This is a genomic window from Arthrobacter sp. M2012083 (assembly GCF_000281065.1).
In the GTDB taxonomy this organism is placed as follows: Bacteria; Actinomycetota; Actinomycetes; order Actinomycetales; family Micrococcaceae; genus Arthrobacter.
Window position 1 is genome coordinate 1 of sequence record NZ_AKKK01000047.1, and the last position, 56,122, is coordinate 56,122.

Consider the following 56,122-nt stretch of genomic DNA (forward strand, 5'->3'; position numbering starts at 1 on the left):
GCGGACCGGCGGGCCAGTGACGTGTCCGCGGGCGCTAGCTGCGGAAGTTCACGAACTGCAGGTCGGCCTCTTCGAACTTCTTGAGGATGTTCATGGTCTCCTGCAGGTCATCACGGGACTTGGACGTGACACGGAGTTCGTCGCCCTGGATCTGGGACTTGACGGACTTGGGGGCTTCATCGCGGATGATTTTGTTGATCTTCTTGGCGATGTCCTGGGCGATGCCCTCCTTGATGGTGCACTCCAGGCGAAATTCCTTACCGGAGGGGAAAGGCTCACCCTGATCCAGGGACTTCAGGGAAATGCCGCGCTTGATGAGCTTGGACTGGAAGACGTCCAGGACAGCCAGGACGCGGTCCTCGGAATTGGCCTTCATGAGGATCTTTTCGCCACTGAAATCAATCTCAGCGCCGACGCCCTTGAAGTCGTATCGCTGTGCGATTTCCTTCTGGGACTGGTTGAGCGCGTTGGCGACCTCTTGCTTGTCTACCTTGCTTACGACGTCGAATGTGGATTCGCCTGCCATGACTCTCCTTAGGTTGGGGGCCCTGTGAGGGCGGGTTGGTCTGGCATCCAGCCTAGTACGGAAGGCATGGGTTGGGGCCGTGGACTTCTTTCACAGTTCGCTCACAGCACATGCAGGGTTGGAACTGAGGGTGCTGGTTGAGAGTTGTACCAGTTGGAAGAACGCATCCACGGAGGATCAGCATGAGCAGCAAGGCCGTCCAGTCCATCAGCAAATCCGCATCTGCGGCAGCAGGCTCCATCGGCACGGCTGCAGTTGCCGCAGCCAGTGCCGTAGCTGCCGCGGCCGTGGCAGCGTCGATCGTCCTGAGCCCCGTTCCCGACGCGGCTTCCCGGATGGACGGAGTCCATGCTGATTTGCTGCGGGCCGTGCAGCTCAACCAGATCACCGCCGAGCAGGCCGAGAAGTTCGAAGCCAAACTGGCCGGCAGGATCCTCGGGGAAGCCTGAAATACCGCGAAATCCCGGGCGTCCGGCCTCGATTAGATTCTTCGCAGAAACTTCTGTAAGGTTATCTCTGCCTTCGGTTACCGGATCCAAAAGAAACGGTCTCCGGAAGTGATCTTCTTTTGAAGTTCGGCAGATTACCCGAGCGGCCAAAGGGGGCTGACTGTAAATCAGCTGGCAACGCCTACGGGGGTTCGAATCCCTCATCTGCCACCCAAGGAAAATCCCCGGAACCACTGGTTCCGGGGATTTTTTGTGTCCCTAGGGACGCGCGTGGCGGCGACGGGAGCTTCATGTCCGCGGGGGTGTGCGGCTGTCACCCACTTTGAACCGGAAAGCCGGGTGACACGCCGGAAGCCACGGCGTGTCACGCCACGTGAGGCCTCGAAGTTGGTGGTGAGCGTACGGCCAAACCAGAGGTCGCCTGGCAACCCGTTGCGGGACGCTGGACTAAGCCTCGTGCCCCTGCCTGGGCGCGGTCGCTTGCCGGAGTTCCGCGATCTCCATCCGCAGGGCCGCGATCTCCGTGACCAGATCGGCCATCTCGGCGCGGACGGGTTCCTCGGCCGCCGCAGCCTTGACTTCCGCTGCCGCTGCAACGCCTTCGGCGTTCTCATCGATCCGTTGGAGCAGCCAGGAAGCGATGGAGGCTGTCACGATACCCAGGACCGCGATTCCGCTCATCATGAGGGCTGCGGCGACGATCCTGCCGATGGGGGTTACCGGGTAGAGGTCGCCGTAGCCCACGGTGGTGATGGTGGTGATGGCCCACCACGCGGCATCCCCGAAGGTGACGATCTTGGCATCCGGGGCGTTCTGTTCGACATCCAGCACGGCCAGTGCTCCGATGAGGATAAGCATCGCGGCTGCTCCTGCTACATATGTGGCGACGCGTCCGCGCAGGGTTTCACCGACAGTGCGTTGCAGCACGGAGAGCAACGTGACCAGCCGCAGCAACCGGAGTGGCCGGAAGAAGGGGAGCACGACGATGAGGAGTTCGTGCAGGTTCCACAGGAACCAGCGCATCCGGTCTTCGGCAAGCCAAAGGTTGACGAAGTAGTCCAAGGCGAAGATTCCCCACGTGATCCAGAGAACAACTTCGAAAGGTATTGCCTCGGCACCGCTGATGCGGCCGATGACCTGCCACGCGTAAGCCGTGAGGAAAATCAGTGCCGTGGCCATGAGGGGCCATTCAACGAGGTCCCTGTATCGCGCTTGAGTCATACGGGAATACTAGCCACCGCGGAGGCACTCACCAGCTTCAGGCAGCCGGTGTCTCCAGCCAGTAGCCGTCCAAGTGGTGAATCAGTTGACGGCCCAAGCCGCCCTTGAGTTGGATCCACAGCGTGCTGCGATCGTTGGTCATGCCATCGATGGTTCCCTCGATCCGGTTGCCGCGGGCATCCTGGAGGACCACGTCCTGGTGGCGGGAGAGTTCCGGCCAAACGTCGCCTTGCGGCCTGGCGGTTTGCAGCGTGCTCAAAGGGTCCCCCTTAGGTGTTCGATCAATATGAGTTTCAGATATTGTGCACGTCTTTCATGAACCGGCGGTAAACGTTAGTGCAATCGTTGTACATAAACGGGCTTTCGGCTAGGAGCCATGTCCATCATGCGATCCGCATATTCCCCCAGAAGTTACCGACGGGTAACATTGAGCCATGCACTTGCTACTTCGTACCCTCATGCTGCTGTTCACGTCGTCCAAGCGTTCGCCCCTTGGTGTTTGGGAAGAGTCATCGCTGCCGTTGCGGGTTCTGCCCACTGACATCGACATCGCGATGCACGTCAATAACGGCATGTACTTCTCGCTGATGGACCTCGGCCGTTTTGACCTCATGGTCCGCAGCGGCATCTGGACAAGGATGCGCAAACGGGGGTGGAGCCCGGTGGCAGCCGGCGAGACCATCGCTTTCCGCAAGTCGTTGCAACTTTGGCAGCAATACACCATCGAAACCCGCATCATCGGGCTGGACACCAAGGCCATCTACTTCGAACAACGCATGGTGGTGGACGGTGAAATCTATGCACGGGCACACATTGCCACTCGACTGGTCCACAAGGGCAAGCCTGTCACTCAGGAAGAAATCATCGCCGAGTTCGGGACGCCGCCGGCTGACCTGGAACTGCCCGAGTGGATCCACGAGTGGCGCGAAAACAATGCCCTTCCCGGAGCGCGTCGTCCCGCCCCACACGTCTGGAGCTAAACCCCTACGTCGCGTCGTTGCAGCGCCACTGCTCCGAGAATGATCAAGGCTAGCGAGATACCGTACAGTCCGGCGCCGGCTCCCCAGTCAGCACCGTTTGCCACGGGCGAGTTGCCGTACGCCCAGTGGTAAGGGGACAGGTTAAGCAGCCATTCGACGTCGGGACTTTGCCGCCCTACTGCGTTGAACACATATCCGAGGACGGCCACGGCGGCGCCCGCCGCGATCCCATACACTTTCCGGCCGCCCAGCGCTCCGGCGCAGAGCGCAGCTGTCCCGCTGAGCAACGCCAGGGCGGCGAACAGCAGCACCGCTCCGGCGAGATGTCCGACGTCGATGCTTAGCTGCGAGGGCCCGTTCAGTCCCAGCACCAGCAGGAAGACGAGCGCCGACAGCAGCGCGATTCGAACCACTATGGCCAGTGCGCGCTCGAGAACTACCTGCACCCGGGTGACACTGTGGGCGAGTGTCAGTTCCAGCAATCCGGATTCCTCGTCGCCACCCACGGCCGCTGCGCCCCAGCCGACAGAGGCCATGGACATCAGCAGGAAGCCGATCAGCCCAAACATGGTGGCTTGGGTGTAACCAGGGCCTGACGCGATTTGATCGTAGTTCAGGGCTTTGGTCATTTCGGGGGGAAGCGCGTTGATCAGGTCCTGCATCTGCGCACTGCCTCCGATCGAGGGATATAGCGGCAGATAGAGCATGCACGCCGCAGACAAGCCCACTGCCCATGCCAACGTGGAACGCCACGAGTCAGTCAGGGCCTTCGTGAACAACGGGAGAACCTTAGGCACGGTGTGCTCCTTCCGCGCGGGGGCCGGGTCTGTGACCATGTGCAGGAGTTTGCGCGCTTCCAGGGGACTCGCTGTTCCCCACTGGCTGTCCGATGTAGAGCGTCAATACCGCTTCCTCCAGGTCGGGTTCCTCGAGGACCAGATCCATCAGGTTCAGCCTGGCCAACTCCTGGACCAGGGGCTGGACACGGCCGGAGAGTGTTGCCGTAGCCTCGACTGCTCCGGCGACGTGACCGTCGGCCTTGATCTCCCGTACTGCCACGTTGGCCACGCCGGGCACCCTGGCCAGCAGCGCGCCGACGTCGTGCGGTTCCGTTCCGGTGCTACTGAACCGAAGCTGCCGGACGGCTGCCGTCCTGAGCGCCTCCACGGTGGAAACGGTGACGATTTCGCCGTCGCGGAGGATGGCGACGGCGTCGGCGGCCTGTTGTACTTCGCTAAGGACATGCGAGCTAAGGAATACCGTGGCACCCTCATCCACGGCCTCACGAACCATCGCGTGGAACACCTGCTGAACCAAGGGATCCAGGCCGCTGGTGGGTTCGTCGAGCACCAGGAGTTCCGGCTTGTGCATGAAGGCCTGCAGGAGTCCGAGCTTCTGTTTGTTGCCTTTGGAGAGCTTCCGGGTTTGGCGATCGAGGTCAAGGTTCAGCCGCTCGGCGAGTTCGTCGACGTGCCGTTGCTCAACGGGTCCGCTGATGGCCGCGAAGTGTTCCAGCACGCGACGGCCCGTGGTCCTGTTTTCCAAATGGAGTTCGCCGGGAAGGTAGCCGATCCTGCGGCGAAGGGCAGTGCCTGCCTGGCGCGGGTCCTGGCCCAGCACCGAGATGGACCCGGCGCTGGGCCTGATGATGTCCAGAAGGCAGCGCATAATGGTGGTCTTGCCCGCTCCGTTCGGCCCGATGACGCCGAACACTGTCCCCGGTTCCACTGCGAAGTTGAGCCCATGGAGGACTTCCCGGGCTCCGAATTTCTTGCGCAAACCCTCGACGACAATTGCCTGGGTCACAGTGCATGCTCCCTTCCGCCGCTGGTGTTGTCTTGCTGCAAGGCGTCGCGGGCCGCATCCAGGAACCGCGAGTCGGTGTAAAAGCCGTGTGTGTAAATCTCCAGGGCGGGCAGCGTGAGTTGCCGGAGAAGGTCGGGACCGATGCCGTGGGGCTCCAGGCCGACTGTCCCCAGCGTTCGTGAGAGGTGCCGGCCCAGCAAGAGAATCGACAGGCTGTTGGAGGCTATGACGACGGCGGTGGACCGGACGTCGTCGAACTTCCGGATGGTGCCGGCTTCGATTCCGGCGTGGATGATGTCCTGTGTCTGCCTGACGACGGCATCAAAGAAGGCGTCGCCTGCCTCGGACTCATCGATGAGGACGCGGCGGATGTAGGCGATCTCGTCCAAGTACTGGTCGGGGTGGTTGAGGTAATCCCGGAGTAGTTGCCCCGTGGACTCCGGATCGCTTTTCTCGCGGCCCTGCGTCGCTGTTTGCGCCAGGACGTGCTGGTCGCAAGCGTAGCGGAGCCCGTCTTTGCTACCGAAATGGTGGATGACCAGGCCTGGACTGACGCCCGCAGCAGCGGCTACCGCCCTGACAGTTGCGCGAACGAACCCTTCGCGGCCGAAGAGCCCGATGGCGGCGTCGCGGATTCGCGCACGGGTTGTTAAATCTTCTGCGTTTGAACGCATGTTTCATAGACTAAACAGCTGTTCAACCGGGATCAAGGGGTTGCCGAAAAGGCGTGGTTCCGCATTTATTCCCGGTGACGCGGGAAGCGAACAGGGCCCGCCTCCACGGGACTTAGCGGGAAGGGTCGCGTACCGTGGAACCATGGCTACAGTTGACATCACTGGAGAACAGTTCGCATCGACCATCGAGGACAACAACATTGTCCTGGTGGATTTCTGGGCGGCCTGGTGCGCCCCGTGCCGTCAGTTCGCCCCCACCTACGGGGCAGCTTCCGAGAAGCACACTGACGTAGTGTTCGCGAAGGTAGACACCGAGGCTGAGCAGCAGCTCGCCGCTGAAGCCGGGATCACATCCATCCCGACGCTCATGGCATTCCGCGAAAAGGTCCTTGTCTTCTCGCAGCCGGGAGCCCTCAACGGCCCGCAGTTGGAGCAGGTCATCGAGGCCGTGAAGGGTCTGGACATGGACGAGGTCCACGCCCACGTTGCCAAGGCGCGTGCCGAGGCCCAGGAAAACTAAGACTTTGCGGCGGCTCGAAACATCGAGTTCGCCGGAACGCATCGAGGTCGCCGGAAAATTCCGGCGACCTCGATGCGTTTAAGGCGTTCTCGCAGTCCTGCAGCGATTTCGCCGGACTGAAGCAGGTAGAGCCTAGAGCCGTTCCAGCTTGACCGGCTCGGCGAGCAGCGCGCTGAGGGACTCGTTCAGGTCCTGGACGGCGATGCCCTTGGAGTGCTTCTCCAGAAGCTCCTCGGATTCCCAGCGCTCAGTCAGGACAAGCTTCTCTTCGGTGGCCTCGGTCAGTTCATAGCGGATGCAGCCGGGCTCGTTGACGACCTCGTCGATCGCGATGTCCAAAGCGAGCTTCACGCGGAAGAATTCGCCTTCGTTGGGGATGAACGTGGCCTGCAGGTCAATGGGTTCACTCATGGCTCCAACCCTACCGGCAGGACACGGCGTCGCTGGAGGCGGTTACGGTTCTGTTGCGCGCCGTCCCTTGGTAGCGTTCCGTCATGTTGTCCTACACTGCCGGAGACGCTGATGTCCCGTTGCTCGAAGAGACCATTGGCGCGAATTTTGAGCGCATCGCGGCCCGGTTTCCCCTGCGGGACGCGCTCATCGAAGCGGCTGCGGTGCCGGGCGCTGACGCCCGCCGCTGGAGCTACCAAAAGCTGAACGACGACGTCGATCGCCTCGCACGCGCCCTGCTCGCCATGGGCGTGGCCAAGGGCGAGCGGATCGGTATCTGGAGTCCCAACTGCGCCGAGTGGACCATTCTTCAGTACGCCACGGCCAAGATCGGCGCGGTCCTTGTCAACGTCAACCCGGCCTACCGGAGCCATGAGCTGGAATTCGTGGTGAAGCAGAATGGCATGCGAATGCTGGTGGCCGCGCCAAGCGACAAGCACAGCGACTACGTGGGCATAGCCAGGGATGCGGCCCGCAACTGTCCTGATCTCCGGGAGATCGTCTTCCTCCCGGGAGAGCCGGAACAGGGACTCTCTGTGGGCGTCCCGGAAGCCGACCACGAAGTCACGTACGCCCAACTCCTGACCCGGGCAGACGGCGTCGGGCTTTCAGCGCTTCGGGATCGCATGGACGGCCTTGACCCGCACGATCCCATCAACCTTCAATACACCTCGGGCACCACGGGATTCCCCAAGGGTGCCACGTTGACGCATCACAACATCCTCAATAACGGGCATTCGATCGGCCGGCTGCTGAACTACACCGAGCACGATCGCGTGGTGATCCCCGTGCCGTTCTACCACTGCTTCGGGATGGTGATCGGGAACGTGAATGCGCTGAGCTTTGGGGCTGCGACCATCATTCCCGGCCGCGGTTTCAACCCGTCGGCGGCGTTGGAAGCAGTTCAGGACTTCGGCGGGACGTCCCTATACGGTGTGCCCACCATGTTTATTGCCGAGCTCGCACTGGAGGATTTCGACTCCTATGATCTCTCCACGCTGCGTACCGGAGTCATGGCCGGTTCCCTGTGTCCCATAGAGGTGATGCGCCGGGTCATCGATGAGATGCACATGATCGATGTTGCCATCTGCTACGGCATGACCGAGACCTCGCCCGTGTCCACCATGACCCGGGCGGGGGACACAGTGGAGCAGCGGACCAGCACGGTGGGCAGGACCCTGCCGCACCTTGAGAGCCGCATTGTCGATCCGGCATCGGGTGAAGTGGTGGAGCGCGGCGTCATCGGTGAGCTCTGCACGCGAGGTTACTCGGTGATGCAGGGCTACTGGGGCCAACCGGACAAAACGGCGGAGGCAATCGACGCTGACGGCTGGATGCACACCGGCGACCTCGCCCGCATGGATGACGACGGCTACTTGGTGGTCGAGGGCCGGATCAAGGACATGGTGATCCGCGGGGGAGAGAACATCTACCCGCGGGAGATCGAGGAATTCCTCTACCTCCACCCATCCATCCAGGACGTGCAGGTCATCGGCGTTCCCGACCAAAAGTACGGGGAAGAGCTCATGGCTTGCATCATCCTCAAGCCCGGGACGGAGGCACTGACCGCCGAGGATCTGGCCGAGTACTGCCGCGGGAAACTGGCCCGCTACAAAATCCCGCGTTATATCGACGTCCGCGAGTCCTTCCCCATGACGGTGTCCGGCAAGGTTCGGAAGGTGGACATGCGACAGGAGGCGGTGTCCCGGCTGCACCTGTAGCTGAATACAGGCCGTCAGTTGGTATTCCGGCTGATCGTCCGGATTCCCACTACAAGTCCGACGGCGGCCGTCACCACAGCGGCCACGAGCCCCCACATCGTGTCCATCCCGATACGCCCGGCAAACAACTCCCGTTCGGCATTGACCAGATAAGTCAGGGGATTGAACAGGCTGGCCACTTTCATCCACCCGGGGCCGGCCTCGATGGGCAACATGATGCCGGAGAGGATCATGAGGGGGAACAGCAGGGTTTGCTGCACGCCCCAGAAGATCCATTCTTTGTTCTGCGACACCAAGGCAAGCGCATAGGACAACGCGCCGAGCCCGATCCCGAAGATGCCCAGGATGACCAGCCCCAACACCACGTGCAATGGATGGAAAATGAAACCAAACGGGATGCAGACCACGGAGATCAGCAGACCCTGCAACACCAAGGGAGCCCACTCCTTCAGCGCCCGGCCAATCATGAGCGAAGACCGTGAAAGCGGCGTGGCCAAAATCCGTTCATAGGAACCGGTCATCAGTTCGTACTGCAGGTTTGACCCGGTCATGGAGGTGCCGAACAACGCGATCATCACCACCACTCCGGGAAGGAACCATTGCAGTGTGGATTGGCCCCCGAAGGCCGGAGCGCCCACGGCCGAGCCCAGCAGGGGCCCGAACAACCCCAGGAAGACCAGCGGTTGGATGAGGGAGAAAATCAGCGAGAACGGATCCCGCAGAGGCAGCAGCATCTCCCGCCAGAACACGAACCACGTGTCAGTGACTACGCTGCGCGGACCACGTTTTTGGAGGGCTGCACCCGGGGCGACGGCTTGTTCAATCATCAGACTTCAGCTCCTTCCCGCAGGCTGCGGCCGGTCAGTTCCAGGAAAACGTCGTCCAGTGTGGGCGGTTTCAGTTCGAGCGACTGGGCGGGAGCGCCGGCGTCGTGCATTTCCTTCAGCAACCCCGGCGCCAGTTGGGCACCCTGTGCCAGCCGAAGGCGGAAGCGGACCACGCCGTCGTATGCGTTTTCCTCCATATCGCCTTCCGCGGCCGCGCGGCCCAGCAGACCCCGCACGTCGGACGCGGAACCGGCGGCAACTTCCACGGCGAGGAGGTCCCCGGCGAGGTTCGCTTTGAGCCGTGACGCGGTGTCGTCGGCAATGATGGTCCCGTGGTCGATCACGATGACGCGCTCAGACATGGAATCGGCCTCATCCATGTAGTGGGTGGTCAGCACAATGGTGGTCCCGTGCTCCTCGCGCATCCGCATGATGTGCTCCCAGAGGTTGGCGCGGTTCTGGGGGTCCATTCCGGTGGACGGCTCATCGAGGAACAGCAAACCAGGGGAGTGCATCAACCCGAGGGCCACATCCATGCGGCGTCGTTGCCCGCCGGAGAGTTTGATCACGGTGCGCTTTGCGAGGTCGCTGAGGTCCAGGGATGCCATGAGCGTTTGCGCACGGGCTTTCGCGTCCGTGGTGTTCATTCCGTAGAACCGGCCTTGCATGATCAGTTCGTCGATCACGCGGTAGCTGTGCCCGCCGCCATTGCCCTGGCCAATGTAGCCGATCCGGGCGCGCACGCCCGCCGGGTCCTTGGCCACATCAACGCCCGCTACGGTCGCCGACCCCGACGTGGGTTTCAACAGGGTGGTGAGCATCCGCAGGGTTGTGGACTTGCCGGCGCCGTTCGGGCCAAGGAAAGCGACAAGTTCGCCGGGGGCGACGTCGATGTCCACGCCCTTCACGGCCTCGACGGTTTCCTTCTTCACGGTGAAGGTCTTGGTGAGCTTGTTGGTGTGGATCACGGTCACTCCAGGGATGGCAGGTGATGGCTCCTAGGCGCCACGCTATACCCGTGCATGAAGGCCGTCCATGCTCTTGCGGACAGCTCCCGTCCGCAATCAAAACTCAGTGGCGGCGGTGATCCTGAACCGTCATCCTTGGCCCGAAAGTGGGTTTGCGGAAGCCGCTCAAATACAGCATCCGCACCAGGCGCTGCCTTTGTCCGCGCCATGGTTCCAGCAGTTCGAGCATGCCGGCGTCGTCGGTCTTTTGACCTGTCAGGGCATACCCCACGTAAGACGCCAGATGGTAGTCGCCCACGGAGATCGAGTCCGGGCAGCCGTGGGTGCGTTGGACCACTTCGGCTGCCGTCCAGATGCCGATGCCAGGAATGGTTTGCAGCTTGGCGCCAGCCTGCGTTGAGCTCAGGTTCGCCAGGCGTTCAAGAGCGACGGCGGACTGCAGCGCCCGCATTACGGTCGCCGAGCGTTGTGGTCCGACACCGGCCTTGTGCCACTCCCACGAGGGGATGGCCAGCCACTGCTTGGCAGTAGGCGGGACCAGGAGTCCGGCAGGAGCCTTGCCCGGGGCGGGTGTTCCGTAGCGATACATCAGGTACCGGTAGCCGCGCCTTGCCTCCAAAGTGGTGACCTTTTGCTCCAGGATGGTGGGCACCAGGGAGTCAACCATCCGCCCGGTGGAGGGCAGCCGCAGAGCCAGGTTCCGGCGTCGTGATTCTGTGACCAGCCGTGGAAGAGTGGCATGGAAGGCGGGCTCGTCGAATGCCGACCAATCGTCATCGGCGCCGAGCAACCGCGGCACTCCCGCGACGGCGTGGTCCGCTCCCGGTCCCCAGGCTTGGGCATCCACGAAGGAATCGACTCCCAAGCCGCCTCCCGAAAGCCTCAACGTGACCGGCCCCAAGGCAGTGGTGAAGGCCATCCAAAAACCGCTGGTGTGCGCTGCAAACGACGGATCCGCGTTGCCCCGCATGAGCGGAAACATGGTCTGGTCCAAGCGGAAGGAACCGCCTGGATGCCACCGGACGGCCGCATCTGCCGCGGCCGCAACAACGGTCGGGGCTTCTGCGATGGTCATGTTTTCATGGTCCCACGCCCGGCTGACAATCTGCATCCAGGGACCCCTTACGGTGGCAACCGCCCGCCGCTAGACTCCCTGATGTGGCGTGGGTGGGCCGCGCCATATCCAAGGAACACATCCCAGGAACAAGGAGCACGAATCATGGCCGCCATAGTGCATTTCGAGATTCCGACGGACAACACAGACAGGGCCAACTCTTTCTACCAGAGTGCCTTCGGCTGGAACCTGAGCCCCATGCAGGGGATGGACTACACGATCGCCATCACAGCGCCTTCCGACGAGCAAACCGGAACACCCAAGGAACCAGGAGCCATCAACGGAGCCCTGTTCCCGCGCACGGACAATCTGAAGACCCCCATCCTCACCATCGATGTGGACGACATTGATGCCGCACTCGGACAGATCGAGTCGGCAGGTGGCAGTGTGGTCCAGGCCAAGGACGCCGTACCCACCATGGGCTGGTACGCCTACTTCAAGGACACGGAGGGCAACGTCCTGGGCGTCTGGCAGAACGACACCTCTGCCGGCACCTAGCGAAGGCGCTGGGTCAGTCCCCGTAGCGACCAGGCGGTAACTTTGTATCTATGAAGTACGCCCAGTCCGTGTTGGACCTCATCGGCAATACGCCCCTCATCAAGCTCAACCACGTCACGGAGGGGATCAAAGCCACCGTCCTCGTGAAGCTCGAATACGTCAATCCCGGCGGATCCATCAAGGACCGGATCGCCGTGAAGATGATCGAAGAAGCAGAGAAGGACGGCAGGCTCCAACCGGGCGGAACCATCGTTGAGCCGACCTCGGGAAACACCGGAGTGGGACTGGCGCTCGTGGCCCAACAAAAGGGCTACAAGTGCGTTTTCGTGGTACCGGACAAAGTGGGCGAGGACAAGCGAGCCGTGCTTCAGGCCTACGGGGCGGAAGTTGTGGTGACGCCCACCGCCGTCGCGCCTGACAGCCCGCAGAGCTATTACGGCGTCTCCGACCGGCTGGTCCGGGAGATCCCCGGCGCCTTCAAACCGGACCAGTTCTCCAATCCCGCCGCTCCCGGCAGCCACTTCGAGTCAACGGGCCCGGAGATCTGGCAGGACACGGACGGCCGGGTTACGCACGTGGTCATCGGCGCCGGAACCGGCGGCACCATCACCGGCACAGGTCGCTACCTCAAGCAGGTCTCTGCGGACCGTGCGGAGTCCGACGGCGGCCCGGTCAAGGTCATCGGCGCGGATCCGGAAGGCTCGGTCTACTCAGGCGGAACCGGCCGACCCTACTTCGTGGAGGGCGTGGGTGAGGACATGTGGCCCGGCAACTACGATCCTTCCGTGCCGGATGACGTGATCGCTGTGTCCGACGCCGACTCCTTCTCCATGACCCGCCGCCTCGCCCGGGAAGAGGGCCTCCTGGTGGGCGGTTCGTCCGGCATGGCCGTGGTCGCGGCGCTCCAGGCTGCCAAGGACCTGGACGAGTCCGCCGTTGTAGTGGTGATCCTCCCGGATTCCGGCCGCGGCTACCTTGCCAAGATCTTCAACGACCAATGGATGCGTTCCTACGGCTTCCTCTCCGGCGGCGAAGAGGCTTCCGTGGGTGAGGTACTCAAGTCCAAAACGGGCGAGATGCCGGACCTGGTCCACATCCACCCGAATGAAACCGTCCGCGATGTCATCAACATCATGAACGAGTTCGGTGTCTCCCACATTCCGGTGCTCTCACAGGAGCCGCCCGTCGTGATGGGCGAGGTCATGGGCGCCGTGGACGAGCGCAGCCTCACCAGCAAGCTGTTCCGTGGAGAAGCGAAGCTGTCCGACAAGATCTCCGTACACATGGGGGACCGGCTTCCCGTGATCGGCTCGCTGGAAACCATTTCCGCCGCGCGCGAGCTGCTGTCCGACGTCGATACCGTCATGGTGACTTTCGTTGGAGCCCCGGTGGGCATCCTGACGCGACACGACCTTTTGGCGTACCTGAGCAACTAGCGCCACCCTGATCCACCCCTTCAAACCCAGAGGAGCTTCCATGTCTGCCAGCAACAACGCCGGCTTCAACACGCGCGCCGTCCATGCCGGACAGGCCTTCGAACCGGTGACCGGTGCTGTGGTGCCCCCGCTGCACTTCAGCTCCACGTACGCCCAAGACGGCATCGGCAACCTGCGCTCAGGTTATGAATACGGCCGCGGCGGCAACCCGACCCGCGACGCCCTCCAGGAGCAGCTTGCCGCGCTTGAAGGTGGAACCGCTGCGTTTTCCTTCGGCTCCGGGCTTGCTGCCGAGGACTCGCTGATCCGGGCCCTCGCCAGGCCAGGCGATCACATTGTCCTGGGCAACGACGCCTACGGTGGAACCTACCGCTTGATCAACCGTGTGCTGGGTGATTGGGGCATCGGCAACACGCCCGTGGACATGTCCGACCTCGACGCCGTAGCCGCTGCGGTTGCGGCCAACAAGACGCGCATGGTCTGGGTGGAGACGCCCTCCAACCCGATGATGAAGATCACGGACATCGAGGCACTCGCCGCCGTAGCGCACGACGCCGGTGCCCTCCTGGTGGTGGACAACACCTTCGCGTCCCCCTACTTGCAGACTCCGCTGGCCTTGGGGGCCGATGTCGTGGTCCACTCCACCACCAAGTACATCGGCGGCCACTCCGACGTAGTGGGCGGTGCCATTGTGGTCAAGGATGCCGAGCTTGCCGGGAAGATCGGTTTCATCCAGTTCGCCGTTGGTGCGGTGTCCGGCCCGATGGATGCCTTCCTGACTACCCGTGGCTTGAAGACCCTTGGCGTTCGTATGGACCGCCACAGCGAGAACGGCCAGGCCGTGGCTGAATGGCTGCTGCAGCGTCCCGAGGTGGAGGCCGTGCTCTACCCGGGCCTCCCGCACCACCCCGGACACGAGCTCGCTGCCAAGCAGATGAAGAAGTTCGGCGGCATGGTCTCCGTACAGTTCAAGGGAGGCGAGGCGGCTGCACGCACGGTTGCCGAATCGACGTCGGTGTTCACCCTTGCGGAATCGTTGGGCGGCATCGAGTCCCTCATGAACTACCCGTCGGAGATGACGCACGCTTCCGTGAAGGGCACGGAGCTGGCTGTCCCGGTGAACCTCCTACGGCTTTCGTGCGGCATCGAAGAAGCCGAGGACCTGATCGCAGACCTTGAGCAGGCCTTCGCCAAGATCAGCTAAGTCCCCGACTAGCCGGAGATTCCCTCGCGGCCGTCTTCTTCACGGCCCGTCAGGCGGCGGCGGAACGTGGTGTCTTCGGCAGAGGTGATTTCCAGGTCGTACCAGCCGTTCAGGGTCTCCCAACCGATCTTCCTGGTGTGTCCCGGCTTGAGCTTCAGGGTCTCGACGCCGTCCGCATACTGCAGCGACTTCAGCCCCAGGCTTACCGTTGCGGTGCCGTTGTTGCGCAGCTCCAATTCAACGTCCTTCTTGCCGCGGCGACCGTTGACGGTGACGTCGACGCCCGACGCCGCACCCGCCGTCGTGCCTTTCAATTCGTACTGGTACCGGTTGGGGCCGGTGACGACGACGTCGAAGGCGCCGGAGGCGACAGGGAGGTCCACGTTCTGCTGGCCGAGGACGTCCACATGCCGTGGTTCGGTGACTTCGCCTGCGTAGCCGTACCCTGCATAGTCGTACAGGGTGAAGTGGGTGGAGCTGGTGCCACTGTTCGCTAGCGTCAGGGCGAGCTTACCGGGCTGCACCGCTGCCGAAACCCGCGGCCTGTAGGGGAGCGGGCGGGCCGGCCGGCTGCCCGTTTCCTGGATGGGCGCTACTTGGACAGCCGGGGGATTCGGGCGCCAGCGGCTGATCTTGGCGGGGACAGCGTCGGGGTGCTCAAGAGTGGGAGGCGTGCCAGGGGATGCGAAGTTGAAGACGCCGGTCAGGTCACCGCAGACTTCACGGCGCCATGGGGAGATGTTCGGTTCCTCTACGCCGGTCCAACGCTCCAGGAAGCGGAGCACCGACGTGTGGTCGAAGACTTCCGAGCTCACGTAGCCGCCCACAGTCCACGGTGAAACAACGGTCATGGGCACCCGCGGGCCAAGGCCGATGGGCCGTGCTGTCGTCCAGTCAGTGGACTCGCCTGACGCTGGTCGCGGCTGGACGGGCGGCGGGACGTGGTCGAAGTAGCCATCGTTCTCGTCAAAGTTCAGGAAGATGGCAGTGCTGTCCCAGGTATCAGGGTTGCTGGCCACGGTGTCCAGGAGGCGGTAGACGAAGTTGGCACTTCCCACCGGCGTGGAAGCCCCGGGGTGCTCGGAGTCGGCTGCGGACGGTACCAACCAGCTGACCTCCGGGAGCGCGCCGTCGGCGATGTCTGCGCCGAGGCGGTCCAAGAGAGTGTTGGGGCGTCCGCGCCACATGGCTTTGTCGAACAGGGACCGCTCGGCGTCGTTGAGGGTAGCGCGGCCCTGCTCAAGTTGGGCGAGGAGGCGGTCCTGCTCGGCTGGGGACTTTCCTGCGAGGTGGTCGTAGAACTCTTCTGTGGTCCTGAGATTTCCGTCCACGGATGCCAGCATTTTGCGGCCGATCGCCTTGAACGTCTGGAAGTACTCCACGGCGTTGTCGGTGAAGTTATCCCAGTCCTGGTAAATCTGCCACGACACACCGGAGTTCTCCAGACGCTCGGGGTAGGTGGTCCAGTCATATCCGCCGTGATCGTAGCCGTAGGCCGCATTGGTCACGGCACGCTTGGTGCTGCCGGGCTCATTGCCTGTGGTGCCGCTCCAGAGGTAGTTGCGGTTGGGATTGGTGGAACCGTTGACGGAGCAGTGGTAGGCGTCGCAGATGGTGAAAGTGTCTGCGAGTTCGTATTGCAGCGGGATGTCCTGGCGCTCATAGAAGGTCATGGTGGAGGCGCTCTTGGCGGGAATCCATTTGTCACACCAGCCGTTGTTCCACGCCGTCGTGGTCCCGTTGAACGAGTGGTCCAGATCGCCCAGATACTGGATATCGGAACCCGGCCTTCCAGCCAATTCAGCGGCCTTGCGAAGGGAGAACGGCAGGACAGTTTCGCCGGTGGCCCGGGGCTGCTCGAACATGGACTTGCCATTGGGCAAGCGGGTTACGGACTTGTCGCCGTATCCCCGGACGCCGCGCAGCGAGCCGAAGTAGTGGTCGAAAGATCGGTTCTCCTGCATCAGGACAATCACGTGCTTGATGGACTGCAAGCTTCCGGGCGGGACCGGCCTGGCCATGGCAGCTTGCACCGAAGGAGGCAGCAGGGAGCCCGCTGCAGCAAGCGCCGTCGCTGCAGCCGCCGTGCCGAGGAAGCCGCGACGGGAGAAACCGCCGGTTCCGTCGGTTGAACGATTCACCATATCAGGGGTTGTCGAGGACATTCCGGGGAGCCTTTCGTTGTCGGAGTTGACTGGGCCAGCGTAGGCATGGTGAGTAAACCACTGATGAAACTGCGGCAAACCGGCGGGGTGTGTCTTGCCGCAGCGGCACTCATCCGGCGTAGCAATACCTAGCTTTCTTTAGGGAAGTCAGCTAGTTTGGTGCGCATGCCTCTTCGTTCCGACTGGTCCGCCCGCACGTGCAGCCTTGCCCGTGGCCTGGATGTCCTCGGCGATCCTTGGGGGAGCCTGGTCCTCCGCGAAATCTTCTTCGGCAACGGACGCTTCGACGCCATCAAGCAACGCCTTGAAGTAGCGGACAACGTCCTCAGCAAACGACTGGGCTGGCTCCTCGACGCCGGGCTACTGACCCAGCGCCCGTACCAGGACGGCGCGCGCACACGGAAGGAATACGTCCTCACCCCCAAAGGCGAGGACGCACTTCCAGTGCTCAACGCCATCATCATCTGGGCCGAGAAGCACTTGGACGCACCCAACGAGGTCTCCCATATGAAGGTCATCCACACTGACTGCGGGCAAGCCACGTTGTCAGCGGACACGTGCACCAACTGCGGGGCCCGGCTGACCGCAGGCAACACCAGCTGGCACAGCCTCAAACGCAGCGACCACCCACTCCCACTCGCCATCGCACCCGCCACAGCTTCCCCTGAAACGGAGATCCCCGCATGACCGCTCCCGACGTCACCGGGGCCCCGCCCGAAAACCCCGGGACACGTGCCGGCAAAACAAGCAACGGCACAACTCCTGCCGGCAAGAACCGCCGTCTCCACCCCGCCTGGATCGTGGCCGCGGTTGCCTTTCTGGCCCTGGTTGGAGCCGCAGGATTCCGTGCGGCGCCCGGGGTGCTCATGGTCCCGTTGCAGGAGGAATTCGGCTGGTCCACCACTGTCCTCTCCTTGGCCGTCAGCATCAACCTGGTCTTGTTCGGCTTGACGGCCCCTTTCGCAGCGGCCCTCATGGAACGCTTCGGCATCCGGAAGGTCACCTCGCTGGCGCTGTGCCTCATCGGGCTGGGCTCAGCATTGACCGTCTTCGTGAACCAGTCCTGGCAGATCCTGCTCACCTGGGGACTACTGATTGGCTTGGGCACCGGTTCCATGGCCTTGGTCTTCGCTGCAACCATCGCCAACACCTGGTTCGCCAAGAGCCGTGGCCTGGTCATTGGCATCCTGACCGCAGGAAGTGCCGCCGGACAGTTGGTGTTCCTGCCGTTTATCGCCGCGCTTGCCCAGAACCCGGGCTGGCGTGGCGCTTCCTTGCTCATCGCTGCCGGTGCGCTCGCAGTCGTCCCGCTGGTCCTGCGCTGGCTGCGGAACTCGCCTGCCGACGTCGGGGTCCTGCCTTACGGTGCAGAGCTGCCTCATGCCGGGAAGCAGGGGGCTGAGGAGCCTGACGCTAAAGCCGTCGACGCCGGGACAACCGCGACGACGCCGAGCCGGCCCGCCGCTCTGGCTGCGTCGCCCGGATCAGGGGATTCCCCCAATGCAGCGATCCGTGCCCTGCAGGTCCTCAAACGGGCAGCCAAAGTCCGCACGTTCTGGGCCTTGGCTGCGGGTTTCGCAATTTGTGGAGCCACCACCAACGGTCTTATCGGCACGCACTTCATTCCGTCGGCGCACGATCACGGGATGCCGGAAACCACGGCGGCAGGTTTGTTGGCCGTCGTCGGAATCTTCGACATCGTGGGGACCATCGCGTCCGGCTGGCTGACCGACCGTTTCAACCCCAAAGTGCTGCTGGCGGTTTACTACCAGTTCAGGGGGATCGGCCTGCTGGTGCTGCCGCTGCTGCTGGGCTCGTCCGTGGAGCCAAGCATGATCATCTTCGTGGTGGTCTATGGGCTCGACTGGGTTGCCACCGTGCCTCCCACTGCAGCTATCTGCCGCTCGGTGTTCGGTGCCGATGGTTCCGTGGTGTTCGGCTGGGTGTTCGCGGCCCACCAGCTCGGCGCTGCAGTGGCCGCCCTCCTGGCCGGGTTCATCCGCGACGCCACCGGGCACTACAACTACGCATGGCTGGGCGCAGCTGCCATGTGCACGGTGGCCGCGGTAATCAGCGCCACCATTCGCAAGGACGCCGTGAAGAAGGAACCCGTGGCAGTTGCCTGACAACACGATCCCCTGGAGTCGTTGTGAGGCCCGCTTTGCGCGTTATTCGTGCCCGAAAGCAAGCAGAGCAGGCCTCACAACGGGGGTGCATTCGTTGTGAGGCCCGCTTTGCGCGTTATTCGTGCCCGAAAGCAAGCAGAGCAGGCCTCACAACGGGAGCTTAGCCCGCTTCGGTGATCCGGAACGTCAGCGTCCGCGCTTCCGGGCGCAAAGCATAGTCCGGCCAGACATCCGGTCCACAGGCCCTTGACCCCAGCCCGTGCTGGGCGGCATCAAGGTACAAGTACCTGCCCTTGCTCGCCGGCAACTCGTGCGGGTGTGCCGCCGCGGCGATCTCTTGGGCTGTGTGCCGGGAGAGCGTGAAGCCGGGGAGGCGGCCACGGGAGTCCGGGATGGCGTCGAGCTGCAGCCAGGAACCGCCATGGTTCTGCAGGTCCACCGTACGAACAGCGCTTCGGTGGCCCGTTTCCTGCGGCTTGGCGTAATTCACCGAAAGCTCGTCGATGCCCGCCGAGTAGCGGCCCACAAGCGCCGCGTGCATGCTGTCCGGGTAGGATTCACGGGGCCCTGCGCCGAACCAGGAGGCACCGTCCACTGAGCCGGGCAGATCAAAGCGCACCCCCACCCGCGGCCAGATGATGTCCCATCCCGCGCTCGGAACAATGTCTAAGCGGAGCCACAGTTCGCCGTCGGATAGTTGCCAATTCTCCTCCACAGACACCCAATGCGCGGCGTCGGCTGCTGCGAATCGGGTCCGGGTCACCATGCTGCTTTCGCTGGCTATGACCTTTTCCACCCGGGCCGTGAGCCTGTCCAAACCAGCACCGCGCCACACCTTTTCCATCGAAGGTGCAGCAACGCCATCACCGTTATTGAGCCAAGGATCGGCGAGGTCGTAGCTGCCGCGTCCAGCGCCGGCGTCGTTATCCGTGGGAGCACGCCACAACTCAAGCCGCGGCCCGGACACCGGCAGCCCCGCGAGCGAGACCAAGCGACCATCCTCAAAGACACCAGGACCCAGCGAGACGGTCCCGGAAACCTGCGAAGCTGCCCGGCCGGCTGATGCCAAGGGGCGAGGGGCCGCCAAGCGCGGACGTGCCGTGGCCAATTCCAGCTGCGCGGCGGAGATGACATGCCCGGCTTCGGCCCAGGCCGTGTCCTTGCGAAGCGCCACCTCCACGGTCAGCCACTGCTCGCCGACTTCCGCAACATCAACATCAGGCAATCCGATAAGCGCCGAATCCCCGGCGGCGAGGGGCGCACCCGATGCAGTGACGACGTCGAGCTCGCCGGAAGCGGTCACTAGACCGTCCACTTCTGTACGCCAGCGCAGTACGACGTCGGACGCATCTGCCGTGTGCCTCAGGTTGGCGACCGAGACGAAGCGCTGCGGGCCGCCGTCGTGGATTTCCGTGCTGAAGCCCAGGCGCAGGGGAGCGACAATCTGCTTGTACTCGAAAAGCCCCGGGCTGGGCGTGGAGTCGGAGAGGATCATGCCGTCCATGACGAAGTTGCCGTCGTGGACAACCTCGCCGAAGTCGCCGCCGTAGGCGAAGAACTCCGTGCCGTCGGCCGTGGTGGTGCGGATACCGTGGTCCCGCCACTCCCAGACGAATCCGCCATGAAGCCGCGGGTAGCGGTCCACCAGGTCCTCGTACTGGTCGATTGCGCCTGGCCCGTTGCCCATGGCGTGGACGTACTCGCACAGGATAAACGGTTTGGTGCGCTGGCGTGCGGACTCCGCAGCGGAGCAGCCCAGCAGCAGCGAACCGGAATCGTCGCGGCCAATGGCCTCAGTTTCCGGAACCGACGAGTACATCCGCGAGTAGACGTCCGTGTACGCGCCGGTGTAGTCGCCCTCATAGTGGACGGGCCGCCCCGCATCGCGGGCGTGCGTCCACGCGGACATCGCGGCGAGGTTGGCGCCCGTTCCGGACTCGTTGCCCAAGGACCACATGACGATTGAAGGGTGGTTCTTGTCCCGCTCCACCGTCCGCTCCATGCGGTCCACGTACGCCTCCCGCCAGGCCGGGTGGTCACTGGGATTGCCTACCCAGCCGTGCCGTTCAAAGCCGTGCGTTTCGAGGTCGCACTCCAGGATCACCCAGAAGCCCATCTCGTCCGCGATGTCCAGCAAACGAGGATGCGGAGGGTAATGGCTGGTTCGGATCGCGTTGACGTTGAACTGCTTCATCAAGGCAAGGTCGGCGCGGGCAAAGTCTTCGTCGAACACGCGGCCACGGTCAGGATGCGTTTCATGACGGTTCACGCCGTGGAACACCACACGGCGGCCGTTGACCAGGAACTGATCGCCCTTGATCTCCACGGTACGGAAACCCAGGCGCAGCGAAATGGTCTCGCCTGGGCTTTCCACCGTTGCGTTGTAGAGGCGCGGAACCTCCGCGGACCAAGGTTCGACGCCGGTGATCGCCACCGGGGCGACGTCGGCAGGGGAGTTCCAGACGACGTCGACGTCCAGTTCCGGCACTGACAGCCGAACCGGGTAGGCACCCTGGTCCGCTGTGATCTCAGGATCAATGGTGCCTGAGCCGGCGGTGTAGGACGTGCGCAGCCAGACGTCGTCGATGCCCTTCTTGGGGCGGGCTTGGAGAGTGACGTCGCGGAAGATGCCCGGCATCCACCACTGATCCTGGTCCTCCACGTAGCTCGAAGCCGACCATTGATGGACCCGAACAGCGAGTACGTTGTGTCCCGGGCGGGCGGCATCAGTGACGTCGAATTCCTGGGCCAGCCGACTGCCTGTTCCTACGCCGATCACGCTGCCGTTGAGCCATACCTTGTAACGGGATTCGACGCCGTCGAACCTCAGGACGAGGCGCTCGGCATCGCTCCAGTCCGTGGGCAGATCGAACGTTCGGCGGTAATCGCCCGTGGGGTTCTCGTCAGGGACGTGGGGGGCGTCAGTGGGGAAGGGAAACTGGACATTGGTGTAGATGGGGCGACCGTGGCGGCCGTCCCCCTCCAAGACCCAGTGCGCCGGAACCGGGATCTGGTCCCAGGCGGAGTCGTCCAACCCTTCCTCGCCCACACCTTCGATTGCCTCACCCGGGGGAAGAACACCGCGCCCGCCGGGTGTGCCCGGAGCCCCTGGGAGAAGGCGGAAACGCCACTGCCCGTTCAGGGACAGGGTTGGTGCGTCAGAGTGCAGCCAGGAGCGGGCCGGTAGTCTCTTTCCGGCGCCGGGACCGGTATCGGTGATGTAGTTGGCGGTGTTGCTCATTACTTGACGGCTCCTTCTGTCAGCCCGCCGCGCCAGAAGCGCTGCAGGACGATCATGGCGATGCTGAGCGGAATGATGGAAAGCAGCACCCCGCCCGTGGTCAGTTCATAGAATTCGGGCAGGCGATCAACCTGGCTCAGCCAGTTGTTCAGGCCCAGCGTGATGGGGTAAAGCTCGGAGTCGGACAGCATGACCAACGGCAGGAAGTAGTTGTTCCAGATGCCCACCAGCTGGAACAGGAACACGGTGACCAGGGCCGGCGTCAGGACCTTGAGCCCAATGGTGTGGAAGATGCGGAGTTCGCCGGCGCCATCGATCCTGGCGGCCTCGATCAGCGAGGTATCAACAGTGGCCTGGGCGTAAATGCGGCAAAGGAACAGCCCAAACGGGGAGACCAGCGATGGCAGCAGGACACTCCAGTAAGTGTTTGCCAGACCCATCTGGCTAAACAGCAGGAAGAGCGGCAAGGCAGTGGCCGTACCGGGAACCAGCACGCCGCCCAGGATGGTGCCGAACACCAGGTTGCGTCCCCGGAACTGGTACTTGGCCAGCGCATAGCCCCCTGCCGCAGCGAAGTATGTGGCCAGGAGTGCGCCGATGCCGGCATAGATCGCCGAGTTCAGGAACCAGCGGCCGAAAATGCCGTTGTCATAGCTGACCACTCGGCCGATGTTTTCCCAGAGGGAGAACGTGGGCGCGAACCAGAAACCGTTGGTGGAGAAGAGATCGGCCGTGGACTTTGTGGAAGCAACGAAGACCCAGTACACGGGAATCAGGAAGTACAAGGCGACCACCACCAAAAGTGCGGTGACGATGATGGTGGATGACCGTCGTCGTCCGGCTGAGCGGTCCGGGCCTGCTGAAGCCTTGCTGCGGACGGTGGTGGTGATGGGCTTCGTGGCTGTGGCGGTCATGAGGACTTCCTGTTCGTCAGTGCGAGGAAGGCGAAGGAAAGGGCAAACGCGGCCACGGCGATGATGACCGACTGGGCTGCTGCGACGTTGTAGTCGTTGTAGGCAAAGGCAGTTGTGTAGGCGCTGAGGTTGGGCGTGTATTGGCTGTCGATAGCCGGCGCCACGGTCTTGAGGACTTGCGCCTCAGCGAAGAGTTGCAGGGTTCCGATGATGGAGAACACAGTGGTGAGCAGGAGGGCCGGACGAATCAGTGGGAGCTGGATGCTCCGGGCGACGCGCCACGTGGTGGCACCATCCACTTTGGCTGCCTCGTAGAGTTCCACCGGGATGGCTTTCAGCTGCGCCACGATGATCAGCATGTTGTAGCCCGTGTAGCTCCAGGTGACGATGTTCGCGATGGACCACAGCACGCTGTTCGCGCCGAGGAAATCCGGGGTCAGGCCCACAACCTTGGCGACGTCAAACAGCGGGCTGAGGCCGGGCACGTACAGGAAGGACCACAGGATGGTGGCGATGACGCCCGGCACGCCGTAGGGGAGGAAGTAGGCGGCGCGGAAGAAGCCGGGCCATTTTGCCGAGGCCGATTCGAGCATGAGGGCCAACGCCGTGCAGAGGACGATCATGACGGGCACCTGCACTACGCCGAACAGCAGCATTCGGCCGATGGAGGCGACGAAGCTGCCGTCGGCAAGTGCTTGGGCGTAGTTGCTGAAACCGGCGAATTCGCTGGTGACGCCTGCCTCACCGAAGAGTCCGCTGCGGGTCACTTTGGTGAAGCTGGACATGATGGCCACAACAATGGGCAGCAAGAAGGTGAGGACAAAGAGTCCCAGGAATGGGGCGAGCAGGAGCCAGGGCGCGCGTGCTGCGGCGCCCGCGCGCTTGCCGGAGCTCTTGCCGGGGCGGCTGGTTCCGGCGGAGCGCTGGGCGGTGGGTGCGGTGCGGGTGGTGGTCATGCCGTTTCCTTCCGGATACTGAGGCCCTTGTTCTTGAAAACGGTCATGATTTGCTGCTCCGAGGCGGCAACGGAGTCCACCAATGAGGTCCCGAAGGCTTTCTTGCGGAAGCCGTCGCTGAGGATGTTGAAAGACTGCTGGGTTACAGGCCACCAGGACCAGTCAGGGTTCTGCTGTTTGGTAGCGGGGACGAAAACTTCCTCGTTGTAGCGCTGGCCGCCGAAGAATGCCGACGGTTGCTGCCGCTCCGTGCCGATGAACCCGGGGTTGGGCGACCAGCCGATGCCGCTGTTCTTGATCTGGGCGTCGATTCCCTCTGCGGACGTGGTCAGCCATACCGCAAACTCGACTGCTTCCTTGGGATGCTTGCTGTTGGCCAGGACTGCTGCCGTTGAACCGCCGAGATAGCTTGAGCCGAAGCCTGTATCGCCCCACGTGGGCATCGGTGCTGCACGCCACTTTCCTTCGGAGCCGCTGACACCCTGAACCAAGGCATCACCCCAGCTGCCGGTGATGGTCGAGGCAATCCCGCCCTTGGCGGCAGCCGCAAACCAGCCGGGGGAGAAGGCTCCGTACGCTGTGGTGACGAGGTCGTCGTCGATCGCTTTGTCGAAGAAACGCGCGGTGTTGAGCGTGGCCTCGTCGGTCATGTTGATGACCCAGCCGTCCTCCTCCGGGCGCAACCATTGCGCGCCGGCCTGCCCCGCGAAAGAGGCAAACGGAGAGGCATCACTGATAGGGAAACAGTCCAGGTAGCTGTCCACGGAGCGAAGTTCGGCGGCCAGCGCAGCCCATTCGTCCCAGGTTTTCGGAGCGGCTCCGCCCACTTTGTCCAGGACGGCCGGTTGGTAGAACATGCCCATGGGCCCGGCGTCCTGGGGGATACCGTAGATACCCCCGGTGTAACTGACCTGCTTCCACAAGGTGGGGTCGTACAAGTGGGCGTGATCTTCGGCGCCGTAGCGGGATACATCCACCAGGCCGTTGACCAGCATGAACTCCGGGATGGAGCGGAACTCCACCTGCGCCAGGTCCGGTCCGCCTCCTGCTGCCAGGGCCGAGTAGAGCTTCTGATATCCGCCGGAGTTGCCGCCCGGGATCCACACCACGTCCACGTGGATGTTCGGATTGGCTGCATTCCAGACGTCGGCAACCTTCTGGAAATCCTTGAGCCAAGCCCAGTAGGTCAGTCGCACGGGCTCGCCGGCGGCGGGGATGGTTGGTGCAGCGTTGACGGACTGCGTTCCGGGAGTAGCGCACCCGGCCAGCAAGCCCATGGCTGCTGTTCCCAGGCCTGCGCCCAGAAGTTGTCTTCGCGTGAATGGGGTCATGAGCCTTCACCTCTTCGTGTCAGGTTTGACGATGACGCGGGCTTGGATTCGAGGGTCCCGCCGCGGCAAGTGTGACCACGGTAACAGAAAATTCGAGTACCCACTCGAATTTCATAATGAAGCCGTAACACGCATGTACACTGGCTAGCCATGACCACAAAGGACGTGGGCCGCGCAGCGCGGCGGGGCCCCTATGCGAAATCGGAAGAACGGCGCCGGACCATCCTGGACGCTGCCCATGAGGTGTTTGCCGCCCATGGCTATCGTGGTGGATCCCTCCAGGACGTTGCCGACAAGGTGGGACTGAGCCAAACCAGCCTGCTGCACTATTTCCCGTCCAAGCGCGATCTTCTGATGGCAGTCCTGGAGCGCCGCGACGAAATCACCGGCGATGCCTTCCCGGACGACATGGAAGATGGCTTGGTTGACTCGGTGATCCGAACGGCGCTCTTCAACGAGAACATCCCGGGCGTGGTTGAGTTGTACACCGTTCTGTGCGCGGAGTCGGTCACCGATTCGCACCCGGGGCGGGTTTACTTCACCGAACGATTCGAACGTCTCCGCAAGAGCTACGCGCGGCGGTTTGCCGAGCTGGCCGCGGAGGGCAGGCTCCGCCCCGGCGTCGATCCCGATGAAGCCGCCATGTCCCTGGTTGCCCTGTGGGACGGGCTTCAAACGCAATGGCTGCTGGCCCCCGAGGAGGTGGACGTGGTCAAGGGCCTGCGTGGCTACTTCAACTTAGTGGTCCTCCCCGAACCCTCACCCAATTAGCTCGCATTTCAGGTCGTTCTCAAACCTGGAAACGACCCCATCTGCCAGTTGGTTGGCTGGCTAGCCGCGGAAGGCCCCAATACCCGTGATGTGCTGCCCCAGGATCAGGGTGTGAACCTCGTCGGTGCCTTCATAAGTCCGCACTGACTCCAGGTTGTTGGCGTGCCGCAGTGGCGAGTAATCCAGTGTGACGCCGTTACCGCCCAGGATGGTGCGGGCCTCTCGGGCGATTTTGATGGCCTCGCGGACGTTGTTCAGTTTGCCCATGGAAATCTGTTGGGGCTGAAGGTGGCCGGCGTCCTTCAAACGACCCAGGTGAAGGGCCAGCATGGTGCCTTTCTGGATCTCCACCAGCATGTTCACCAGTTTCTCCTGCGTCAACTGGTAGCCGGCCAGCGGGCGGCCGAACTGGAGGCGCTCGCCGGCGTACTCGAGCGCGGCTTCGTACGAGTCCCGGGCAGCTCCCATGGCACCCCACGCGATACCGTAGCGCGCCTCGTTCAAGCAGGAGAACGGCCCTCTAAGTCCAAGGGCACCCGGGAGGAGGGCCTCAGGACCCAGCCTCACGCCGTCGAACTTTACATCGCACTGAACCGAAGCGCGCATGGAGAGCTTCGGCTCGATGGGTGTCGCGGACACGCCGGGCGTTCCGGCTGGAACAACGAACCCGCGGATTCCGTCCTCGGTGTTTGCCCACACCACCATGACGTCCGCCATTGACGCGAGGCCGATCCAGCGCTTGGCCCCGTCCAGGACCCATCCATCGGTGGTTTCACGGGCAAGGGTTGTCATGGAAGACGGGTCCGACCCCGCCGTCGGCTCCGTCAGGGCAAAGCAGCCGATCAGCTCGCCCGCAGCCATCCGCGGCAGCCACTGCTCTTTCTGCTCCTCCGAGCCCCACTTATGGATCGCGGTCATGGCCAAGGAGCCCTGCACGGAGACGAAGGTGCGGATCCCCGAATCGCCGGCTTCCAGTTCCATTGCCGCAAGGCCATATTCGACGGCGGTCCTGCCGGGACAGCCGTAACCCTCCAGATGCATGCCCAAGACACCGAGCTCGCCCAACTCCGGGGCGAGCTCGCGCGGGAAGTGAGCGTCCTCGTACCAGCGCGCGATGTTCGGACGGATCCGTTGCGCGGTGTAGTCGCGGACCCGGTCGCGGAGGGCCAGCTCGTCCGCAGTCAGCAGGGAATCGAGGGCAAGGACGTCGGAGGTGTTCGTCGTTGAATCGCTCATTCCAGCATCCTAGGTGGCTAACCCGCAGGCCGGCAGCACAGCCTACTCGCCGCGGACCGCCCCAACGTCTGCGCGTTCACCTGTGAAGTAGCCACGGGTGGAGGGTGCGAAGCGGCACACCACGGCCAAAACGACGCCCAGGGCCAGCAGCAGCACGCCGCTGACGAACGCACCGCCAATGCCGAAGATCTGGGTGTCACCGTAGGCCGGGTCCCACATCTGGACTGCAGAGATGAAGAACGCCACCGTGAGGGACAGCGCCCCGAGGAACGGCAGGATGCCTCGGAACCACAGGTTGCGGGCGGAATCCCGGAGCGTAGAGCGGAAGAACCATACGCAGGAGAAGCCCGTCAGTGCGTAGTAGAACGCGATGAACAGGCTGATGGCGCTGATGGAGTCCGAGAGCAGGTTTTCGCTGAGGAAGCTCATGGCCACGTAGTAGACCACGGCCACCGCACCCATCACCTGGGTGGAGAAGCCCGGCGTCATGAAGCGCTCGTGGACCTTGCCGAATCGGGGCGGCAGCGCACCGTGGACGCCCATGGACAGGGTTCCGCGGGCAGTCGGGAGGATGGTGGTCTGTGTGGAGGACAGGACGGATGCCAGCACAGCCACGATGATCAGCCAGCCCCAAGGGCCCAACACAACGTCCTTCATGGCCAGGAAGACGTCGTCCTGGTTGGCCTCGTTGCCCAGCCCGATACCGTCGGTACCGATCGTGGCGTACATCATCACCAAAAGGGCCACGGATACGTAGATCGCCACCAGGACAGAGGCCGAAATCACGGCGCCACGGCCGGGGGTCTTGGCCGGGTTTTCCGTCTCTTCGTTCAGCGCAAGGCACGTGTCCCAGCCCCAATAAATGAACAGTGCCAGCAGGACACCATGGACCACGGCGCCGGGGTCGGCAAAGGCGCCGGCCGGGTTGAACCACTCGAAGTCGAAGGCCTGTCCTTCAGGCGCTCCACCGGCGATCCGGAAGACGATGGCCACCGCGAAGATTCCCAGCGAGATGTACTGGATATAGGTCAGGGTGCGTTGGACGTGCTCGCCCAGCCGGATTCCGCGATGGTTCACATAGGTCATGAACACGATGAAGAGCACGCCGGTGGCGGTCACCAGCCAGGTGTTGTCGGCCAGGGAGCCGTCCCCGATCAGCAGCCACAGATACTTGCCTGCGATTTGCGCCAGGTTTGCCAGTACCACCACGCCTGCGAGGGCTACGCCCCAGCCGCCCAACCATCCGGCCCACGGCCCGAAGGCCTTCCGGGCCCAGAAGAACGTAGTGCCGCAGTCGGGCATGGCGCTGTTGAGCTCACGGAATGCGTAGGCAATGAACAGCACCGGGATGAAGCCGAGGATCAGAATCAGGGGAGTGTAGTTGCCGTTGACCGCGACAATGAGGCCCAGCGTGGCCGCCAGCGAGTAGACGGGTGCGGTGGACGCAAGGCCCAGCATGACGGAGTCGCCCAGGTCAAGGATCCCGGCGTGGAGGCCCTTGGAAGGTACGACGGCGGTACGGTCGCCGCCCGCTGAGCCGCCACCCGGCGTCGAAATTTCAGTGCTCATAGTGCAGCTCCGTAGGAAGTAGCAGGGGGCGCGACAGGCGCCGGGGCGTCGATGGTGTTGGGGACAAAGCGGCAGAAGTAGTCCGTGATGGGTCCGTCGGATTCGCGGATGCCGCACCCCACGGATTCGCCATCCACTACCCAGAGACCCAGGACGGGATGGTTCCCGTCAAAGTCGGGGAGGGAATGGTACTGCTGGAAGCACCAGCCTTCGCGCCCGTAACCACCGGGCTGCTGGATTTCGATGCCCGGGGCATGAATGCGGATGTTGTCGCCCTCACGTCCGTGCAGTGGCTTGGCCACCCATTCCTTGAGGGGACCTGGATCGCCGAGGTAGGCGGGAAGCAGGTTCTCGTGGTTGGGGTAGAGATGCCATAGCGCGGCCAGCAAGGCTTTGTTGGACAGCAGCATCTTCCACGCCGGCTCAACCCAGCGGGGGTTGTGGGCGCGCTGAAGGAGGCGGTGTCCGAACGGCTCCTTCATCATCAGTTCCCATGGGTACAGCTTGAACATGGTGCTGATCATGAAATTGTCCAGGTCCACGAACCGGTTCAGGTTGGGGTCCCAGCCAATATCGGACATGTTGATGCCAATGGTTGTCCACCCGCCTTGGCTTGCTACATCGCGCATGTAGGCCGCAGTCATCCAGTCCTCGCCGGATTCCTCCGCCTCCGAGTGGGCAACGTGCAGGGTGCTCATGCCGGTACGGAACTGCAGCTTCTTCCACTGACGGATCAGGGCCTCGTGGATTCCGTTCCACTGGTCCTTCTCCGGGAAAACGTCCTGCAGCCAGAACCATTGGGCTACGGAGGCTTCAATCAGTCCGGTGGGGGTATCGGCGTTGTACTCCAGCATCTTGGCCGGACCGCCCTTGCCGTCATAGATGAAGTCGAAACGACCGTAAATGTCCATGTCGGCGGCCAACAGTGATTCGCCGGCGAGTTCCAACGCCTGCTGCCCGATGCCGATATCGCCCATGGCCCCGGTGGCCAGGTACTTCGCGGCCTCCAAGCACATGATGTGCATGTCCTCGGCCGTCTTCTCGAGGGTTTCCACCTCGTCCATGGTGAATTCGTAGTACGCCGATTCGTTCCAGTATTCGATTTTCCGGCCATCGGGCATGGTGGTAGTGGAAAATACCAGGCCCTGTTCTTCGATCTTTTGCTTCCAGTCCGGCCTGGGCTCGGAGGGCAGTCGACGCACGCCTAGCCTCCCGAGCTTCCGCCGCTTTTGGAGCTGCTGCCGAAGCCGCCGCGGCTTACTGTGCCGCCCTTGGTGCTGTAACCCTTGGACGTCTTGGCGTCCGTAGGCACGTTCTTGGTATAGCTCGGGTAGGAGCTGCGGTTCTGGCCCACGGCGGGCACACTGGCTCCGCGTGAGTAGAAGTACCAGGCGTAAACGCCTGAGCTTCGGCCCGCAGAGCTGCTGTTGTCGCACTGGTTGTCGTCAACACGCTCCCCGGTTTCCTCATTGAAACAGACCTGAGCGTAGTCGGCTTCCTTCTCGTTGCTGGCCACGATCGCTGTGATGGTTCCGGCCAGGAGGGCAGTCACACCGAGACCCACCACGACGGTGCGACGCTGCGAGCGCTTTTTCTTCTTTGCCGCCTCGGCCTCACCGCGTTCGCGTTCCTTGGCGAAGGGGTCGACCACGGGGAGGGGCTGGCCGGGCTGGGGTGCCCCGGCTGGGAATGCTCCGCCCTGCGGTGCCGCTGCAGGAGCTTTTTTCCTCTTCCCCGCGCTCCCGTTGCCGGAGCGGCCTTTCACGGAGCCGCCTTGCGCCGGGTCGCTCTCCACGGGCGTGAACAGCTCAGGACGGAGTTCAGGTTTGGGTACCTGCCATGGAGGAGGCTTGGGCTGGTTGTTGCCCGCTCCGAAGTCGCCGTTGTTGTCCCTGCCGCTGCCGTTGTTGCCGGCCGCGTCAGGGCTGTCTTTCGGGTCCATGTGTATCCCCCTGGATAGACCGTTGAAGTGTCCGGCGCCACGCCGGACCAGAATGCTCAGAGCAAGCCTAGTCCTTGTGCGCGGTGCAGGCACGGGTGACAGCCGTAAATGGGAAGAAGTCCCCATCTACGGAACCATGTAAGGATGTAGCCATGCCAGGACCCGAAGCACAAAGCAACGTCGACGACGGCGTGCTGCTGCGGCTTCCGCCGGTCCGCGGCATTGGCTCCGTCCGCGTCATCATCGGCCTGGTGTTGGCTGTCTTGTTGCCGCCCGGCATTGAACTCATGGTCACTGTCTTCGGGTTCCGCAACTTCGCCATGATCATGCTGTTGCAACTGGCAGTAGCTGTTGCGGTGGCGGCCATCGGTGGTTTGTGGCCGGCAGTGGTCGCCGCGGTGCTGGGTAGCTTCCTCCTCAACTACTTCTCCGCCGACCCCGTTGGCTCCCTGTCCATCGCCGATCCCACCACGTTGTTCACGTTGGTGGTTTTCCTTGCCGTGGCCTGTGGGGTGGCGCTCGCCGTGGGCCTCGCAAGCCGCCGTGCCCAGGAGGCGGCACGCTCCGGGGCCGAGGCCACGGCCCTCAGTGGGCTCGCGCTGCAAATCCTTAGCTCGGATGGGAGCTTGGAATCGTTTCTTGAAAAAGTGCGGAGCAACTTGGGCATGGAGGCGGTAACACTGCTGGGTTCGTCAGGCCAGGCGCCCGGAGCCCCGAGCGTGGCGTCAGCCGGTACCCAAGCCGAGTTGCGTGTCCTGGCGAGTGCCGGCCCGAATCCGCCGTTGACCCATGCCGCCGCCGACCATGCCGCCGTCGTCGATCCCCACTACACCCTGCTGCTGCGGGGCGGGCCGTTGTCAGCGCAACACCAACGGTTGGTGGCAGCGTTCGGGGCTTTTGTGGTGGCTGTCCGGGAGAGGCAGCAACTGGTGAAGAGCCGGCGGGATAACGTGCGGTTGGCCGAGGGCAACAAGATGCGGACGTCCATCCTCCGCGCTGTGTCGCATGACCTTCGGACGCCCTTGGCCGGGATTAAGCTCGCTGTCAGCAGCTTGCGCCAGGAGGATGTGCATTTTCCGCCGGACGTTGAGCAGGAGTTGCTGGAGACCATCGAGGACTACGCCGACCGGCTGGACCATTTAGTGGACAACCTCCTGGACATGTCGCGCATCACGGCGGACGCGGTCAACCCGCTGTTGAGTGGAATTGTGTGGGCTGAGGTGCTGCCGCAGGCGCTAAGGGGAATCCCACAAGAGCGGTTGCGCAATGAACTCCCGCCCAACCTTCCCCCGGTCCAGGCCGACGCCGGAATGCTCGAGCGCGTGGTGGCCAACATCGTGGAGAACGCCGTGAAGTACGCACCTGACTCAGACGTGGTCCTCAGCGCCCGTGCGGGCGCCGGCATTACCTTGGGGGACCGGCCCGCCAGCGAACTGAGGATCGTCGATCACGGCAGCGGAGTTGGGCAGAAGGAGGTTGTGGACATTTTCCAACCGTTCCAGCGCTTTGGTGATTCGCCGTCGCGCGCGGTGGGAGGCGGAGCCAGCACTGGCGGCGGGATTGGTTTGGGATTGGCTGTCGCGAAGGGTTTCAGCGAGGCCATGGGCGGCAGGCTCACAGCGGAGCCGACGCCGGGTGGCGGGCTGACCATGGTGGTCACCTTGCCGCTGTGGACCGGGGGCCCACAATGACGCTGGTGCTGATCGTCGAGGACGAAGCCCGTATCGCCAGGGCCATGCAGATCACCCTTCAAGCACATGGCTACCAGGCACTGACGGTGGGCAATGGCGCAGACGCCCTGCAGGCCGCTGCCAAGCAACCTGTGGAGATCGTGGTGCTGGACCTTGGCCTGCCGGACATGGACGGGGTGGAGATCATCCGACGCATCCGCGGCTGGAGCAATATGCCCATCATTGTTCTGTCTGCCCGGCATGCCTCGGAGGACAAAGTTGAAGCGCTCGACGCCGGTGCGGACGACTACGTGACCAAGCCTTTCGGTTTGGATGAGCTGCTTGCGCGGCTAAGGGTCGCTTCGCGCCGCGTTGTGACCGAACATGAGGAACCAACGCTGGCCACTACGGACTTCATGGTTGACCTGGCAGGCAAGAAGATTCTCAGGGATGGCTCGGAAGTGCGCCTGACGCCCACCGAATGGAACATCCTTGAGTTGTTGGTCCGCAATAAGGGAAAACTGGTGAGCCAGCAGCAGATCCTTACCCAGGTCTGGGGACAGGCGTACGCGAAGGAAACACAGTACCTGCGCGTATATATAGCCCAGCTTCGGCGAAAATTGGAGCGGGATCCGGCCGCGCCGCGGCACCTGCACACGGAAGCCGGCATGGGCTACCGATTCGATCCTTAATCTTGGAGCTGCCCGTCCGTACACTGGTGACCATGAACACCGCATCCCTCCTTGCCGTCTGCCGTGTCCACCAGTTGCTGCCCGACCCCGAGGGGAGTGTGGGAGTCACCGGCATGGACAAGCGTCCGGTGGAGGGGCCAGTCAAGGTTCACAAACTTGGGCTCCACGGGGATGTCCAGGCAAACCGGGTGGACCACGGTGGGGAAGACCAAGCCCTGTACGCGTATTCGCAGGCGGATGCGGACTACTGGTCAGGTGAGCTGCAGCGGGAGTTACCTGCCGGCGTCTTCGGTGAGAACCTTCGCGTGGCCGGAATCGAAACCACCGGCGCGGTCATCGGGGAACGCTGGAAGATCGGCCTGGATGTGGAGCTGGAAGTCACGTCGCCGCGCGTACCGTGCGCTACGTTCCAACGGGTGATCGGCGAATCCCAATGGGTGAAGCGCTTCACGCAGGCCGGCCGGGTTGGAACCTACCTCCGGGTGATCAAGACGGGCACCATTTCCGCCGGAGACCATATCCACCGCACCTTCGTCCCCAAACACGGCATTACCGTAGGGCAGTGGTTCAGTGAACCCACCCCTGAACTGGTGCAGATCCTGTTGGATGCGGATGCCGATGGTGAGATCCGTTTGCAGGAGGACTACCATCCGGTCTTCGAAAAGGTACTGCGGAGAAACGGGCTCTAGAACCCTGGTGGGGGAGCCTTGCAACGCGGTGTGAACAAGCTCACCCGGACTTCGTGGACTCTCGACTCGCGGTGATGGGCCTCCGTGCCCTACACTTGAAATATCCCCCACTCCGGAAATCCCTTTATCCTGCCCAATTCTTGAGGCAGGACTGGTAAGTGTTGGGGCCCGCAAATGTGTGCGGGCATTTTCATAGGGAGAGCCGGCTAAAGAAAACGCTGTACAGACTGCTGGGATAGCAGCCAAGAGATGCAGCGGGAAGTCCTGCCATGGGATTGCGATAGCGCCGGACTTCTTGCGAAAGCAGGGCACCTTTTCCTGTTTCTCGCGACGAGTAATGCGGCCAGCCCAACCGGGCCGCGCCGACTGCCCTATGGATGAGGAATTTCCCCCTATGACCGAAAATCTCAACGAAAACTTCGACGCCAACACTGCTGAGTCCGCTGATGTAGCAGAGACCTCCGCACCCGCCGAAGCTAAAGCACCGGCTGCTGCCGCTGCCCCCGTCGAGACCGCTGCAGCTGAGACTGCAGCACCCACCTTCACTGAAGCTCCTGCCCCGAAGGCAGAAGAAGAGGAAGAAGAAGGCGTCCGCTTCGTCGATCTTGGCATCGACGGACGCGTTCTGGCCGCCCTGCAGGATGTCGGCTACGAAAAGCCGTCCCCCATCCAGGCAGCCACCATCCCGCTGCTCCTCGAAGGCCGCGACGTAGTTGGCCTCGCCCAGACCGGTACCGGCAAGACCGCAGCGTTCGCTGTTCCTGCCCTGTCCCGCCTGGCCGAACTTCATGACCTCAACGGCCCGTCCCGCAAGACCCAGGCCCTGGTCCTGGCTCCCACACGTGAACTGGCGCTCCAGGTTGCGGAGGCTTTCACCTCCTACGCCAAGCACATTGATGATTTCACCGTGCTCCCGGTTTACGGCGGCTCGGCTTACGGCCCCCAGCTCGCAGGCCTTCGCCGCGGTGCCCAGGTTGTTGTAGGTACCCCCGGCCGAGTCATCGACCACATCGCCAAGGGCTCCCTGGACCTGTCCGAGCTCCAGTACCTGGTGCTGGACGAAGCTGACGAAATGCTGCGCATGGGCTTTGCCGATGACGTGGAGCAGATCTTCCAGCAGACTCCGGAAACCCGCCAGGTTGCGCTGTTCTCTGCCACCATGCCGGGCCAGATCCGCCGCATGTCCAAGCAGTACCTGAACAACCCGGCCGAGATCTCGGTGAAGTCCAAGACCACCACCGGCGCCAACACCAAGCAGCGCTACCTTCAGGTCATGGGCCCGCACAAGCTGGATGCCCTGACCCGCATCCTCGAGGTGGAAGAGTTCGACGGCGTCATTGCCTTCGTGCGCACCAAGATGGCTACAGAGGACCTCGCTGACAAGCTGAAGTCCCGCGGCTTCCAGGCTGCCGCCATCAACGGCGACATCCCGCAGCAGCAGCGCGAGCGCACTGTTGACGCGCTGAAGGAAGGCCGCATTGACATCCTCGTGGCCACCGACGTCGCGGCCCGTGGCCTTGACGTTGAGCGCATCAGCCACGTGATCAACTACGACATCCCCCACGACACCGAGTCCTACGTGCACCGCATCGGACGTACGGGCCGTGCGGGCCGTTCCGGTGACGCCATCCTCTTCATGACGCCGCGTGAGAAGTACTTGCTGCGTTCCATCGAAAAGGCAACGCGCCAGCCGGTGGAGCAGATGCACCTGCCGACGGCTGAGACCGTGAACACGCTGCGTCTGGGCAAATTCGCCGAGCGCATCACCGAGACCCTCGCGTCCGAGGATGTTGCAGCGTTCCGCGACCTCATCTCCTCCTACGAGGAAGAGCACAACGTTCCGGCATCGGAGATCGCTGCAGCCTTGGCCGTCATGGCCCAGGGTGGACAGCCGCTGCTGGTCAAGGAACTGCCTGCCGCTCCTGAGTACCAGAAGCGCGAGCGCTCCAAGGACGGCTTCGGCTCACGTGGCCCGACCCGTGCACTCACCGAGGGCAACGCCACCTACCGGATCTCCGTGGGACGCCGTCAGCGCGTCATGCCGGGCTCCATCGTTGGCGCCATTGCCAACGAAGGCGGCATCTCGTCCGCACAGATCGGCGGCATCGACATCCGCTCGGACCACTCCCTGGTGGAGCTCCCGGCAGACCTGAGCCCCGAGCAGCTGCGCGCACTCTCCCGCACCCGCATCGGTGGCGAACTGATCAACCTTGAGCTGGATAACGGCCGCAGGCCCAGTGGCGATCGTGGCGGTTACTCCGGTGGCGGCGCTGGCGGACGTGGCGGCTATGGCGACCGCGAAAACCGTGGCGGCGGAAACTTCAAGGGTGCCGGTGGCTTCAAGAAGGACTTCCGCAAGTCCGACGGCGAGCGGACCTCCGCTGACCGTGGCGGCCGCTCCTACAGCGACCGCTCCGAGCGCACCGCAGGCAGCTTCGGCGACCGCGATCGCGGACAGGCCAGCGGTTCACGCTTCGGTGGTCACGGTGATGGCGCACGCAAGCCCCGCAGTGGCGGCGAAGGCGGACACCGCGATTTCAACCGCAAGGGCAAGTGGTAAACACTTCCTTGGTGATCATCACTAAGTAGTTCCCGTCAGGGGGTCGGCTTTCGAGCCGGCCCCCTGACGCGTTTAACCCCTCGTTCCGGGCTTTGTTCGCTTTTCAGGCCTTCTGCGGTGGGAGTACTGAACGACACCGGGTTCCACGGGGCCGGGCCCGGCCGTACGATCGAGGCACGGCTGAACACAAGCAGAAATCGGGAGGGTGCTCCATGGGATTGCTGGATAACGTGAAGAAGAACCTGGGCTTCGGCGGCAAGGACGCTGGTGAAAGAAGCGTGGCAGCTCCTGTAGACCAGAATCAGGGTGCTGTAGACCGGAGTGCGGCGAGCCAGGCAGCGGAGGATGCTGCCGCCGTCGAGGTTTCCGCCGCGGACAAGGCTGCTGCGGAGGCTGCTGCCGCACAGGCGGCCCAGCAGCAGGCTGCTGCGGACGCCGCAGCAGCGCAGGAGGCCGAACAGGAGGGTTTGGAACCCGAGGCCCCGGAAGTTCAACCGCAGGCGCAAGAGGCCGCCTCTGAGGCCGCCGCAGGGACCGGCCAGCCCGGGCCGGTGGCACCGCGGGTCACGGAGGTTGTGGTGGAGCAGGGAGACACCATGGGTGGAATCGCTGCGCAGTACGGCGTGGACCTTGGAGCCCTCATCGCCACGAACGCAGATACGGTGCCCAATCCGGACCAGATCTACCCCGGGCAGGTGCTCCGGCTGCCCTGATTCGGCAGCCCAAAGAGGCAACGGCGATTGCCAGGGGCGCGAGATATGGATCAGGAAATCTGCGTCTTCGCAAATTGTGTCGGCGCCGTTTTTCCGCGTTTTCTCGCCGATTTGTAGCTTCCGAAAACGTCCGGTAGAGTATTTACTCGTTGCCCCCCTAGCTCAGTGGTAGAGCGCGTTCTTGGTAAGAACGAGGTCACCGGATCGATTCCGGTGGGGGGCTCTGGATGAGGGCCTGTGTCAAGGCGGTTTTGACCGGCTTGACACAGGTTTTTCTCATTCGTGGCGGTGTAGCTCAGTTGGTTAGAGCGCACGACTCATAATCGTGAGGTCGGGAGATCGAGCCTCCCCACCGCTACAGAGCAAGGCCCCGCAGCATTCGCCTGCGGGGTCTTTTTTTGTTCAGTGGGACAGAATGGGTCCATGAGCCGAATCGCAATCATTGGCGGCCACGGGAAAGTGGCCCTTCATCTGTCCCGCATTCTTAGTGGCGAAGGTCACGACGTCACGTCTTTCATCCGCAATCCCGATCATGTGGCAGATGTCACGGAGACCGGCGCAACTGCTGACGTGCTGGATGTGGAAAATTCGACGACGGCGGAACTCGCCCAAGCGCTCGAGGGCCACGACGCCGTGGTCTGGTCGGCCGGGGCGGGCGGAGGCAATCCCGCCAGGACCTATGCCGTGGATCGTGACGCAGCCATCCGCTCGATGGATGCGGCGGCCGAGGCCGGCGTCAAGCGGTACGTGATGGTGTCCTACATCGGAGCCGCCAAAGATCACGGCGTCCCGGAAGACCACCCGTTCTTCGCCTATGCCGAGGCCAAAGCGGCGGCAGACGACTACTTGCGAAGCACCGACCTCGACTGGACCGTCTTGGGCCCGGGAACTTTGACGAACGAGCCCGCGACCGGTCTGATCGAAACGAACCCAGCCAACCCCGGCAATGACACGGAGACCTCCAGGGCCAACGTTGCCTTGGTGACAGCGGCCGTCCTGGAACTGCCGGGGACCATCCACCGGACCATCAGGTTCAAGGATGGTACCGACGATGTTGTGGACGCCCTCACGGAGGACTGACACAGCACTGCCGATTCAGACGTTGCCTCATCGCCGGGATAGGCCTGTGCACCGGGATATGTTGGTAGGGAACTTTTTCGGCTTGGCCTGGGGAAGTGCCGTGTAACTTCAGGGGAAGCAGGAAAATGGATCAGTTGGCGCTCATTGTCGGGTTGCTGCTTGCAACGGTGGTGGCAGTGGGCTTGGGGGACAGGCTCCGGCTTCCCTACCCCGTCCTGATGCTGCTTCTGGCTGTTGCGCTCACCTTCATTCCGGGCTTCCCCGAGTTTGAGATCTCGCCTGAGCTGATCCTGCCCATCTTCCTTCCGCCCTTGCTTTTCGCAACGGCGCAGAAGAGTTCCTGGGCGGTTTTCCGCGTGCGCTGGCGGACGCTCCTGCTGATGGCTGTGGCCCTGGTGGTAGTGTCCACGGCCGTGGTGGCTGGTGCTGCGTGGCTCATGATCCCGGGCATCGGTATTCCGGCTGCCATTGCACTGGGTGCCATGGTGGCCCCGCCGGACCCTGTCGCCGTGGAGTCCGTGGCGGGCCGCGTGCACATGCCGCGCCGGCTCATCACGGTTCTTCAGAGCGAGGGCCTCTTCAATGACGCCGCGGCAATCGTGATCTTCCAGGCAGCGGTGGCGGCAACACTATCCGGTAAGGAAGTGGGCCCGGAAGTTGTTCCGCAGTTCGTCATTGGCGCTGCGCTGGCTGTTCTGATTGGCATTGCGATGGGCTGGCTGACCAAGTTCATCACCACGCTGGTGACCTCCATGGTTGCCCGTAGCGCAGTGACCTTGGTGGTTCCTTTTGCCGCATACATTCTCGCTGAAGAGCTGCACGCCTCAGGTGTGGTGGCCGTCGTCGTCACCGCCTTGGAACTGCAGCGTCATACGCGGCCGCAGGACGCCGCAGAGCGGATTACGCGCACCGCCTTCTGGGACGTGGTGGAGCTTCTGGCCACAGGGCTCGCCTTTGGACTGGTGGGACTGGAGATCCGTCACGTCATCCGCGATGAAGGTACTGCCATTTTCGGGATGATCGGTATGGCTGTGGTGATCTGCATCCTGGTGTTCGTGGTGCGCTTCCTCTGGCTGGGTCTCCTCGCCCTCACTGCACGTAAGCGCAGAAACCTGTTGCAACCGACGTCGCCCAAGGAAGTGCTGATCCTGACATGGTGCGGCATGCGCGGCCTGGCCACCTTGGCGCTTGCTTTGGCACTCCCCATGACCTTGCCGGATGGCAGTGACTTCCCGGCCCGTCACGAGATCCTGGTGATTGCCTGCGCGGTGCTTCTGGCCACCTTGGTCCTCCCCGGACTCACCCTGCCATGGCTCATGCGCGTCCTGGACGCGACGGAGGACGGATCACATGAACAGGATGCCGCCAAGGTCCTTGCCAAGCGGGCCCAGTCGGCTGCCGTGGCTGCTTTGAAGGACCATGACCTCATGAAGGAACTCCCCGCCGAGAAGGTGGCCTTGGTCAAGGAAAAGATGCGCCGCCTCCATGCCGAGCTATTGGATGGCACGCTGCAGAACGAATCCGTTGCTGAGAAGCGCAAGCGTGGACGGGAACTGTCCATCGCCGTGCAGACCATCGCACTCGATGCCGCCCGCCAGGAAGTGGTGGCAGCCCGCAACGAGCCAGGCACCGATCCGGAAGTGGCTGACAGGGTCCTCCGGCAACTGGACCTGCGGACAATGTCCATGCCGGACTAAGGTCCAAGCCGGACTATGTTGTTGCCACCTCGGGTCAATCCCGGATCAGCCCGCGGCAATCTGCTTTGACAGTGACGCCGGATTGAGATCCAGTGCGTTCTCTTCCACATAGTCCAACGCGTGGCGGATCGCGCCGAGGGACACAATGCCATCTCCCAGCGCTGACGTTGCCAGGCGCGGGGGAGTGAAGGTGAAGTCGGGCACGTGCTTTTCCATGGCTGGGATCAGGGTCCGGGCAGAATCCGCGACGGCTCCGGCGATAACCACCAGTTCGGGATTGACCAAGGTACTGATGGAGCCAATCACGCGGGCCATGCGGTGCGCCATACGGTCCATGACCTTGCGCCCTGCCGGGTCGCCTTCCTTTGCCGCCCTGAAAACCATCTCCGCCGTCAGGGCTTCGGGATCACCACCGCACAGTCCGCGCAGTTTGGTGTCCGCGCCGGAATCGAGGGCTTCCCTGCCCCAGAGGGTTGCGTAATGGGCAATGCCGTAGGTGTCGCCCACCCCGTCTACGTTGTCCAAGTATCCCAGCTCGCCAAAGCCACCAACCTGCCCGTGGAGCAAGCGGCCGGATTCCAGGATGCCGGACCCCAAACGGTCGCCGGCCAGCATGACTACCAGGTTGTCGACTCCCTGTGCGCTGCCCTGCCAACGTTCTGCGAGGGCTGCGAGGTTGGCATCGTTTTCCAAGAGTACGTGCCAACCGTGGCGCTCGGACACGATCTTGCGGACATCGAACGATTTCCAGAATTCCTGTGCCCTGAGGACCTCGCCCCCGCGGCTGACCGGGGCAGCCACGCCAACAGACACGGCTAGGACGGAGTCGGCGGATACGCCCGCCTTTTCCAAGGCCTCTGCCGCGATACTGTCCAGCACGTCTGCGCGTTCCTTGGCCGGGACGTTGTAGGCACGGAAAGGCCTCGTGACCTGGGACAAGGGCCTACCGGCCATGTCGGCCACAATCGCTGTGATCTTGTTGGCGCCGATGTCAATGCCGATCACGCTGGCTGCACTGTCGTCAAAAATGAAGCGCCGCGCAGGCCGGCCTTTGACGTAGTCACCGGCTCCTCGCTGGTTCTCCAATTCCTGGAGCCATCCGAGGCGGACCAGTTCGTCGCAGATTGAAATGACGGTGGCTCGTGACAGCCCGGTGGCAGCCATCAGCTCGGTGCCGGTGACGATGCCCGCACCGCGCATGGCTTTGAGCATGGCGCTGGCGTTGACCCTGCGTACCAGTTGCGTTGACGGTGCGGTCCCGGTCTGCATACGGAGCTCCCACTCTCAGCCGTCCTATCGGAGTGATAGAGCGGTCTCTCTAAATTTAGTGCATAAATTTAGATGACGACGCATTTCACCAAACTCTTGACCCTGTGGCGGCCATCACTCACCATGGTTAGCGATAGGACGTAAATTTACCTCCTATCTAAACTTCGGGTGGCGATGCGCATGGTCCGCCGCACGATGGAAATGCGGCCACTGAGGTCCGCAAGACGAAAGGGCTACGGTGTCTGTGAAATCGACACGCAGGAAACGCTTTGCAGCAATGGGCCTGGGCTTGGCACTGCTCGCCGGCCTACTCTCCGGCTGCACCGGGGACCCGGGGGAATCGGCCAAGGAGACCATCCGCTTCACGTTCAGCAAGCGGGAAGCCATCGGGTTCATGACCAAACTTGTTGCCGACTATAACGCGTCCCAGGACGAAACCGAGGTGGTACTCGACACTTCCGGCGTCGACGTCGTGTCCGCGAGTTTTGTTCGCGGAAATCCGCCGGACATCGCCCTGGCCAACTACAACATGGAGACGTCCCGGTTCGTCCAGCGCGGAGCGTTGAGCGACCTGTCAGGGACGGAGGCGGCATCCCGCGTCCGCGAGGACCTCCGGCCGCTCATGGAACAGTACGGTTCGTATCCCGGCCGGACCAGTGCCCTGCCCTATTCGGTCATGGCGTCCTCCGTGATCTATAACAAGGAAATCTTCGCTGCCAACAACATTGCCGTGCCCACCACCTGGTCTGAGTTGATCGCGGCGTGCGAAGCGCTGGAGGCGGCTGGAGTAACGCCGTTCTATGCCACCTGGAAGGATGACTGGACCATTGCCCAAGGGTGGTTTGATTACTCGGTAGGCGGCCAGGTGGACACCCTTGACTTCTTCAAGAAGCTTGATGCTGAAGGCGTGGATGTTGGGCCGGAGTCTTCAGTTTCATTCCAGAAGGACTTTGACCAGCCCGTCCGGAAAATGTTGACGCTGGCAAAGAGCTACGTTAACAAGGACGCTGCGAGCCGGGCGTACGGCGATGGCAACCTGGCGTTCTCACAGGGCAAAGCTGCAATGTATCTGCAAGGTCCGTGGGCCTTCAGCGAGATCGCCAAGACCGCTCCCGACCTGAAGCTCGGAACATTTCCGCTGCCGATGACTGAGGACCCCAACGACTTGCGCGTCCGCGTCAATGTGGACCTCGCGGCTTGGATTCCGGAGGCCTCCAAGCATAAGGACGCTGCGCGTGGCTTCCTCGAGTATCTGTACCGGCCCGAGGTGATTGATGCTTACAACAAATCGCAGCTGGGTTTCACGCCTACCAAGGAGACCGCAAATGTCCCGGACCCTCGGATTGAGGGAATGGTGGAGTACTACGAAAACGGCAAGGTTTATCAGGGTCCCTCTGTGCTCGTTCCCCGCACCATCCCCATCATGAACTACACGCAGGCAATCGTGTTCGGCGCACCCCCTGCATCCACCCTCCGCACCCTCGACGCAGATTGGGCGCGCCTGGCGTTCCGCCAGTAGTGCAGACCATAGGGAGTCAGCTACATGTCCACCATCACCACCCCCACAACATCCAAGCAGGGACCTCAAAAGCAGGGCCGCCAAAAGCAGGGTCACCAACCCCCGCGCAGCAGGCGGCGCGTTGAACCGATCTTCTACCTTTTCCTGGTGCCCAGCCTCATTCTCTTCACGCTGGCCATCACGATTCCCGGCATCATGGGCATCTTCTTCAGTTTCACGAACTCCATAGGAATCGGTGACTGGGAGTTCATCGGCCTCACCAATTACATCGCGATCTTCAGTGACCCGGCGATCCTGCAGAGTTACCTCTTCACTTTCGGATTCTCCATCGTCACAGTGATCGCGGTGAACGTGGTCGCCTTCCTTCTGGCCGTCGGGCTCACTGCGCGCATCCGGATGAAGTCGGCGCTCCGGACCATCTTTGTCATTCCCATGGTGGTTTCCGGCATCATCATCGCCTACGTCTTCAACTTCCTGTTTTCGAACTCCCTGCCATCCCTGGGCGCCGCGGCAGGAATTCCATGGCTGGAAAGCAGCCTGCTGGCCAATCCGGACCTCGCCTGGATTGCGATCGTGCTGGTCACGGCCTGGCAGGCAGTCCCCGGGGCTCTGCTCATCTACATTGCGGGCCTGGTTGCGGTGCCCGGCGATGTGTATGAGGCCGCGGAAATCGACGGAGCGAGCAAATTCCAGCAGCTTCTGAAGATCACGCTTCCGCTGGTAGCCGGTTACGTGGTCATCAACATCATTCTCGGGTTCAAGGGCTTCCTCAACGCCTACGACATCATCGTCGGGCTGACGAACGGAGGCCCGGGAACCTCTACGCGGAGCATCGCGATGACTGTCATTTCCGGCTTCAACGGCGGGGACTACGCCTATCAGATGGCCAACGCGACGATCTTCTTCGTGGTCGCCATCCTCATCTCTCTCGTACAGCTCTCGTTGACTCGCGGACGGAATGCACTGTAATGACCAACCAATTGATGACCAAAAAATCCAGTTCCAAAGTTGAACGCGTCAACTGGCCGGCAACCACCGTCCTCGTCCTTTGTGCCGTGACTGTGCTTCTTCCCCTGTATGTCACGGTCTCCATGGCTTTCAAGACCCAGGGGCAGGCTGTTGATGGCAATGCTTTCTCCTTCCCCGCACCCTTCAGCCTGGAAGGCTTCGTCCAGGCCTGGACCCTCACGAACTTCCCGGTGGGGGCCGCGATGTCGTTGCTGGTGACGGCGGGAACCGTACTTGCCACGATCATCCTGGCCGCCTTCGCCTCCTACGCGATCGTGCGGAACTGGGAGCGGCGGCTGTTCAGGTACTCGTTCTTCTACCTTCTGGGGGCCATGTTCATCCCCTTCCCTGTGGTTGCGCTGCCGCAGATTCAGCTCACAGGCCGCCTCGGCCTGGACAACCCGTTCGGCGTGATCCTGCTGGCCACCATGTTCCAGCTGAGTTTCAGTGTCCTTCTCTTTACCGCGTTCCTCCGATCGATCCCGATGGAACTGGAGGAGAGCGCCAGGATAGACGGCGCAACAACCTGGCAGACCTTTTGGAAACTGATCTTCCCGCTGCTGGCACCGATGAGCGCAACCGTGGGGATCTTCGCGTTCCTCTATGCATGGAACGACTTCATGATGCCGTCGCTGATCATTTCCGATCCGGCAATGCAGACGCTTCCCGTGCGGCAGAACCTTTTCCAAACGCAGTTCAGCAACAACTATCACGTGTCCTTCGCCTCTTACCTGATGGCAATGGCGCCGGCGATCGTCGCTTACTTGTTTACGCAGCGCTGGGTCATGGCCGGTGTGACACAAGGTGCCGTCAAGGGCTAGCAGTTGTTGACCTTCCCGGACCGGCGTTTCATACTGGTGCGGAAGATAAATTTAGATTCTAAATCAAAGGAGTTTCGTGAGCACTTCCGCCACTCAGGCACACCGCACCGACGCCCACCGCATGTCCGATCCGAATTGGTGGCGCCAAGCGGCCGTCTACCAGATCTACCCGCGCAGCTTCTACGACGCCAACGGTGACGGACTCGGAGACATCAAGGGCATCACGGCCAAAGTCCCGTACCTGAAAGAGCTGGGGATCGACGCCGTCTGGCTGAGTCCGTTCTACCCGTCGGCGCTCGCAGACGGCGGCTACGACGTGGACGACTACCGCAATGTGGATCCTAAACTGGGGACCCTCGAGGACTTCGATGAGATGGCCGCAGCCCTGCACGGTGCAGGTATCAAGATCGTGGTGGACATCGTTCCCAACCACTCCTCCGACCGTCACGAGTGGTTCAAGGAAGCGCTGGCCTCACCCAAGGGCTCCGCGGCCCGCGGCCGCTACATCTTCCGCGACGGTCGGGGCGAAAATGGCGAGCTGCCGCCGTCGGACTGGGACTCTGTCTTCGGCGGACCCATCTGGGAGCGGATCACCGAACCTGACGGCACGCCCGGACAGTGGTACCTGCACATCTTCGCCAAGGAGCAGCCGGACTTCAATTGGGAGAACCCGGAGGTCCGTGAAGACTTCTTGAAGACCCTGCGCTTCTGGTCGGATCGCGGCGTGGACGGTTTCCGCATCGACGTTGCCCACGGCATGGCCAAGGATCTCTCCGAGCCGCTGCCCATGAAGGCTGACCTGGAAGCCAAAGCCCACGGCACGGACGGCTTCACCGACGGTTCCCACCCGTTCTGGGACCGCGACGAAGTCCACGAGGTCTACGCCGAGTGGCGCAAACTCTTTAACGAGTACAACCCGCCGCGCACCGCCGTCGCCGAGGCCTGGGTCCACGAGTCCCGCCGCTCCCGCTACGCCAGCCCTGAAGGACTGGGCCAGGCCTTCAACTTCGACCTTCTGCAGTCCGACTACGACGCTGCCTCCTTCCGGAAGATCATCACGGACAACCTGGTAGCAGCCAAGGAATCGGGGGCCTCCTCCACATGGGTCTTCTCCAACCACGACGTCGTCCGCCACGCCACCCGGTACGGCCTGCCCAAGGGTGGCTCCGTAGCGCAGGGAACCAATGCGGCGCAGGACATCACTGGGGACAAGCCCAAGGGCCAGGACGGCAAGGGTTGGCTGCTGGCCGGCGCGCCGGCTGAAGAGCTCGACGTCGAACTTGGCTTGCGCCGTGCGCGCGCCGCGACGCTCTTGCTGCTTGCGCTCCCCGGCTCCGCCTACCTCTACCAAGGTGAAGAGCTCGGCCTGCGTGAAGTCTCGGAAATTCCTGACTCCGAACGCCAGGACCCGTCCTTCTTCCGGAACCCCGGTGTCGAGATTGGCCGCGATGGTTGCCGTGTACCGCTGCCGTGGACCGCGGAGGGTGCTTCCTTCGGATTCGGCGCGGGTAAAGCACACCTTCCGCAGCCGGAGTGGTTCAAGGACTATGCAGTGTCCAAGCAGGAGGGCGTGGAAGGTTCCACCTTGGAGCTCTACCGGAAGGCTCTGAGCCTGCGTAGCGAACTCCAGACCGATGAGGAACTTGAGTGGGTGGAGACCGGCAACCAGGACGTGCTTCACTTCGTCCGCCCCGGTGGCTGGCATACAGTGACCAACTTCGGCAGCCAGCCTGTGGAGCTTCCGGAAGGAAACGTTGTGGTCACCAGTGCTCCGCTGGAGGATGGCAAGCTGCCGGCCGACACCACCGCGTGGATTGTCGGCAACGCGTAAGCGCTGCGGCAGAATCCTAAGTTATGACTACTGAGAACGGGCGGGGACGCCTCATTTACGGCTGCATGGGACTCGGTGGCCCTTGGGACGGCACGTCCTATGGGCCCTCGGAGATCGATCAGGCCGCTGCGGTGATCGAAGCCGCCCAAGGGATCGGCATTGAGCTTTTCGACCATGCGGATATCTATCGCAGCGGAAAGTCCGAGGCCGTCTTTGGTGAAGTCCTCGCCCGTTCACAGGGTCTGCGCGACAAGATCCAGCTTCAGACCAAATGCGGGATAAGGCTGGGGGAGCGCGGACTGCAGACGCATTACGACCTCAGCGGTCACGCCATCCTTGAACGGGTCAACGAAAGCCTGAAGCGGCTGCAGACGGACTACGTGGACGTGCTGCTCCTGCACCGGCCCGATCCGTTGATGGACCCGCGCGAGGTGGCGGACGCCGTCGGACAGCTCATGGCCGAAGGCAAGGTGCGGCAGTTGGGTGTGTCCAACATGTCCGGCGCCCAAATCGCGTTCCTGCAGGACGAGTTGGAGGCGCCGATCGTGGCGAACCAGCTTGAAATGAGCCTGCTTCGCCGGGGCTGGCTGGAGAGCACCGTGCTGGTCAACCATGCGGAGAATCTGGAATACAGCTTTCCGCACGGGACTCTTGAGCACTGCATGGCCAAGCGAATTGAACTTCAGGCATACGGATCGTTGGCCCAGGGTCGCTATACAGGTGCGCCGTCCGCGGAGCATTCGCCGGCCGAGTCGGCGACAGCGGACATGCTTGAAAAACTGGCGGGGGAGAAGAACACCACGCCGGAGTCGGTGCTGCTGGGCTGGCTGATGAAGCACCCGGCCAGGATCTCGCCGGTAGTGGGAACCACCAACCCTGCCCGAATCGCTGCTTGCGGCGATGCCGCCTCCGTGGCTGCCGGCATGACCCGAGCCGAGTGGTACGGACTGTGGGTGGCGGCGCGGGGAAGCAACATCCCCTAACGCAACTGAGCCGCAGTTGAGGCCGCTTCCAACACTGAAAACGGCCTGAACTGCGGCTCAGATGGATTACAACAGCAACACATGCTACGAGGCGTGGCTGATCGGAGCGACCACGGAGTAGGTGCTCGAGTCACCCTGCAAGGCCTGGCTTGGCTTGCCGTCGATGCTCACCGGGATGTCGCCCGCGATGGTCACGCGGTTGAGCTTGCGGGGCTGGCCGTCGTAGTTGTCCGGTGCGTAGTGCTGCGTGATGCGGTTATCGAACAGGACCACCTGGTTGGGCTCCCAGTTCACCCTGACCACGTTCTCCGGCCGCGTTACGTACGCCTGCAGCAGGCGGATGATGTCCTTTGATTCAGTGTTGGACAAGCCCACGATCCTGAGCCGCTGCGCGAAGCCCCCAATGAACAATCCGCGCTCGCCGGTCAACGGGTGGACCCGCACCACGGGGTGGGCGGTTTCGAACTTCAGCCGGGTGAATTCCTTGCGTCGTTCTTCCGCATTGGAGTGCTCAAGGTTCTTGGGCACCGAGTAGTCGTAGTCGTTGGTGTGGATGGCCCACAGGGTGTCCGCGAAGTTCCGCAATTCCTCCGGGAGGTCCTGGTATGCCCCGGCCGAGGACGCGATCAGGGTCTCCCCACCGTAGGCGGGGAGATCGATGCTGCGCAGTGTGGAGGCCTGCGGCGGGTTCACTACGAAGGTGACGTCCGTGTGCCAATTGTTGGCCGAGCCATTCTCGCTGTCCACGGGCAGGACATTCTCTTCGCCGTCCACCGAAGCCACCGTCGGGTGCGCCTTGGTGAGCGGGCCGAAGTGGCTGGCGAACTTCACCTGGGCTTCATCGGTGAGGATGTTGGCCTCGCGGAAAACAAGTGCCTTGTGCTCGTTCAACGCAGCCCGGATGTGCGCCACAGTTTCTTCGCTCAGGTCACCGCTGATGTCCAGGCCACGGATTTCGGCGCCGATGCGGGAACCGAGTTTGGCGAACTCGAGTTTGGTTTCGGTGATAACTGTCATGACGTGTTCCTTACTTGTTGTTGTGGTGATGGTTGCGGCAGGTGCCGCGGGGTGGGTCAGGAAGCGGCAGCGCCAACAGCGGTCCGCCAGCGGGAGAAGTGCTTTTCAAGGGCCACCAGCAGGAAGTTCACGCCGAGCCCCAGCAAGGACACCGTGAGGATGCCCGCGTACATATCCGGGATGAGGAAGCTGCTCTGCGCATTCACAATCAGGTAACCCAGCCCAGCCTTGGCTCCCACCATTTCAGCGGCGATCAGCACCAGGATGGAGGCGGTGCCGGCCATACGTATACCCGTGAAGATCGTGGGCACTGCCGACGGGAGAATGACCTTCTGGAAGAGCTGGAAGCTGTTAAGCCCCAGGGAGCGAGCGGCCCTGATCAGCAGGGGATCCACCGTCTTCACACCGGCAATGGTGTTGAGGAGCACCGGGAAGAAGGCCGCGTACGCCACGATGCTGATCTTGGATTCCTCACCGATGCCCAGCAGCAGCGTGAACACGGGTAGAAGGGCAAGCGCCGCTGTGTTTCGGAAAAGCTCCAGCAAGGGGTTCAGGACTGAGTTCAGGCGTCCATACCAGGCAATGAGCAAGCCCAGCGAGACACCCGCCACCAGCGCTGCGCCGAAGCCGGCCACGGACCGGGTGAGGCTGGCCGCGATATGGCCCTGGATGGTGCCGGCTTCGAAAAGCTTGCCCCAAGCCAACAGCACTTCATGCAGCGGCGGAAGGAACACCCTGGTGGACGGGCTCGCCAAATACGTGGGTCCAAGTTCCCACAGCGCCAGGAAAGCCAGGACCGCTGCGGACTTCCACAGACCGGACCCCACGGCACCGGCGACGCGTCGCGCTATGCCGGGTGCCGGCGTCGTACGCTTTTCAGTTGCCACCTGAGTAACGGAACGTTCGACGGCGGCACTTGGGTCAGCCGCGGTACTCGCCCTGGACGCTGTGGCGGCAGTTTCGGCTTGAGTGAGTGTGGTGGTCATCAGGCGGCGCTCCTTTCGGTGATGGTCGCCGGTTCGTCCGGTGCGCTGCCGTCCGGCAGGATCTTGCGGTGGCCGGCGTCCTGGGCCCGGCGGACTTCGTCGTGCAGGAGCGTCCACACCTGGTGGCGGTGCTCCACGAAGGCAGGATTGGAGCGGATGTCCTCGTCGCCGTCGCGGTCCGGGATGTTGATGTCCACGATCTCCTTGAGCCGGCCGGGGCGGGCGCTCAGCACAGCAACGCGTTCGCCGAGGTACACAGCTTCATCGATGCCATGCGTGATGAAGACGATGGTCTTGCCGGTGGCCTTCCAGATCCTGAGGAGCTCATCCTGAAGCTGCTCGCGGGTCTGGGCGTCCAAGGCTGCGAACGGCTCGTCCATCAGCAGCACATCCGGCTCGTAGGCCAGGCTTCGGGCGATGGCAACACGCTGCTTCATGCCGCCGGAGAGTTCGTGTGGGTAGCGGTCCTCGAAGCCGGCGAGCCCCACCAGGGCCAGGTATTCGCTGGCCTTCGCGGCCCGTTCGCGGCGGTTCAGCTTCTTGCCATCCGGACCCACACCTTCGAGCCCGATGGAGACGTTGGCCGACGCCGTCCGCCACGGGAACAACGCGTACTGCTGGAACACCACGGCGCGGTCCTTGCCCGGCCCTGTGACGGCTTTGCCGTCCACCAGGACTTCACCGGACGTGGGCGTGGAGAGCCCGGCCAGGAGGTCCAGGAGGGTGGTCTTGCCCGAACCGCTGGGCCCAACCAAGGTGAGGAATTCGCCGTCGCGGACGTCCAAGCTCAAGGAATCTATGGCGGTGAGGCGCGTGGCGCTTGTGGTTTTGGTGGCCCGGACCGTGAATTCCTTGGTGACGTTCCTGAGGCTGATTTTGGCGGTCATGGCTATCCCTTCGCTGCCGCGAGCTCGTTGAACTCGTTCGTGTAGTACTTGGAGGGCGTGAGCTTGTCCTTGACGATTCCCGACGAGTTCAGCCAGGCCTCCCAGCGGGTGAAGTCCTCATCCTTGACCACACCGTTTTCCGGAACGCCGGGGCTCTTCCAGAACTTCAGGTTGGCTGTGCTCTCATTGCGGCCACGGCTCTCGATGATCTTGGTGTAGCGCGCAATGACCTCATCGCGGGGCGTTTCAGTTGCCCACTTGAGTGCTTTTGCGATGGCCGTGGTGAAGGTCCGTGTGGTGGTGGGGTTCTTCTCGATGAAGTCGTTGCGGAGCACAATCTGGCCGCCGGCGAACGTGCCGAACAGCTCGTAGTCGTTGAACAGCGACCTCAACCCACCGGCCTCGATAGCCCGGTCCTGCAGGACGCCGCCCAGTGTTCCGACGTCTACTTGTCCGCGCCGGATGGCTTCTTCGGTGTCATTCGGCGCGAGTGGCACCAGTTGGACTTGCTTGATCTCGTCCTGGCTGAGCCCGTTCTTTGTCAGGTAGGTGTTGATGACGGCCTCATGGTGGGCACCGAGGGTGTTCACGGCGATCTTCTTGCCGATCAGGTCCCGCGGTTCCTTGATGGCGCTGTCCGCCTTCACGTAGTAGCCGCTGAAGTTCTTCTCGTCGGCACCGTAGTAGTTGATGACACCCTTCACGGGCGCTCCGGCTTCGATCAGCTTGGTGACGGCGCCGGTGAAGGCGCCCCCAAAATCGGTCTGGTTCGTGGCCGCGGACTGGATGTCCTGGGGGCCGCTGGTGGTGTTTCCCACCCACTTCAGCTTGACGTCACCCAGGTATCCAAGGTCTTCCGCCAGTTCCGGGAAGGTGACCTGGTTGGCCCAGCCTTGGTACCGGAGTTCCGTCACTTCAGTGCCGGCTTGGCCGCCTTGCCCGGCTTCGGCTGCACCGCCGCAGCCGGACACCGTCAGCGCTAGTACGACGGCGGCCGCGACGCTCAGCAGGGGCAGATGCAGTTTCATGGGAGCTACTTTCGATGGGTTGCGATGTTGTTGGGTGGCCGGCTTACGCAAGGGCTTGGGAGCCTTGCAACGGCTTGGGAACGATGTAAACCCATTCCGACGCCGGCTGGGAAGTGCTGCGGTAACTCCCGGAAACCCTGCGAAACAGCCCGAAACGGAACGAAATCCGGGGCCATTCCCGGCAACCCTGGGACACAAAGACGCCGTGTTGAGTCCCGTGAACAACGGCGACAGGTGGGGAGGTTATGACTGGCGCGTACCGCCGTCGGGCGTTCATACTGCGGGACCCCACAGTCATATGGGGTTTAGTTCGTATTGATCCTCACAACCGGGCGGAATTCTTCGCTGTGCGGGGTGCCGGACGGATACGGTAGATACATGACGTCTAGCATCGCCGCCGAATCAGTTCGGCCTACCCGCAATATTCCCGCCGACATCGCCCGTTCCTGGCTTCTTGTGAATGCTATGAAGACGGAGCTTTTTGACGAATCCGCGGGTTCACGGGCAGACGCCATCATCCTTGACATCGAAGACGCCGTCGACCCTTCCCAGAAGGACATTGCCCGCGAGAATGTCATCAACTGGTTGACCGCCGGTGGCAAGGCATGGGTCCGCATCAATGACGCCACCAGCCCGTTCTGGGCGGATGACCTCGCTGGATTGCGCGGCACCCCGGGCCTGCTCGGCGTCATGCTCGCCAAGACCGAGTCCGCTGACCAGGTCACAGAGTCCTACCACCGCATGGACGGCAAGACTCCCGTCATCGCGCTGGTTGAGTCCGCCCTTGGCATCGAGGAAGCCAACCACATCGCCCGTGCACAGGGTGCTTTCCGTCTTGCTTTCGGTTCCGGCGACTTCCGCCGCGACACCGGCATGGCGGCCACCCCTGAGGCCATGGCCTACCCGCGCGCAAAGCTCGTCGTCGCCAGCCGCGTTGGCAACCTGCCGGGCCCCATCGACGGCCCTACCGTCGGCACCAACCACCCGATCCTTCGCGAGCAGACGGGCATCACCGTGACCATGGGCATGACCGGCAAGCTCTGCCTGGCCATCGACCAGACCACCGTGATCAACGAGGTCATCAGCCCCACGCCTTCGGACGTTGCCTGGGCCACGGACTTCATGAGCGACTTCGAGGCCAACGGCCGGGTCATCCGCGATGGTTCCGACCTCCCTCGCCTGGGCCGTGCTGAGAAGATCATGAAGCTCGCAGTGGCCTTCGGAGTCCAGCCTTCCCTGTAAGCATGCTTGTTCACGGGGTCGCTTGGGACACTTCGTTGCCGTCGCTGCGAATGTTCACGCCGGACGCGGAGTTCAGTGACGTTGCGTTGGCCCAGGGTTCAGCCTTGGGCCTGCGCGTTATTCCCGGCTTGTGGTGCCTTGGGCACACCAAAGTCCACGGCCCCGGGGATCGGACGCATGTCCCGTGCCGCAGCGGTTCTCCAGCTGAGCGTGGGAAGCAATGTGGAGCATGCTTCGCGCGGGACGACTCCCGGCTGATGCACGACTTCCACCGCGGCACCTCCGTTCCCACCGGTCTCCGCGCCTACCTGATGCAACCGCACTGGCTCTACGTGGCCACTTTCGGAAACGGTGCCACAAAAGTGGGGACGGCCTCCGCACCGCGGAAATGGAACAGGCTTGCCGAACAGGGCGCTGTGCACGCCTCCTATGTGGCGCAAGCCGAGGACGGCCGCGTAGTTCGTGTTCTCGAGGACTTGGTGACCCGCGAGCTCGGTCTCGTCCAACAGGTCCGTTCCGCCGCCAAAGCCGCAGGACTTGTGGAGCCGCGTGCCGGCGTCGAGCTTTTGACGCTGAACCGGCAGCATGCCGGCCAGGTGCGCGAACTGCTGGGTGGCCTGGCGATGTCCGGTTACACGGTTGTGGAGGAAGAGTGGGAACGGCCGGCTTTCGCCGAGCGGCTCTGTGTTGCCGCTGACGAAGGAGCTCGTCGCCATCCGTACCCGGCAACGTTCGACGGCGGCGGGCACGGTTTGCGGATCCTCTCGCTGTCGGGGGCGATCGCCTTGGCGGGCCTGCCGGACGCTTCGGGTAATGAGGTAGAGGGCATTTTTGTGGCAGACCTGGGCGCTTTGAAGGGTCGCAAGATCGAGTTCGGCCCGCACACCACGGAAATCCCGGCGTTGCAGGACTCCCTGTTCTAGCTGGTTGTGGGGCCCGCTATGCAGGGTATTTCGGGGTTTTAGGGTGCAGAGTAGGCCCCGCAACGTGCGCCGGTAGACTTGGACGGTGCTAGAAGAATTTTGGGCCACCGCCTCCACGTCCTATAAGGCGCTGGTTTTCAGCGCAATGGGACTCATCGCAGTCGGGCTCGTGCTGTCCATTGTGGGGAACACCTCCGGTAATCAGGGCTTGGCCATAGCTTCGTTGCCCGTCATTGGCGTTGGCTTGCTGCTTCATGTTGCCGGACTTGTGGTCCGCGGCCAGAAGATCCGCAAGAGCTATAAGAAGTAACGTCTTCACTCAAGCAACGCGCTGCACTCGAGCTCCCGAGGCCCGATAGGGTTGGAGCATGAGTATCAATCCGGACCTGCAGGGCCGAAGCTACCCTGCCGCAGAGGTATACGACGTCGGCCGAGAAAAGATCCGCGAGTTTGCCACGGCCGTGAAAGCCAACAACCCCGCGCATTTCGATGTTGAGGCGGCCAAGGCCCTGGGCCACAGCGACCTCGTAGCCCCGCCGACATTCGCCATCATCGTTGCCCAGCGTGCTGACGCCCAGCTGGTGCAGGACCCGGAGTCGGGCATCGACTTCTCCCGGGTGGTCCACGCCGACCAGCGGTTCACGCACCACCGCGCCATCGTCGCCGGCGACCGCCTTGTTGCCGAGCTGCACGTTGACGGAGTGCGCGCCATGGGCGGGGGAGCCATGATCACTACCCGTTCAGAGATTTCCACCGAGGCGGGCGAAAAGGTCGCCACCACCACGTCGTCCATCTTGGTCCGCGGAGAGGGACAGTAACCATGAGCCCCACATTCGAAGAACTGAAGGTCGGCCAGGAAATCGGCAACCGCAGCATTGATGTCACCCGCCAGGACCTGGTCAAGTACGCCGGGGCCTCGGGTGACTTCAACCCGATCCACTGGAATGAATCGTTCGCAACCTCCGTGGAACTGCCGGGTGTCATCGCACACGGCATGTTCACCATGGGTGCCGCAGTGCAATTAGTGAGCGACTGGGCAGTGGACCCCGCCGCCGTCGTCGACTACCAGACCCGCTTCACCAAGCCCGTCCTCGTCACCGACACCACCGGGACACATGAGGCCGGCGCCGTCATCGATGTCACCGGCGTGGTGGGAGCGCTCGACGCCGATGCCCGCACCGCACGTATCGATCTCACCGTGGTTGCGGGCGGACAGAAGGTCCTCATGAAGTCACAGGCGGTTGTGAAGCTCTCTTGAACCAACCGAACACCTCCCAACGGCGCGCTACCTCGACTGAAATGTCGCGGTGGCGCGCCGCTGTTCTGGCTTCATACGCGGCAAGCGGTATTGCATTCGCCACGTGGGTTTCCCGCCTCCCTGCCATCCGCGACGGACTGAATCTCACGCCGGGCGGCATCGGTCTTTTGCTCATGTGCATGACGGTGGCATCGTTCATCTCGATCTCAGCCTCGGGGCTTATTGTGCTGCGGCTCGGTCCCAAGCTGACCACGAGGATCGGCAGCTGCATGGTGGGCGCAGGGCTGGTCATCGTGGGTGTGGGCACCTCTATTGCAGCCAATCCACTGGTGGTCGCTGCAGGCTTGGTAGTCCTTGGCCTGGGCACGGCCAGCTGGAACACTGCGTCCAATGTGGAAGGTGCGTCGCTTGAACGCGAGTTGGAGCGGCACATCATGCCTCACCTGCACGGTGCTTTCAGCCTCGGAACCGTGGCCGCTGCCGGGTTCGGTGCCTGGGCTGCTGCCATCCACATGCCGGTGTTCTGGCATTTCCTGATCTCGGGCGTCGTAGTAACGGCGTCGGTGGTGGCAGCAACGTTCTGGTTCCGTGCCGAAAAGACCGCCGCAGATATGCAGACCTACCGCTCGAAGGAAACGGATACCTTCCAGGATCCTTCCACGGGTCCGCTGCCCATCATCACTGCCGGTTCGGCCGGCCCTCAGGCGGACGCGGGCAAAGCCGCCGTTCCACTGGATAACAAGCGGCTCGTGGCTCTTGCCTGGCGTGACCGCCGTACTTTGCTGATCGGCGTCCTCGTCCTCGGTTTGGCCTTGGCAGAAGGAGCCGCCGGGGACTGGGTGGCATTGGCCCTCGCTGACGGCTACGGGCAGTCCGATGCCGCTGGGGCTGTCGGTTATGGGCTCTTCGTCACCTTCATGACCATCGGCCGTTTCACCGGCACTGTCATCCTGGATCGTTTTGGCCGCGTAGTGGTGATGCGCTGGTGCTCGGCCACCGCCGTCGTGGGCCTTGCGATGTTTGTTTTTGCTCCGGTCCCGTGGCTCGCGTTCGTGGCCTTGGCCGTGTGGGGCCTGGGTGCCTCACTCGGATTCCCCGTGGGGATGTCTGCCGCTGCGGATGATCCTGTGCACGCAGCGGCCCGTGTGTCAGTGGTGTCCACCATAGGCTATGGCGCCTTCTTGTGTGGTCCTCCGCTCCTGGGGCTACTGGCGGAACATTTCGGCATCCTGCATTCACTGCTGGCGCCCTTGCTGTTGCTGGTGGTCAGCTTCTTCCTGGCGCCATTGGCCGGTCAGCAGAAGGCGCCGTCCGCGCAGCCCAACGAAGCCCGTTAGGCTTGATTGGTGACCCAAACGCTGCTTTCCGAACTGACCACTGCTGCCGTTGGCGGCCCCGCGGGCAACTATGTTGAGGCCCGCACAGAGGCAGAAATTATCGACGCCGTCCGGTCCGCCGACGCTGCGGGGGAAAAACTCCTGATCATCGGCGGTGGCTCGAACCTGCTGATCTCCGACGACGGCTACCCGGGTACAGTCCTGAAGATCGCTTCCGAGGGCTTCACAGTCAACTCGGAGGACAGCTGCGGAGGCGTATCCGTGGTG

Annotated in this window: 53 protein-coding genes and 3 tRNA genes (1 of these 56 cut by a window edge); 32 read left to right on the forward strand and 24 right to left on the reverse strand. The window is 63.0% G+C overall.

Features of this window, described 5'->3' with window-relative positions:
- Window positions 1-34: 34 nt before the first annotated feature.
- Complete coding sequence (locus tag A477_RS0117260) at window positions 35-526, reverse strand: YajQ family cyclic di-GMP-binding protein (RefSeq protein WP_017200185.1); 492 nt, start codon at window positions 524-526, stop codon at window positions 35-37.
- A 182-nt stretch (window positions 527-708) separates the two neighbouring features.
- Here A477_RS0117260 and A477_RS0117265 point away from each other — a divergent pair, with 182 nt between their 5' ends.
- Together A477_RS0117265 and A477_RS0117270 are read left to right on the forward strand one after the other, a co-directional pair.
- The gene (locus A477_RS0117265; RefSeq protein ID WP_017200186.1) at window positions 709-975 is read left to right on the forward strand and encodes a hypothetical protein; all 267 of its coding nucleotides are present in this window, start codon (window positions 709-711) and stop codon (window positions 973-975) included.
- 128 nt (window positions 976-1,103) lie between these two features.
- Window positions 1,104-1,185 (forward strand) — tRNA-Tyr (locus A477_RS0117270).
- A gap of 237 nt (window positions 1,186-1,422) precedes the next feature.
- Here A477_RS0117270 and A477_RS0117275 read toward each other — a convergent pair.
- Entirely contained in the window at window positions 1,423-2,196 is a 774-nt protein-coding gene (locus A477_RS0117275; RefSeq protein ID WP_017200187.1) for a potassium channel family protein, read from the reverse strand.
- A 37-nt stretch (window positions 2,197-2,233) separates the two neighbouring features.
- Window positions 2,234-2,455, reverse strand: a complete 222-nt coding sequence (locus tag A477_RS0117280) for a hypothetical protein (protein ID WP_017200188.1) — start codon at window positions 2,453-2,455, stop codon at window positions 2,234-2,236.
- 175 nt (window positions 2,456-2,630) lie between these two features.
- Here A477_RS0117280 and A477_RS0117285 point away from each other — a divergent pair, with 175 nt between their 5' ends.
- Window positions 2,631-3,176 (forward strand): acyl-CoA thioesterase, encoded by a 546-nt coding sequence (locus A477_RS0117285; RefSeq protein WP_017200189.1) that lies wholly within the window; start codon window positions 2,631-2,633, stop codon window positions 3,174-3,176.
- Here the strand turns inward: A477_RS0117285 and A477_RS0117290 are convergent.
- The 3 genes from A477_RS0117290 to A477_RS0117300 are packed head-to-tail and all read right to left on the reverse strand — an operon-like array spanning window position 3,173 to window position 5,656.
- Window positions 3,173-3,973, reverse strand: a complete 801-nt coding sequence (locus A477_RS0117290) for an ABC transporter permease subunit (RefSeq protein ID WP_017200190.1) — start codon at window positions 3,971-3,973, stop codon at window positions 3,173-3,175. The genes A477_RS0117285 and A477_RS0117290 overlap by 4 nt on opposite strands.
- Window positions 3,966-4,982 carry an ABC transporter ATP-binding protein gene (locus A477_RS0117295; protein ID WP_017200191.1) on the reverse strand — a complete coding sequence of 339 codons (1,017 nt, stop codon included), beginning with the start codon at window positions 4,980-4,982 and terminating at the stop codon, window positions 3,966-3,968. Before A477_RS0117295 ends, A477_RS0117290 begins: the two co-directional genes overlap by 8 nt.
- Window positions 4,979-5,656 (reverse strand): TetR/AcrR family transcriptional regulator, encoded by a 678-nt coding sequence (locus A477_RS0117300; protein WP_017200192.1) that lies wholly within the window; start codon window positions 5,654-5,656, stop codon window positions 4,979-4,981. The genes A477_RS0117295 and A477_RS0117300 overlap by 4 nt, the downstream gene beginning before the upstream one ends.
- Window positions 5,657-5,798: 142 nt before the next feature.
- Here A477_RS0117300 and A477_RS0117305 point away from each other — a divergent pair, with 142 nt between their 5' ends.
- Window positions 5,799-6,176, forward strand: a complete 378-nt coding sequence (locus A477_RS0117305; protein ID WP_017200193.1) for a thioredoxin family protein — start codon at window positions 5,799-5,801, stop codon at window positions 6,174-6,176.
- A gap of 132 nt (window positions 6,177-6,308) precedes the next feature.
- Here A477_RS0117305 and A477_RS0117310 read toward each other — a convergent pair whose 3' ends face one another.
- On the reverse strand, window positions 6,309-6,587 hold the full coding sequence (locus A477_RS0117310; RefSeq protein ID WP_017200194.1) for a putative quinol monooxygenase: 279 nt from the start codon (window positions 6,585-6,587) through the stop codon (window positions 6,309-6,311).
- A gap of 83 nt (window positions 6,588-6,670) precedes the next feature.
- Between A477_RS0117310 and A477_RS0117315 the strand changes: the two genes are divergently transcribed.
- Window positions 6,671-8,347, forward strand: coding sequence for an AMP-binding protein (locus A477_RS0117315; RefSeq protein WP_017200195.1), 1,677 nt, complete (start codon window positions 6,671-6,673; stop codon window positions 8,345-8,347).
- A 14-nt stretch (window positions 8,348-8,361) separates the two neighbouring features.
- Here A477_RS0117315 and A477_RS0117320 read toward each other — a convergent pair whose 3' ends face one another.
- The 3 genes from A477_RS0117320 to A477_RS0117330 form a co-directional block, all read right to left on the reverse strand.
- The gene (locus A477_RS0117320) at window positions 8,362-9,174 is read right to left on the reverse strand and encodes an ABC transporter permease (protein ID WP_017200196.1); all 813 of its coding nucleotides are present in this window, start codon (window positions 9,172-9,174) and stop codon (window positions 8,362-8,364) included.
- Window positions 9,174-10,142, reverse strand: coding sequence for an ATP-binding cassette domain-containing protein (locus tag A477_RS0117325; protein ID WP_026005728.1), 969 nt, complete (start codon window positions 10,140-10,142; stop codon window positions 9,174-9,176). The genes A477_RS0117320 and A477_RS0117325 overlap by 1 nt, the downstream gene beginning before the upstream one ends.
- A gap of 103 nt (window positions 10,143-10,245) precedes the next feature.
- Window positions 10,246-11,217, reverse strand: a complete 972-nt coding sequence (locus tag A477_RS0117330) for a DNA-3-methyladenine glycosylase family protein (RefSeq protein WP_026005729.1) — start codon at window positions 11,215-11,217, stop codon at window positions 10,246-10,248.
- A 144-nt stretch (window positions 11,218-11,361) separates the two neighbouring features.
- Between A477_RS0117330 and A477_RS0117335 the strand changes: the two genes are divergently transcribed.
- From A477_RS0117335 to A477_RS0117345, 3 genes are read left to right on the forward strand one after another with little or no spacing between them, the layout of a single operon-like run.
- On the forward strand, window positions 11,362-11,754 hold the full coding sequence (locus A477_RS0117335) for a VOC family protein (RefSeq protein ID WP_026005730.1): 393 nt from the start codon (window positions 11,362-11,364) through the stop codon (window positions 11,752-11,754).
- Between the two features lie 50 nt (window positions 11,755-11,804).
- A complete protein-coding gene (locus A477_RS0117340) occupies window positions 11,805-13,190 on the forward strand; it encodes a cystathionine beta-synthase (protein WP_017200199.1) in 1,386 nt (461 codons plus the stop codon).
- Window positions 13,191-13,230: 40 nt separating this feature from the next.
- Complete coding sequence (locus tag A477_RS0117345) at window positions 13,231-14,394, forward strand: cystathionine gamma-synthase (protein ID WP_017200200.1); 1,164 nt, start codon at window positions 13,231-13,233, stop codon at window positions 14,392-14,394.
- An 8-nt stretch (window positions 14,395-14,402) separates the two neighbouring features.
- On the opposite strand, the gene A477_RS0117350 is transcribed toward A477_RS0117345, so the two are convergent.
- Window positions 14,403-16,559, reverse strand: coding sequence for a phosphocholine-specific phospholipase C (locus A477_RS0117350; protein ID WP_044569122.1), 2,157 nt, complete (start codon window positions 16,557-16,559; stop codon window positions 14,403-14,405).
- Between the two features lie 165 nt (window positions 16,560-16,724).
- Between A477_RS0117350 and A477_RS0117355 the strand changes: the two genes are divergently transcribed.
- Window positions 16,725-17,246, forward strand: a complete 522-nt coding sequence (locus tag A477_RS0117355) for a winged helix-turn-helix transcriptional regulator (protein WP_017200202.1) — start codon at window positions 16,725-16,727, stop codon at window positions 17,244-17,246.
- On the forward strand, window positions 17,243-18,685 hold the full coding sequence (locus A477_RS0117360; protein ID WP_017200203.1) for an MFS transporter: 1,443 nt from the start codon (window positions 17,243-17,245) through the stop codon (window positions 18,683-18,685). Before A477_RS0117355 ends, A477_RS0117360 begins: the two co-directional genes overlap by 4 nt.
- A 160-nt stretch (window positions 18,686-18,845) precedes the next feature.
- On the opposite strand, the gene A477_RS0117365 is transcribed toward A477_RS0117360, so the two are convergent.
- From A477_RS0117365 to A477_RS0117380, 4 genes are read right to left on the reverse strand one after another with little or no spacing between them, the layout of a single operon-like run.
- Window positions 18,846-21,926, reverse strand: a complete 3,081-nt coding sequence (locus A477_RS0117365; protein WP_017200204.1) for a glycoside hydrolase family 2 TIM barrel-domain containing protein — start codon at window positions 21,924-21,926, stop codon at window positions 18,846-18,848.
- Window positions 21,926-22,840 (reverse strand): carbohydrate ABC transporter permease, encoded by a 915-nt coding sequence (locus tag A477_RS0117370; protein ID WP_017200205.1) that lies wholly within the window; start codon window positions 22,838-22,840, stop codon window positions 21,926-21,928. Before A477_RS0117370 ends, A477_RS0117365 begins: the two co-directional genes overlap by 1 nt.
- Window positions 22,837-23,796, reverse strand: a complete 960-nt coding sequence (locus A477_RS0117375; protein ID WP_017200206.1) for a carbohydrate ABC transporter permease — start codon at window positions 23,794-23,796, stop codon at window positions 22,837-22,839. The genes A477_RS0117370 and A477_RS0117375 overlap by 4 nt, the downstream gene beginning before the upstream one ends.
- Complete coding sequence (locus tag A477_RS0117380) at window positions 23,793-25,127, reverse strand: ABC transporter substrate-binding protein (protein WP_017200207.1); 1,335 nt, start codon at window positions 25,125-25,127, stop codon at window positions 23,793-23,795. Before A477_RS0117380 ends, A477_RS0117375 begins: the two co-directional genes overlap by 4 nt.
- Before the next feature lie 150 nt (window positions 25,128-25,277).
- Here A477_RS0117380 and A477_RS0117385 point away from each other — a divergent pair, with 150 nt between their 5' ends.
- Window positions 25,278-25,898, forward strand: a complete 621-nt coding sequence (locus A477_RS0117385) for a TetR/AcrR family transcriptional regulator (RefSeq protein WP_017200208.1) — start codon at window positions 25,278-25,280, stop codon at window positions 25,896-25,898.
- Window positions 25,899-25,958: 60 nt separating this feature from the next.
- On the opposite strand, the gene A477_RS0117390 is transcribed toward A477_RS0117385, so the two are convergent.
- Genes A477_RS0117390 through A477_RS0117405 form a run of 4 tightly spaced genes read right to left on the reverse strand, consistent with a single transcriptional unit; the run spans window position 25,959 to window position 30,645 of the window.
- Window positions 25,959-27,134, reverse strand: a complete 1,176-nt coding sequence (locus A477_RS0117390; protein WP_017200209.1) for an acyl-CoA dehydrogenase family protein — start codon at window positions 27,132-27,134, stop codon at window positions 25,959-25,961.
- Between the two features lie 42 nt (window positions 27,135-27,176).
- Window positions 27,177-28,703, reverse strand: a complete 1,527-nt coding sequence (locus tag A477_RS0117395) for an APC family permease (protein WP_017200210.1) — start codon at window positions 28,701-28,703, stop codon at window positions 27,177-27,179.
- Window positions 28,700-29,905 (reverse strand): glutathionylspermidine synthase family protein, encoded by a 1,206-nt coding sequence (locus tag A477_RS0117400; RefSeq protein ID WP_017200211.1) that lies wholly within the window; start codon window positions 29,903-29,905, stop codon window positions 28,700-28,702. Before A477_RS0117400 ends, A477_RS0117395 begins: the two co-directional genes overlap by 4 nt.
- Window positions 29,906-29,907: 2 nt before the next feature.
- Window positions 29,908-30,645, reverse strand: coding sequence for a hypothetical protein (locus A477_RS0117405; RefSeq protein WP_017200212.1), 738 nt, complete (start codon window positions 30,643-30,645; stop codon window positions 29,908-29,910).
- A 152-nt stretch (window positions 30,646-30,797) separates the two neighbouring features.
- Between A477_RS0117405 and A477_RS0117410 the strand changes: the two genes are divergently transcribed.
- The 9 genes from A477_RS0117410 to A477_RS0117450 all read left to right on the forward strand — a co-directional run bounded on the left by A477_RS0117410 (window position 30,798) and on the right by A477_RS0117450 (window position 39,746).
- The gene (locus A477_RS0117410; RefSeq protein WP_017200213.1) at window positions 30,798-32,336 is read left to right on the forward strand and encodes a sensor histidine kinase; all 1,539 of its coding nucleotides are present in this window, start codon (window positions 30,798-30,800) and stop codon (window positions 32,334-32,336) included.
- Window positions 32,333-33,007 carry a response regulator gene (locus tag A477_RS0117415; protein ID WP_017200214.1) on the forward strand — a complete coding sequence of 225 codons (675 nt, stop codon included), beginning with the start codon at window positions 32,333-32,335 and terminating at the stop codon, window positions 33,005-33,007. Before A477_RS0117410 ends, A477_RS0117415 begins: the two co-directional genes overlap by 4 nt.
- 32 nt (window positions 33,008-33,039) lie before the next feature.
- The gene (locus A477_RS0117420) at window positions 33,040-33,696 is read left to right on the forward strand and encodes an MOSC domain-containing protein (RefSeq protein ID WP_026005732.1); all 657 of its coding nucleotides are present in this window, start codon (window positions 33,040-33,042) and stop codon (window positions 33,694-33,696) included.
- 394 nt (window positions 33,697-34,090) lie between these two features.
- Window positions 34,091-36,256 (forward strand): DEAD/DEAH box helicase, encoded by a 2,166-nt coding sequence (locus A477_RS0117425; protein ID WP_017200216.1) that lies wholly within the window; start codon window positions 34,091-34,093, stop codon window positions 36,254-36,256.
- A gap of 212 nt (window positions 36,257-36,468) precedes the next feature.
- Entirely contained in the window at window positions 36,469-36,969 is a 501-nt protein-coding gene (locus A477_RS0117430; protein ID WP_017200217.1) for a LysM peptidoglycan-binding domain-containing protein, read from the forward strand.
- Window positions 36,970-37,120: 151 nt separating this feature from the next.
- Window positions 37,121-37,192 (forward strand) — tRNA-Thr (locus tag A477_RS0117435).
- Between the two features lie 61 nt (window positions 37,193-37,253).
- Window positions 37,254-37,327, forward strand: a tRNA-Met gene (locus A477_RS0117440).
- Window positions 37,328-37,392: 65 nt separating this feature from the next.
- Window positions 37,393-38,049: an SDR family oxidoreductase gene (locus tag A477_RS0117445; RefSeq protein ID WP_026005733.1), complete on the forward strand. Its 657-nt coding sequence runs from the start codon at window positions 37,393-37,395 to the stop codon at window positions 38,047-38,049.
- Window positions 38,050-38,174: 125 nt separating this feature from the next.
- Window positions 38,175-39,746, forward strand: coding sequence for a Na+/H+ antiporter (locus A477_RS0117450; RefSeq protein ID WP_026005734.1), 1,572 nt, complete (start codon window positions 38,175-38,177; stop codon window positions 39,744-39,746).
- Between the two features lie 45 nt (window positions 39,747-39,791).
- Here A477_RS0117450 and A477_RS0117455 read toward each other — a convergent pair whose 3' ends face one another.
- Window positions 39,792-41,015 carry an ROK family protein gene (locus tag A477_RS0117455; RefSeq protein WP_017200220.1) on the reverse strand — a complete coding sequence of 408 codons (1,224 nt, stop codon included), beginning with the start codon at window positions 41,013-41,015 and terminating at the stop codon, window positions 39,792-39,794.
- A gap of 238 nt (window positions 41,016-41,253) precedes the next feature.
- On the opposite strand from A477_RS0117455, the gene A477_RS0117460 reads away from it, so the two are divergent.
- From A477_RS0117460 to A477_RS0117480, 5 genes are all read left to right on the forward strand, one after another.
- Window positions 41,254-42,534 (forward strand): ABC transporter substrate-binding protein, encoded by a 1,281-nt coding sequence (locus A477_RS0117460; protein WP_017200221.1) that lies wholly within the window; start codon window positions 41,254-41,256, stop codon window positions 42,532-42,534.
- Between the two features lie 24 nt (window positions 42,535-42,558).
- Window positions 42,559-43,503 carry a carbohydrate ABC transporter permease gene (locus tag A477_RS0117465; RefSeq protein ID WP_017200222.1) on the forward strand — a complete coding sequence of 315 codons (945 nt, stop codon included), beginning with the start codon at window positions 42,559-42,561 and terminating at the stop codon, window positions 43,501-43,503.
- On the forward strand, window positions 43,503-44,363 hold the full coding sequence (locus tag A477_RS0117470) for a carbohydrate ABC transporter permease (protein ID WP_017200223.1): 861 nt from the start codon (window positions 43,503-43,505) through the stop codon (window positions 44,361-44,363). The genes A477_RS0117465 and A477_RS0117470 overlap by 1 nt, the downstream gene beginning before the upstream one ends.
- A 76-nt stretch (window positions 44,364-44,439) precedes the next feature.
- Entirely contained in the window at window positions 44,440-46,194 is a 1,755-nt protein-coding gene (locus A477_RS0117475) for a glycoside hydrolase family 13 protein (RefSeq protein WP_017200224.1), read from the forward strand.
- A 23-nt stretch (window positions 46,195-46,217) separates the two neighbouring features.
- Entirely contained in the window at window positions 46,218-47,177 is a 960-nt protein-coding gene (locus A477_RS0117480) for an aldo/keto reductase (RefSeq protein ID WP_044569124.1), read from the forward strand.
- A gap of 84 nt (window positions 47,178-47,261) precedes the next feature.
- On the opposite strand, the gene A477_RS0117485 is transcribed toward A477_RS0117480, so the two are convergent.
- From A477_RS0117485 to A477_RS0117500, 4 genes are read right to left on the reverse strand one after another with little or no spacing between them, the layout of a single operon-like run.
- On the reverse strand, window positions 47,262-48,194 hold the full coding sequence (locus tag A477_RS0117485; protein ID WP_017200226.1) for a TauD/TfdA dioxygenase family protein: 933 nt from the start codon (window positions 48,192-48,194) through the stop codon (window positions 47,262-47,264).
- 56 nt (window positions 48,195-48,250) lie between these two features.
- The gene (locus A477_RS0117490; RefSeq protein ID WP_017200227.1) at window positions 48,251-49,180 is read right to left on the reverse strand and encodes an ABC transporter permease; all 930 of its coding nucleotides are present in this window, start codon (window positions 49,178-49,180) and stop codon (window positions 48,251-48,253) included.
- Window positions 49,180-50,067 (reverse strand): ABC transporter ATP-binding protein, encoded by an 888-nt coding sequence (locus tag A477_RS0117495; protein WP_017200228.1) that lies wholly within the window; start codon window positions 50,065-50,067, stop codon window positions 49,180-49,182. Before A477_RS0117495 ends, A477_RS0117490 begins: the two co-directional genes overlap by 1 nt.
- A 2-nt stretch (window positions 50,068-50,069) precedes the next feature.
- The gene (locus A477_RS0117500; RefSeq protein WP_026005736.1) at window positions 50,070-51,095 is read right to left on the reverse strand and encodes an ABC transporter substrate-binding protein; all 1,026 of its coding nucleotides are present in this window, start codon (window positions 51,093-51,095) and stop codon (window positions 50,070-50,072) included.
- 378 nt (window positions 51,096-51,473) lie between these two features.
- On the opposite strand from A477_RS0117500, the gene A477_RS0117505 reads away from it, so the two are divergent.
- The 7 genes from A477_RS0117505 to A477_RS0117535 all read left to right on the forward strand — a co-directional run.
- Window positions 51,474-52,337: an HpcH/HpaI aldolase/citrate lyase family protein gene (locus A477_RS0117505; RefSeq protein ID WP_017200229.1), complete on the forward strand. Its 864-nt coding sequence runs from the start codon at window positions 51,474-51,476 to the stop codon at window positions 52,335-52,337.
- Between the two features lie 2 nt (window positions 52,338-52,339).
- Window positions 52,340-53,260: a DUF2797 domain-containing protein gene (locus A477_RS0117510; protein ID WP_017200230.1), complete on the forward strand. Its 921-nt coding sequence runs from the start codon at window positions 52,340-52,342 to the stop codon at window positions 53,258-53,260.
- Window positions 53,261-53,345: 85 nt separating this feature from the next.
- Window positions 53,346-53,570: a DUF3188 domain-containing protein gene (locus tag A477_RS0117515; RefSeq protein ID WP_017200231.1), complete on the forward strand. Its 225-nt coding sequence runs from the start codon at window positions 53,346-53,348 to the stop codon at window positions 53,568-53,570.
- Window positions 53,571-53,628: 58 nt separating this feature from the next.
- A complete protein-coding gene (locus tag A477_RS0117520; protein ID WP_017200232.1) occupies window positions 53,629-54,078 on the forward strand; it encodes an FAS1-like dehydratase domain-containing protein in 450 nt (149 codons plus the stop codon).
- 2 nt (window positions 54,079-54,080) lie between these two features.
- Window positions 54,081-54,518, forward strand: coding sequence for a MaoC family dehydratase (locus A477_RS0117525; RefSeq protein ID WP_017200233.1), 438 nt, complete (start codon window positions 54,081-54,083; stop codon window positions 54,516-54,518).
- A 41-nt stretch (window positions 54,519-54,559) separates the two neighbouring features.
- A complete protein-coding gene (locus tag A477_RS0117530) occupies window positions 54,560-55,855 on the forward strand; it encodes an MFS transporter (RefSeq protein WP_192812021.1) in 1,296 nt (431 codons plus the stop codon).
- 9 nt (window positions 55,856-55,864) lie between these two features.
- Window positions 55,865-56,122 carry the 5' portion of a UDP-N-acetylmuramate dehydrogenase gene (locus A477_RS0117535; RefSeq protein WP_017200235.1) on the forward strand. Its footprint extends 810 nt past the window's final position, so only the first 258 of its 1,068 coding nucleotides appear in the window; it begins with the start codon at window positions 55,865-55,867; its stop codon lies off the right edge, out of view.

Excerpts from the sequence above, each read along its gene's own strand:
- A477_RS0117260 (WP_017200185.1), bottom strand. The coding sequence starts at position 526 with ATGGCAGGCGAATCCACATTCGACGTCGTAAGCAAGGTAGACAAGCAA.
- A477_RS0117265 (WP_017200186.1), top strand. The coding sequence starts at position 709 with ATGAGCAGCAAGGCCGTCCAGTCCATCAGCAAATCCGCATCTGCGGCA.
- A477_RS0117275 (WP_017200187.1), bottom strand. The coding sequence starts at position 2,196 with ATGACTCAAGCGCGATACAGGGACCTCGTTGAATGGCCCCTCATGGCC.
- A477_RS0117285 (WP_017200189.1), top strand. The coding sequence starts at position 2,631 with ATGCACTTGCTACTTCGTACCCTCATGCTGCTGTTCACGTCGTCCAAG.
- A477_RS0117300 (WP_017200192.1), bottom strand. The coding sequence starts at position 5,656 with ATGCGTTCAAACGCAGAAGATTTAACAACCCGTGCGCGAATCCGCGAC.
- A477_RS0117305 (WP_017200193.1), top strand. The coding sequence starts at position 5,799 with ATGGCTACAGTTGACATCACTGGAGAACAGTTCGCATCGACCATCGAG.
- A477_RS0117310 (WP_017200194.1), bottom strand. The coding sequence starts at position 6,587 with ATGAGTGAACCCATTGACCTGCAGGCCACGTTCATCCCCAACGAAGGC.
- A477_RS0117315 (WP_017200195.1), top strand. The coding sequence starts at position 6,671 with ATGTTGTCCTACACTGCCGGAGACGCTGATGTCCCGTTGCTCGAAGAG.
- A477_RS0117320 (WP_017200196.1), bottom strand. The coding sequence starts at position 9,174 with ATGATTGAACAAGCCGTCGCCCCGGGTGCAGCCCTCCAAAAACGTGGT.
- A477_RS0117330 (WP_026005729.1), bottom strand. The coding sequence starts at position 11,217 with ATGACCATCGCAGAAGCCCCGACCGTTGTTGCGGCCGCGGCAGATGCG.
- A477_RS0117335 (WP_026005730.1), top strand. The coding sequence starts at position 11,362 with ATGGCCGCCATAGTGCATTTCGAGATTCCGACGGACAACACAGACAGG.
- A477_RS0117340 (WP_017200199.1), top strand. The coding sequence starts at position 11,805 with ATGAAGTACGCCCAGTCCGTGTTGGACCTCATCGGCAATACGCCCCTC.
- A477_RS0117345 (WP_017200200.1), top strand. The coding sequence starts at position 13,231 with ATGTCTGCCAGCAACAACGCCGGCTTCAACACGCGCGCCGTCCATGCC.
- A477_RS0117350 (WP_044569122.1), bottom strand. The coding sequence starts at position 16,559 with ATGTCCTCGACAACCCCTGATATGGTGAATCGTTCAACCGACGGAACC.
- A477_RS0117355 (WP_017200202.1), top strand. The coding sequence starts at position 16,725 with ATGCCTCTTCGTTCCGACTGGTCCGCCCGCACGTGCAGCCTTGCCCGT.
- A477_RS0117360 (WP_017200203.1), top strand. The coding sequence starts at position 17,243 with ATGACCGCTCCCGACGTCACCGGGGCCCCGCCCGAAAACCCCGGGACA.
- A477_RS0117365 (WP_017200204.1), bottom strand. The coding sequence starts at position 21,926 with ATGAGCAACACCGCCAACTACATCACCGATACCGGTCCCGGCGCCGGA.
- A477_RS0117370 (WP_017200205.1), bottom strand. The coding sequence starts at position 22,840 with ATGACCGCCACAGCCACGAAGCCCATCACCACCACCGTCCGCAGCAAG.
- A477_RS0117375 (WP_017200206.1), bottom strand. The coding sequence starts at position 23,796 with ATGACCACCACCCGCACCGCACCCACCGCCCAGCGCTCCGCCGGAACC.
- A477_RS0117380 (WP_017200207.1), bottom strand. The coding sequence starts at position 25,127 with ATGACCCCATTCACGCGAAGACAACTTCTGGGCGCAGGCCTGGGAACA.
- A477_RS0117385 (WP_017200208.1), top strand. The coding sequence starts at position 25,278 with ATGACCACAAAGGACGTGGGCCGCGCAGCGCGGCGGGGCCCCTATGCG.
- A477_RS0117390 (WP_017200209.1), bottom strand. The coding sequence starts at position 27,134 with ATGAGCGATTCAACGACGAACACCTCCGACGTCCTTGCCCTCGATTCC.
- A477_RS0117395 (WP_017200210.1), bottom strand. The coding sequence starts at position 28,703 with ATGAGCACTGAAATTTCGACGCCGGGTGGCGGCTCAGCGGGCGGCGAC.
- A477_RS0117405 (WP_017200212.1), bottom strand. The coding sequence starts at position 30,645 with ATGGACCCGAAAGACAGCCCTGACGCGGCCGGCAACAACGGCAGCGGC.
- A477_RS0117410 (WP_017200213.1), top strand. The coding sequence starts at position 30,798 with ATGCCAGGACCCGAAGCACAAAGCAACGTCGACGACGGCGTGCTGCTG.
- A477_RS0117415 (WP_017200214.1), top strand. The coding sequence starts at position 32,333 with ATGACGCTGGTGCTGATCGTCGAGGACGAAGCCCGTATCGCCAGGGCC.
- A477_RS0117420 (WP_026005732.1), top strand. The coding sequence starts at position 33,040 with ATGAACACCGCATCCCTCCTTGCCGTCTGCCGTGTCCACCAGTTGCTG.
- A477_RS0117425 (WP_017200216.1), top strand. The coding sequence starts at position 34,091 with ATGACCGAAAATCTCAACGAAAACTTCGACGCCAACACTGCTGAGTCC.
- A477_RS0117430 (WP_017200217.1), top strand. The coding sequence starts at position 36,469 with ATGGGATTGCTGGATAACGTGAAGAAGAACCTGGGCTTCGGCGGCAAG.
- A477_RS0117445 (WP_026005733.1), top strand. The coding sequence starts at position 37,393 with ATGAGCCGAATCGCAATCATTGGCGGCCACGGGAAAGTGGCCCTTCAT.
- A477_RS0117450 (WP_026005734.1), top strand. The coding sequence starts at position 38,175 with ATGGATCAGTTGGCGCTCATTGTCGGGTTGCTGCTTGCAACGGTGGTG.
- A477_RS0117455 (WP_017200220.1), bottom strand. The coding sequence starts at position 41,015 with ATGCAGACCGGGACCGCACCGTCAACGCAACTGGTACGCAGGGTCAAC.
- A477_RS0117465 (WP_017200222.1), top strand. The coding sequence starts at position 42,559 with ATGTCCACCATCACCACCCCCACAACATCCAAGCAGGGACCTCAAAAG.
- A477_RS0117470 (WP_017200223.1), top strand. The coding sequence starts at position 43,503 with ATGACCAACCAATTGATGACCAAAAAATCCAGTTCCAAAGTTGAACGC.
- A477_RS0117480 (WP_044569124.1), top strand. The coding sequence starts at position 46,218 with ATGACTACTGAGAACGGGCGGGGACGCCTCATTTACGGCTGCATGGGA.
- A477_RS0117485 (WP_017200226.1), bottom strand. The coding sequence starts at position 48,194 with ATGACAGTTATCACCGAAACCAAACTCGAGTTCGCCAAACTCGGTTCC.
- A477_RS0117490 (WP_017200227.1), bottom strand. The coding sequence starts at position 49,180 with ATGACCACCACACTCACTCAAGCCGAAACTGCCGCCACAGCGTCCAGG.
- A477_RS0117495 (WP_017200228.1), bottom strand. The coding sequence starts at position 50,067 with ATGACCGCCAAAATCAGCCTCAGGAACGTCACCAAGGAATTCACGGTC.
- A477_RS0117500 (WP_026005736.1), bottom strand. The coding sequence starts at position 51,095 with ATGAAACTGCATCTGCCCCTGCTGAGCGTCGCGGCCGCCGTCGTACTA.
- A477_RS0117505 (WP_017200229.1), top strand. The coding sequence starts at position 51,474 with ATGACGTCTAGCATCGCCGCCGAATCAGTTCGGCCTACCCGCAATATT.
- A477_RS0117510 (WP_017200230.1), top strand. The coding sequence starts at position 52,340 with ATGCTTGTTCACGGGGTCGCTTGGGACACTTCGTTGCCGTCGCTGCGA.
- A477_RS0117520 (WP_017200232.1), top strand. The coding sequence starts at position 53,629 with ATGAGTATCAATCCGGACCTGCAGGGCCGAAGCTACCCTGCCGCAGAG.
- A477_RS0117525 (WP_017200233.1), top strand. The coding sequence starts at position 54,081 with ATGAGCCCCACATTCGAAGAACTGAAGGTCGGCCAGGAAATCGGCAAC.
- A477_RS0117530 (WP_192812021.1), top strand. The coding sequence starts at position 54,560 with ATGTCGCGGTGGCGCGCCGCTGTTCTGGCTTCATACGCGGCAAGCGGT.